Raw genomic sequence first — 57671 nt, forward strand, 5'->3', positions numbered from 1 at the left:
CGGCACGGAGAGCGGCGACGACGCCTCGCTGGCCTTCATGAACAAGGGAACGACCGCGGCCGAAGCGCTCGAAGCGTGCCGCAGACTCGACGAGGCGGGCATCGAATACTACCTTACCTACATGACCGGACTGGCCGGGGCCGGCAACGGCACACGGGCGGCCCATGCGACGGCGACACTCTTCAACCGGCTCCACCCCTATATCGTCGGAATCGTGTCGCTGACGCTCTTTCCCGACACGCCGCTGATGCGGGAGATCGAAGCCGGGCGATTCGTCCCGATGAGCGAACGGGAGCGGCTCGAGGAACTGCGCACGTTTCTGAAGGAGCTGACCGTTCCCGTCACGATCTCGGCCAACACGGTCTCCAACGCCGTGCCGCTGTTCGGGCGGCTGCCGGAAGACCGGGTACGGATGATCGGACGCATCGACGAAGCGCTCGCCTCCCTGACCGAAGCCGATCTGACCGGATACCGGCAGGGAATCGGACACCTCTGACCGAAAACTCCGTGACGGGACCGGCCGTAAAACCGGACGCACAGGGAGGGCGCCGCCACCACGGAAAAAAGGGCTCCGTTTCGCTTGAAGCGAAACGGAGCCCTTTCGGATGAACGGGATGCGGATCGCCCGCGGCGGTGCGGCACAGCCTCCTGCGGAGCAGGATCGCTGCGGACCGGCGGCGTCCCGAACGGCAACAGATGCGGTGCGAACGCAGGACCGCCCGCAGCCACGGCCCGACGGCGGCGCACAGGCCGGGAGAGTCCGGTCAGAACGGCAAATCGTCGGGATCGTCGGCCGGGACCGAAGGTGCGGCCGGCTGCTGCGGCTGGGGAGCCGCGGCGGGACGCGGCTGCTGCGGCCGCGCATAGCCGCCCTGCTGGTATCCCCCGCCCTGCTGGCCGTAGGAGGAACCCTGCCCCTGCGCTCCGTAACCCGGAGCGGCGCCGTCCGAAGCGGGATTGTCGCTGCGGCGGCCCAGCAGATTCATCGTGTCGGCCAGAATCTCGGTCGTATAACGCTTGTTGTTGTCCTTGTCCATCCACTCGCGGGTGCGCAGACGGCCCTCGATATAGAGCTGCGTGCCCTTGCGCACATAGCGGTCCACGACATCCGCGAGGCCGCGCCACAGCGTGATCGTGTGCCACTCGGTATGCTCCTTCGTCTCGTTCGACGCACGGTCGTACAGCCGCTCGGTCGTAGCCAGCCGGACACGGGCGACCTTCGCGCCGCCTTCGAGCGTGCGGACCTCGGGGTCGATGCCCACGTTGCCCACCAGAATCACCTTGTTTACCATAATATCATTCCAGATTTTCGATCATTCGCAAAAAGAGCGTCTGCATCTTCACGCCCGCCTTCCGGCCCTGGCGCTGCACATCCTCGTGGTCGCCCGCCTCGTCCGACAGGCCGCAGTTCGTGATGACCGAGACGCCGAAGACGGGAACCGACATGTGACGCGCCACGATCACCTCCGGCACGGTGGACATGCCCGCGGCATCGCCGCCGATGGCCTTGAAATAGCGGTATTCGGCCTGCGTTTCGAACGTAGGGCCCGTGCCGCCGACATAGACGCCGTACTGGAGCTTGATCCCCTCCTCCCCGGCGATCTTCGTCGCCGAGGCGATCAACGCCTTGTCGTAGCAGTTGTGCATGTCCGGGAAACGGGGTCCCAGTTCGGCCATGTTGGGCCCGATCAGCGGATTGGGCATCAGGTTGATATGGTCGGTGATGACCATCAGGTCGCCCGTGCGGAACGATGCATTGATGCCGCCCGAGGCGTTCGAGACGAACAGGAAGCGGATGCCGAGCAGCCGCATGACGCGGATCGGGAAGGTCACCTGCTCCATCGTATAGCCTTCGTAGTAGTGGAACCGTCCCTGCATGGCCACGACGCGGCGGCCGCCCGCCTCGCCGAAAATCAGACGTCCCTTGTGCCCCTCGACCGTCGAGACGGGGAAGCCGGGAATGTCCTTGTAGTCGAGCGCATGGCGCGTCTCGATCCGGTCGGCGAAATCGCCCAGCCCCGTGCCGAGCACGATGCCCACCTCGGGTGCGAAATCTCCGGTCGCGGACCGGATGAACGCGGCGGTTTTCTTAATTTCCTCTAACATCTTCTTCCAGTTTTTGCAGAAAATCCGTTGCCGAATCCTCTATGAATGAAATATTGATCGGTTGGTAATAGAGCGTGCGGCGGACCGCCTCGGGAACCTTCTCCCGGCGGGTCATCTTCACAGCGTCCTTCTCGGTCGTCACGATCACCGCGCCCGGATGCTCGGACAGCAGCGCCTCGAGCGCATGCATGTCGCGGACCTTATAGACGTGGTGATCGTCGAGCGTCATCTCGGCCACGACCTCGTAGCGCTCGCGGAGCGACTGCAAAAAGGGCTTCGGATTGCCGATGCCCGAGAGGGCGATGACCTGCCGGCCGTGCGTCAGCGGCTCCGGAGCAGCCTCGCCGGCATAGAGCGGCTGAGGCATGAAACTCTCGAAACGGGTGAAATAGACCCGCTGGTAGGCCACTTGGATCAGGACCTTGCGCAGGATGCGGCGGTCGATCGGCGCCATCCGCTCGGGGCACTTCGTGACGATGAAGTAATGCGCACGGTGCAGCTGTTCGGGCAGATCGCGCAGCGTCCCCAGCGGCAGCATGCGGTCGTGCTGCACGGGCCGCGTGGCGTCGATCATCACGATATTGACCTTCGGCTCCACGTAGCGGTGCTGGAAGCCGTCGTCCATGACGATGAGGTCCACCCCGGGGTGTTCGGCTCGGATGCGGCGGATGCCCTCGGCCCGCTTCTCGCAGACGGCCACCACCGTCTCGGGAAACTTGAGCTTGATCTGTAACGGCTCGTCGCCCACGTCGCGGTAGTGCGAATCGCAGCTCACCTCCCGGTAGCCCTTCGTGCGGCGGCCGTAGCCGCGCGAGAGCAGCGCCACACGGTGCGTCTGGGACATGTAGCCCACGACCATCTCGGCCATCGGAGTCTTGCCCGTGCCGCCGACGGTGATATTGCCGATGCAGACGACCGGAATATCGAACTTCTCGCTCTTGAGAAGGCCCCAGTCGAAGAGGCGGTGACGCAACGTCACCCCCGCTTTATAGAGGACGGCCACAGGCGCGAGCAGGCATTTCAGCATCTTATTCCGGTTTGGATATAAACTTTTCAAAGGTAACGCCTTTTTCCGGGAAAACCAAACGAACGCCCGCAAAACGCACGGATCGGTCAGAAAAGGGAGACGAAAATTCGCGGATCCGCGTTTTTTGTCTAAATTTGCACGTACTATGGGATATTTGCGAATCACGATCTGCGCCCTGCTGCTGGCTGCGGCGGGCGCCTGCGGCCGGAACGGATCGGCCGAAGCGGAAACGGACGCGGAAGCCGCGCAGGAGGAGTCCGCCCCCCAAAACCTGCTCTACGGCATCGACGCCGAAGAATACCGCACCGAAACGGGCGAAGTGGGTTCGGGAGAGACGCTGGGGAAAATCCTGGGAAGCTACGGCGTTCCGGCCCGCACGATCGACCTGCTGGACAGGAAGTCGAAGGATGTCTTCCCGCTGCGCAGTATCCGGGCCGGACAGAAATACACGACCTTCATCCACGAGGATTCGCTCTACGCCCCGCACCTGGACTACCTCGCCTACGAAATATCCACGACGGAGTACGTCGTCTTCGGGTTCCACGACAACGATTCGGTCTCCGTGCGCAAGGATTCGAAACCCTACACGCTGCGGCGCACCAAGAAGAGCGCCGTCATCAACTCCTCGCTCTGGGGCGCGATCATGGAACACGACCTCCCCTACGCGCTGGCCGCGGAGATGGAGGACATCTACCAGTGGACGGTGGATTTCTTCGGCATCCAGAAAGGCGACTCGTTCACGGTGATCTACGACGAGCGTTTCATCGACGACACGGTTTCGGCCGGCATCGGCCGCGTATGGGGAGCGAAATTCACGCAGAGCGGCAAGGAGTACTACGCCATCCCCTTCCGGCAGGGCGGCAAGATCCAGTACTGGGAGGCCGACGGCGGCAGCCTGCGCAAGCAACTGCTCAAAGCGCCGCTCAAGTACACGCGCATCAGCTCGCGCTTCACCTACGCGCGCAAACACCCGATATACAAGGTTTACCGGCCGCATACGGGCGTGGACTACGCCGCGCCGAAAGGAACGCCCGTACACGCCGTGGCCGACGGCGTGGTCACCTTCCGCGGCTGGGGCGGAGGCGGAGGCAACACGCTCAAGATCAAGCATCCGGGAAATCTCGTGACGGGTTATCTGCACCTGAGCGGCTACGCCAAGGGCATCCGGCAGGGGACGCACGTATCGCAGGGACAGCTCATCGGATACGTCGGTTCGACCGGCGCCTCGACAGGCCCGCACCTCGACTACCGCATCTGGAAGAACGGCAAGCCGATCGACCCGCTGAAGGTCCCGCAGGAGCCGGCCGAGCCGATCTCGAAACAGAACCGGCCGCTGTTCGAATTCGTGCGCGACCGCATCACGGCCGAGCTGAACGGCGAGGTGAAACCCGAGGAGCGGATCACGCAGCTCGACTCGCTGACGCTGCCCGGAACGGCCGCCCCGGCGCAGGCGGAAAACGGCGACAAAGAATAACGGCATGGCACGCACGGGAGCAATCATCGTGGCCGGAGGCAGCGGGACACGCTGCGGAGGCGCTCTGCCCAAACAGTTCGCGCTGCTGGGCGGCATGCCGGTACTGGCACGCACGATCAACGCCGTGGCCGCGGCGCTGCCCGGCGCGGAAATCGTCGCCGTGCTGCCCGAACGCCATGCGGATTTCTGGAAAAACCTCGCGGCGCGCTTCGAAGTGGCCCCGCACACGATCGTCACCGGAGGCGCCGAGCGGTTCGATTCGGTGCGGCGCGGACTGGCGGCGCTCCGCACCGACCCGGAGCTGATCGCCGTACAGGACGGCGTGCGGCCGCTCGTGTCGGCGGAGCTGATCCGCCGCGTGGCGGAGGCCGCGGAACGGTACGGAGCGGCGATTCCGGTCGTCGAAGCGGTCGATTCGCTGCGTGAAGTGGAGGAGCAGCGGACGGAAACGGAGGGAATCGCGGCATCGCACGTCGCGGACCGCCGCCGGTTCCGGATCGTACAGACTCCGCAGATTTTCCGCGCCGACATCCTGCGCGGAGCCTACGGAGCGGAGTACCGCGCGGAATTCACGGACGACGCCTCGGTGGTGGAGGCCGCGGGACACGGCGTGTTCCTCGCCCGGGGCGAACGCGGCAACCTCAAGATCACGACGGCGGAGGATTTCATCCTCGCCGAAGCCCTGCTTGCAGCCCGGGAAGAGGGCGCGGAGAGGGAGTGACCGGACCCGACAGGAGATAAGGAAAACGATGCAGAGCGTCTATAAATACCGTTTCAGCCGCACGATCCTCTACTGGACGGTCGTCTATCTGGCCGCATTCGGACTGCTGGGCTGGCTGCTCTACCACCTCTACGAAGGCGGATACCTCTCGGCGTGGTTCACCTCGTTCATCGTGGCGCTCGTGGCGCTCATGGCGCTGTCGATCCCCCGGCGGATCGTCGTGACCGACGACCGGGTGGAGGTCCGCTGCCTGCTGGACATCACCGAAATCCGCCGCGACGAGATCGCCTCGGTGCGGCGCGTGGAGCCCCGGCGCATGAAGTGGTTCGTGCCGATATTCGGAGGATTCGGATTTTTCGGCTACTACGGCCACTTCCTCGACCTGCGCCGCTTCGACCGCGTGAAGCTCTACGCCTCGGAGTGGAAAAATTTCGTGGAGATCACCGACATTTACGAAGACCGGCTCTTCGTCTCGTGCACGGAAGCGGACCGCCTCGTGGCGGAGCTGACGCCGCCCGGAGGCAACCGTCCGGACGAAGAGGAGGAGGACGAAGAAGAAGAGGCGGAAGAGGCGGAAGAGGCGGCTGCCTCCCGTCCGAAATAGAAGAACGAAGACAAATGCCCCGGAGGCATGGATTTTGAAACCGATTTATTCACCCTTTAATTAAAACAAGAGAAAAGATGAAAAAGTATCGTTGCACGGTATGCGAGTGGATTTACGATCCCGCAGTAGGCGATCCCGACGGAGGCATCGCTCCCGGAACCGCTTTCGAGGAGATTCCCGAGGATTGGGTATGCCCGCTCTGCGGCGTCGGCAAGGACCAGTTCGAAGAGGTCGTGGAGTAAATCCCGACGGCGGGATTCCGCAGAAAAGACCGCGAAGGAGGTCCGGCGGCACGCCGGATTCCGGAAACGGCAAAGAGGAAAGGGAGGCGCACCGCATGGTGCGCCTCCCCTGTTTTCAGCCGCCGGACAGCCGGAGCCGTCATGCTTCCGGCGTCTCCCCGAAGAACGCGGCCGGATAGCGGACCGTGCCGTGCACGCCCCCGAGACTGCCCGGAATCAGTTCCGCCGCCAAGCAGCAGGCATCGGGCGCATCGAACGGAAAACGGATGCCGAAACGGCTCGCGGGAACATAGCCGAAACGCGGGTAATAGTCCGCATGGCCCACCAGCAGCGCCGCCCCGAACCCCGCACGGACGGCCCTCCGGTGCGCTTCGCGCAGCAATGCCGACCCGATGCCGCGGTTTTGCAGCCCGGGAAGCACCGACAGCGGAGCGACGCCCAGCACGGTCGCGGCACTCCGGTCCTCCGCGACGACCTCCAGCCGGGTCAGCAGCACGTGCCCCACGAGGCGGCCCTCCGCCTCGGCCACGAGCGACAATCCGGGGACGAACGCCTCCGAACGGCGCAGGCGCGCCACCAGCAGGTGTTCCGTATGGTCGCTGAACGCCAGCGGCCGGAACGCCGCCTCGACCAGCTCCCCGACCGTCCGGCAATCGTCCGGCCGCTCCTCCCTTATCGTCAGTTCCATGCAGGATTTGTTCGCACGGACCCCGGCCAAGCGGCGCCCGATGCCCCACGGAAACCCGCCGCGCATCGGACACCGCCACCGGAAGCGTCCGCTTCGTGTCGGAATCTAATTCACGTCGGGCAGGAACGAGTAGTCGCGCGAATAGCCGAGCATCTGCTCCACGTAATCCGCCGGATAGGAGATACGCACGTCCGTCACCCGGCCGTCGCGCTCGACCAGTTCGTATTCGGGATTGACGAATCCGCCGTAAGGCTCGATCCCCAGCCCGTAGTAGCGGCTGCGGACCTCCTCGTGCAGCGCGGGATCGACCCGGACGGCATAGCGCTCGACCAGGTCGCGCCCCGCCTCGTAGTCGCCCTCGGACTTGATGCGCTGGATCTCGCCCAGCAGCTCGCCGAAGAGCGCGCGCAGACGGACGAAGTCGTTCACCACGACATAGGTCTTCCCGTCCTGCCGGACCCACTCGATCACGTTGTCGGCCCGGCCGTGCTCGTAGCACCACTCGGCGACCAGCTTGCGGTTGCGCATGTGCGCCTCCTCGACATTCTTGCCCGGCTCGATACGCGCCAATTGGGTCATCAGACCGTTGAGAATGTATTTGGCATAGCCCGCCTTCGCCACGTCGAACGACGGCACGAGCCCCAGCTCGACCATCTTTCCGTCGCCGAGGTAGTAAAGTCCGAACAGGTCGGCGCGCGCCTCCTCGAGCGTCGAGGTGTAGCTGCGCAGCTCGCCGCCGCGCACTCCCGGCGCCAGTTGGCCCGAACCGTGACCCAGACACTCGTGCAGATCGGTGTGCAGGTCGTCGGCCAGCTTGCCGTAGCGGTCCATCCGCTCGCGGTCGTCGGCACGCAGCACGAACTCCTCGTTGAAGCCGTTGCCGTGCGCGGCGCGGTCGTAGGCATAGGTGATGTTGTCGATCGTCACCGACTTCGAACCGTACTCCTTGCGGATCCAGTCGGCGTTCGGGAGGTTGATGCCGATGGGCGTCGAGGGGAAGCAGTCGCCGCCCAGCATCGCCACGGTGATGACCTTGGCCGAGACGCCTTTCACCTTCGCCTTGCGGAAGGCCGGATCGACGGGCGAATGGTCCTCGAACCACTGGGCGTTGGCGGAAATGATCTCCGTGCGGCGGCAGGCGGCCGAATCCATGAAATTGACGTTGGCCTCCCACGACGCCTTGCGGCCCAGCGGATCGCCGTAGTCCTCGATGAAGCCGTTCACGAAATCGACGTTCGACACGGTATCCTTCACCCAGCCGATGTTGTAGCGGTCGAACTCCTTCAGATCGCCGCTTCTGTAATAGGCGACGAGCGTTTCGATATTGGTCTTCTGCGGCTCCCGGGCCACCGAGGCGGCCTTCTCGAGCCAATAGACGATCCGCTCGATCGCGGGCGAATACATGCCGCCGACGCGCCACGTGCGCTCGTGGAGACGGCCCGTGGCGGGGTCTTTCGCCAACTGCGAGTTCAGGCCGTAGGAGACCGGCTCGGGATCGCCCGCCGCGGCAGCGGCCATCTCGGCGTAGAACCGCTCGGCCTCGGCCTGGCTCACGCCGTCGTAGTAGTTGCTCGACGAAGTGAGCAGCAGGTCGTCGCCCGCGCGCTGGTTGAGCTTCGTGGGATAGACCGCCGGGTCGAAAATGGCGCGGCAGACCTCGCCCCGCAGGGCGTTCAGCGACCCGAACTTCTCCTCGGGAATGGTCTCGATCGCGTCGAGCAGATACCCTTCGGTGAATTCGGGCGTGAACTTGTCGTTCGAATAGTGATGGTGGATGCCGTTGGCGAACCACACTTTCTTGAGGTACTTCTCGAGCGCCTTCCACTCGGGCGTCGTGCGGTCGCCGCGGTAGTTTTCGTAGATGACCTCCAGCGTCCGGCGCACCGGCAGGTTCACCGGACAGTTCTGGTCGTAGAGGATGTCGCGGCCGCACTTGGCCGCCTCGGACAGGTAATAGACGAGTTCCTTCTGCTCCAGCGGGAGGTTTTCGAATCCGGGGACTTCGTAGCGGATCACCTTGATGTCGTCGAAGCGATCGACGATCCAGGGCCGGTCGTCCGCGGCGGGCGCGCCGCACGAAGCGAGAAGAGGCAATGCGAGAGTCATGGTTGCGTTCGTAAAGGGTCGTTTCATCGTTTGCAAAAGATTGGCCGTCCGCCCCGGCGGGGCATTCCGCCGCGACGGACGGCATGATTGCGAAAATGCGGCCGGAAGGCTTACAGCTCCCGGATCCAGATGTTGCGGAAACTGATCGGTTCGCTCGGGTCGCCGTGCGACTGCAGGCGGAGCGGTCCGGCGCCGTGCTTCACCACGCGCGGGAATCCGACGTACTCCGTGGTTCCGAGGATCGTCGTATTGTTCTGTAGCACCACGCCGTTGAGAATCACCGTCACGTGCGGCGGAATACGGTAGGAGCCGTCCTCCTTGAAGACCGGAGCGGAGTAGATGATGTCGAAGACGTTCCACTCGCCCGGGCGGCGCATGGCGTTCACCAGCGGGGGCGTCTGCTTATAGACGCTGCCGACCTGTCCGTTCACGTAGGTTTCGTTGCGGTAACCGTCGAGAATCTGGATTTCGTACTTGTCCTGAAGAAAAACGCCGCTGTTGCCGCGCGACTGGCTCTCGCCGGAGATGCCCTCCGGAACGCACCACTCGAGGTGGAGCTGGAAGTTCTCGAAACTCCGCTTCGTCAGGATGTCGCCCTTCGACTTATCGACCGTGAAGACCCCGTCGTGCACGGGCCACTCGGCCGGACCGCCGCCGGCCGACGTCCAGGCCGACAGGTCGCTGCCGTCGAAAAGCACGACGGCGTCGGACGGGGCGCCGTTCGTCCGGCTGTCGCCCGGGGCGACCACCGCGGGCTGCGGCGTCCAGTATTCGGACATGCCGGGTGTCATCGGCTCCTGCCGGGGATAGTTTTTCTGCGCATGGGCCGCGATGCCCGCCGTACATGCCAGCACGGCCAGAGCGCCTTTCAGGTAAGCTTTCATGTTCATACGATTCTTATTTTACAGGTATGCAAAGATACGAAAATTCACTTTTCATTTCCCTTTCTTAATTATCTTTTCTACCTTTGCGCCGCAATCGTTTCAGAGAAAGGGATGAAAGTACTGACAAGCGTCAAGGAGCTCCGTGCCGAACTGGACCGGACGGAGCGGTCGGGCATCGGCTTCGTGCCGACGATGGGCGCCCTGCACGCGGGACACCGCTCGCTCGTCGAACGCGCCCGGCGGGAGAACCGGACCGTCGTGGTGAGCGTCTTCGTGAACCCCACGCAATTCAACGACAAGAACGACCTGAAGCACTACCCCCGCACGCCGGAAGCCGACGGGCGGCTGCTCGCGGAGGCGGGAGCGGACTTCGTGCTCATGCCGCCGGTCGAAGAGATCTACCCCGAACCCGACACCCGGGTATTCGACTTCGGGCAGGTGGACAAGGTGATGGAGGGCGCGACGCGGCCGGGCCATTTCAACGGCGTGGCACAGGTCGTGAGCCGCCTGTTCGACATCGTGCGCCCGGCGCGCGCCTACTTCGGAGAGAAGGACTTCCAGCAGATCGCCGTCATCCGCGCGATGGTGCGCCAGCTGGCGCTGCCGGTCGAAATCGTCGAGTGTCCGATCGTCCGCGGCGAGGACGGACTGGCCCTCTCGTCGCGCAACACGCTGCTCGACGCCGCACACCGCGCCGCCGCGCCGCACATCTACGCCACGCTGCGCGCCGCCGCCGAACGGTCGCACGCAATGACGCCCGCCGAACTGAAGGCGTGGGTCGTGGCCGAAGTGGAGCGCAACCCGCTGCTGAAGGTGATCTACTACCAGTCGGTCGATGCGCTGACGATGCAGGAGGTCGCCGCATGGAGCGACGCCGGGCGCATCCAGGGCTGCATCGCCGTGCAGGCCGGAGAGATTCGTCTAATCGATAACATCCGCATCCGATAATGAAATTCCAGATCGAAGTCATCAAGTCGAAGATTCACCGCGTGACCGTCACGCAGGCCAATCTGAATTACGTGGGCAGCATCACCATCGACGAGGAGCTGCTCGACGCCGCCAACATGATCGAGGGCGAGAAGGTTCAGATCATGGACATCAACAACGGGGAGCGTTTCGAGACCTACATCATCAAGGGCGAACGCGGCAGCGGCGCGATCTGCCTCAACGGCGCGGCCGCCCGCAAGGTGCAGGTGGGCGACGTGGTAATCATCGCCTCCTACGCGCTGATGGATTTCGAGGACGCCAAAGCGTTCCGGCCCTGGATCGTCTTCCCCGATACGGAGACCAACCGGCTCATCCGGTAGTTTTTCCCGGCTCCGGGCCGTTCGCCGCAGAAAAAACCGTTCCGCAAAACATGGACATCACCCTCTCGATACTGGCCTTCGTCTTCACGATCACAGGTATCGTCGGTTGCATCGTTCCGGCGCTGCCCGGCGTCGTGCTGAGCTATGCGGGGCTGGTGTGCGCCTGCTTGACCTCCTACTCGACGATCGGCGGCGCAGCGCTCTGGACCTGGCTGGCGATCACCGTCGCAGTGAGCGTCATCGACTATTTTCTGCCCGCATGGATGACCCGGCGGTTCGGCGGCTCGCGCGCCGGAGCCATAGGCGCCACGGTGGGCGTCTTCGCCGGGTTCTTCCTCTTCCCTCCGCTGGGCATCGTCCTCGGTCCCTTCTTCGGGGCCGTGCTGGGCGAACTGCTCCACGACAAGAGCGACCCGGGCAAGGCGCTGCTCGTGGGCATCGGCTCGTTCCTCTCGTTCATCGTCGGCACGGGCATCAAACTCGTCGCCGCCGTAGGGATGCTCCTGCATGTCGCCGCCGACACCTACCCCGTACTCCGGGAGTGGGCCGCAGGACTTTTCTGATCCACAAGAATCCGCCTTTTCATCCCCCGGGACCGGAAACCGCCGGTCCCTTCCACACAATATCCATATACGCGAAGGGGCGCATCCGCTGCGGCCCGCCCGCCGTTTTCCGTCCGGGAAACGCGCGAGGCCGCGATCTGTCGGATCGCGGCCTCGCGCAAGGGAAGCGGAATCTCCGCCGGGAGATCAATAGCGGTAGTGTTCGGCCTTGTAGGGTCCCTCCTCGGGAACGCCGATATAGTCGGCCTGCTTCTTCGTCAGGCGCGTGAGCTCCACGCCGAGGCTGGCCAGATGCAGCCGCGCCACCTCCTCGTCGAGCCGCTTGGGAAGGCGGTAAACACCCACCGGAAGTTTCTCCCGCCACAGCTCCATCTGCGCGAGGCACTGGTTCGTGAAGGAGTTTGACATGACGAACGACGGGTGGCCCGTGGCGCAGCCGAGGTTCACCAGACGCCCTTCGGCCAGAACGAAGATCGAATGCCCGTCGGGGAAGGTGAACTTATCGACCTGCGGCTTGATGTTGGTCTTCACGGCCGCCGACTTCTCGAGGCGCGCCATCTGGATTTCGTTGTCGAAGTGGCCGATATTGCAGACGATGGCCTGATCGCGCATCCGCTCCATGTGTTCGAGCGTGATGATGTCGCAGTTGCCCGTACACGTGACGAAGATATTGCCCTCGGGGAGCGCGCTCTCGACGGTCTTCACCTCGAAACCCTCCATGGCGGCCTGTAAGGCGCAGATCGGGTCGATCTCCGTGACGATCACCCGCGCGCCGTACGAGCGCATCGAGCGGGCGCAGCCCTTGCCCACGTCTCCGTAGCCGCACACGACGACGACCTTGCCCGCGATCATCACGTCCGTGGCGCGCTTGATGCCGTCGGCCAGCGACTCGCGGCAGCCGTAGAGGTTGTCGAACTTCGACTTGGTGCACGAGTCATTGACATTGATGGCCGGCACGAGCAGCTCGCCGGCCTCCTGCATCTGGTAGAGCCGGTGTACGCCCGTGGTGGTCTCCTCGCTCACGCCCCGCCACTCGTCCACGGTGCGGTGCCACTTCCGTCCGTCCTCCGCGAGAATCGTCCGAAGCGTCGAGAGAATCACCTCCTCCTCGTAGGACGAAGGGGTGCAGTCGAGCGTCGAGGCGTCGTTCTCGGCCCTGTATCCCTTGTGGATCAGCAGGGTGGCGTCGCCGCCGTCGTCCACGACGAGCTGCGGTCCCTTGCCGCCCGGAAACGAGAGGGCCATGGCCGTACACCACCAGTACTCGGGCAGCGTCTCGCCCTTCCAGGCGAAGACCGGAACGCCCGCGGCGGCGATGGCGGCCGCAGCGTGGTCCTGCGTCGAGAAGATGTTGCACGAGCACCAGCGCACGTCGGCGCCCAGCTCCACGAGCGTCTCGATCAGCACGGCCGTCTGGATGGTCATGTGCAGCGATCCCATCACGCGCACGCCCTTGAGCGGCTTGAGCGGCCCGTATTCCCGCCGCACGGCCATCAGGCCCGGCATTTCGTGTTCGGAGATCTCGATCTCCTTGCGGCCCCATTCGGCCAGCGACATGTCGGCGACCTTGTAGGGAAGCGTAGAATCCAAATACATAGCTTATCTGTTTTTTTTAACGAAGTTACTGCGATTCCGTTCCGGCAATCCGGCGTCACTCCCGCTCGCCGGCGATCTGCGCCAGCACCGTCTCCCGGTCCCGGGCGATCTGGGCGCGAAGCTCCCCGATCGAAGCGAAACGGCGCTCGTCGCGGATCTTTCCGAGCAACTCGACCCGCAGCCGCAGGCCGTACAGTTCGCCGCCGAAACCGAAAATATGCGTCTCCAGCCGCCGTTCGACGCCTCCGACCGAAGGGTTGCTGCCGAGGTTCGACATGGCGTCGAAAGTCCGCCCCCCGACCGTCGCACGCGTCCGGTAGACGCCGTCCGAAGCCCCGAAATGCTCCGGCACGGGCAGGTTGGCCGTCGGAAAACCCAGCTCGCGGCCGAGCCGGCGGCCGTGCTCCACCACCCCTTCGACGATCATGCCCGCGGCGTCCCGACCCGGAACATGCTGTTCCGGAGAGCCCCCTTCCGGGGCGCTCTGTCCCGGAACCGTCCGTTCCGCCTCCCTGCGCTCCGGGGCGGAAACCGCCGCCCGCACCCGCTCTTCCGACCGCTCCGCCATCAGATTTTCTCAGTCAATTTACGCACCAGCCGGAACTGGGAGAAGAACTCCTTGGCGAAGACGCGGAGGACCGTATAGGAGGGAATCGCCAGCAGCATGCCGAGGATGCCGGCCAGCGAGCCGGCGATCAGGATCACGAGAAAGATTTCGAGCGGATGGGCCTTCACGCGCTCCGAATAGAGCGTCGGTTGCAGCACGAAGTCATCCAGCCCCTTGAGGATCAGCAACGACCCGGCGATCACGAAGGCCGTATGCCCCACGGTCATCCCCTCGATGGGGGTCACGATGCCCACGAAGACCGAAAAGACGCCGCCGATGAGCGGGCCGGCATAGGGCACGACGTTCATCACGCCCATCACAAGACCGATGAACGCCGCGTCGGCCGCCTTCATCCCGAAGGCCATCATCGTAAGCGACACGGCGATCATGAGCAGCAGGCTCTCGGTGAGAATGCCCGTGAAGTAGCGCGCCAGCAGCACCGTGACCGAATCCAGCGCGCGCGTCAGATTTTCGCGGTAACGGTCGGGAAAAAGCGTGGTCACCATCGCGTAGAACAGCCCCTCGTCCTTGAGGAAGAAAAAGGTGATGAACGAAACGGAGAAGACGGAGATGACCGACGAGATAACGATGCCGACGATCGACGAGAAGACGCTGTTGAGCGACTCGAAGTCCACGACCTGCCGCAGCGTCCGCGTCAGCGCGTCGGGCAGCGAGAAGGAGCTGGAGGGCTGGGCGAAGAGCGACTGCAAGTAGTTCTGCGCCCGGGCGATCGGCTCCTCGATCGAAGCGACGACGGTGGCGAAATCGACGTGCGCCAACTGGTTGATCTTGTTGAAGACCAGCGGCACGAACAGCGAGCACAGCGTGGCGATCACCACCCAGATGACCACCAGCGCCGCAAAGGCCGCCAGCCAGCGGGGAATCCGCCAGCCCCGCACGTGCACGGCCGAAAGGCGCCGCACCAGCGGATTGCCCATGACGGCCAGCACGGCCGAAATGAGAATGTAAACGACGATCGACGAGAAGTACCAGACCAGGAAGAGCACGGCCGCAGCGGCGGCAGCGCCGGCAATGAACCGCAGGAAGGTCTGGGGAGTCTTTTTCATGGTCCGGGGCATTTATTCGGCCGGCTGCTTGCGCAGACGCGCGATGGGCGTCTGCGAGCCGACGACGGGATCGCCGATCTCGACGAGCAGTTCGCTGTCCTTCGGCACGAGCACATCGACGCGCGAACCGAACTTGATGAAACCGCAGACGCTGTTCTGTTCGACGGCATGGCCCACCTTCATATAGGAGATGATCCGGCGCGCGATCAGTCCGGCGATCTGCCGGAAAAGCACCTGCTGGCCCGAAGGCATCCGCACCACGGTCGTCGTGCGCTCGTTCTCGGTGGAGGATTTGGGATGCCACGCCACCAGAAACCGGCCCGGATGGTACTTGAAGTACTCCACCTCGCCGCCTACGGGAACCCAGTTCATGTGGATATTGGTGATGGACATGAAAATCGAAATCTGCAACATCTCGCGGCCCAGATACTCGGTCTCCCGCACGTTCTCCGTGACGACCACGCGGCCGTCGCAGGGGGCGAAGACCAGGTCGGCATCGTGGATGCGCACGCGCCGCGGCTCGCGGAAGAACGCCACGATGAAGAACCAGAAGAGCAGCAGGAACGCCGTGCCGACCCACAGGAGCACTTCGCTCGCATCGCTCTCGAGCAAATGGTAAAAGAGCCACCAGATCAGCACGCACACGACGCCCGAGATTCCGATGATTTTGTAGCCTTCCTTATTTATTCTCATATCCGAAATCGGTTTGCAGTTACATTACGATAAGCATATACACCAGCACGAAAGGCGCCGAAAGCAGCATGGCGTCGAAACGGTCCAGTACGCCGCCGTGGCCGGGAATGAGCCGTCCCGAATCCTTGACGCCCGCGGCCCGCTTGAACATCGACTCGGCCAGATCGCCCAACACGGCCGTCGAGGCGGCGACGAGCGCCAGCCCGACCCAGGCGGCGTAACCGCCGCCCGACACGTGCGCCGCGGCGAGTCCCAGCGCGACGGCCCCGGCCAGTCCGCCGAAGAACCCTTCCCACGACTTCTTGGGCGAAAGGCGTTCGCAGAGGCGGTGCCGCCCGCAGGTCATCCCCACCAGGTAGGCGAAGACGTCGTTGGCCCAGACGATGAAAATGTAGAAGAGCACGGGCCGGGGACACCACCCCTCGCCTGCCAGCACCGGAATATAGCACATCAGCGAGAAGGGCAACGCCACATAGACGACGCCCAGCAGCGTCACGCCGATGTCGGCGGCCGGATTCTCCCGCCCGCGGAACAGTTCGCAGACGAGCGTCACGGGCAGCAGCAGGAGCACGAACGCGAGGCCCCACTCCAGCCACGGGCTGTCGCCGAGCACGACATAGCCCCGCCCGAAGGCGATGCACCAGGCGAAATAGAAATTGAGCGCGAAGAGCGCGAGTCCCGTGACCGTACCGATCACGCGCTGGGGCGCTCCGCCCCGCTTTTCGGCCAAACCGTAAAACTCCGCCATGCCGGCCACGAGCAGCAGTACCAGCAACGCGCCGAAACTCCACACCGACCAGATCACCGCGCCGAGCACCACCGCGCCGAGCACGATACCGCTCAACGTGCGCACTCCGAGGTTCTTCATCTTGTCACTCATCCGTCTGTCGAGGTTATTTGGATTTGCAGATTCGCAGCTATTTCCCGCCGGATTTCCCCGAGGCGGCGGTTTCGGACACCTTCTCCGAAGCGGCTCCGGACGCCGCCGGACCGGCCGGTTCCGAAACCGCGGAACCGGTTCCCGGGACCGCAGCGCCTGACGTCTCCTCCGCGGCCGGCTGCGGAACATTCCCGGCGGCATTGCGTTCCGCCGCGGCCTTCGCCTCGGCTTCGCGGCGCTCCCGCTCGATGTCCTTCTTGCGTTTGCCGAAGATGCGCTCGACGTCCTCGGTGAAGACCACCTCGCGCGAAAGGAGCAGTTCGGCCAGCTCCTTCACGCCGTCGGCGTGTTCCCGCAGCACCTTCTCGGCCATGGCATAGGCCTGTTCGATCACGCGCCTGGCCTCGGCGTCGATCTGCTGGGCCGTCAGTTCCGAATAGGGTTTGGTGAAGGCCATGTCGCTCTGCCCCGTCGAATCGTAATAGGAGAGCGTGCCCACGTTCTCGCTCATGCCGTAGTAGGCCACCATGGCGTAAGCCTGCTTGGTGACGCGCTCCAGATCGTTCAGCGCCCCGGTCGAGACCTCGCCGAAGGTGAGCTGCTCCGACACGCGGCCGCCGAGCGTGGCGGCCAGCTCGTCCATGAGCTGCTCGCGCGTGGTGATCTGCCGCTCCTCGGGCAGATACCACGCCGCCCCGAGGGCCTTGCCGCGCGGGATGATCGTCACCTTGATCAGCGGGCTGGCGTTCTCGAGAATCCAGCTCACGGTGGCGTGTCCCGCCTCGTGGTAGGCGATCACGCGCTTCTCCTCGTCGGTGATGATCTTGTTCTTGCGCTCCAGACCGCCCACGATGCGGTCGATGGCGGCCAGGAAATCCTCCTTGGCGATGAATTTCTTGTTATGCCGCGCGGCGATGAGCGCCGCCTCGTTGCAGACGTTGGCGATGTCGGCGCCCGAGAAGCCGGGAGTCTGGCGCGCCAGGAACGAACGGTCGAGGTCCGGATCGAGCTTGAGCGGCCGCAGGTGCACCTCGAAAATCTCCTCGCGCTCCTTGACGTCGGGAAGCCCGACTTCGATCTGGCGGTCGAAACGGCCGGCACGCATGAGCGCCTTGTCCAGAATGTCGGCGCGGTTCGTGGCCGCGAGGACGATGACGCCCGTATTGGTCTGGAAGCCGTCCATCTCGGTCAGCAACTGGTTGAGCGTGTTCTCGCGCTCGTCGTTGCCGGAGAATCCGGCGTTCTTGCCGCGGGCGCGGCCGATGGCGTCGATCTCGTCGATGAAGACGATGCACGGCGCCTTCTGCTTGGCCTGCTCGAAAAGGTCCCTCACGCGCGACGCGCCCACACCGACGAACATCTCCACGAAATCCGAACCCGAAATCGAGAGGAACGGCACGTTGGCCTCGCCGGCCACGGCTTTGGCCAGCAGCGTCTTGCCCGTTCCCGGAGGGCCCACGAGCAGCGCGCCTTTCGGTATCTTCGCGCCCAGCTCCTTGTACTTGTCGGCCTTCTTGAGGAAATCGACGATCTCCATGATCTCGACCTTGGCCTCCTCCAGTCCGGCGACGTCCTTGAAGGTCACGCGCCGGGAGTTGTCCTTGTCGAAGACCTGCGCCTTGGCCTTGCCGACGTTCATGATGCCTCCGCCGCCCCCGGCGCCCGCTCCGCGCGACATGGAGCGCATGATGAAGAACCACGCGCCGATGATGACCACCCACGGCAGCAGGTTGATGAGCAGCGACGTCCAGTCGTTCTTCTCGTTCTTATAGACGACGGGAACCGTATGGCCCGAGCGCTGCTCGGCGGCGCTCAGATCCTCGCGGAACGAATCGACGGACCCGATGGTGAAGAACAACTGCGCACCGTTCTCGGGAATCCGTGCGTACTGCCTGTTCTCCGCGTCGTTGCGGTACTTCCCGATCGCCTCCTTCCGGAGAAAGACCTGCGCCTGGTCGCGGTTCACGACCTGAATGCGCTCCACCTCGCCCTGCTCGACCATCCGTTCGACAGAGGTCCAGTCACTGGGCTGCGGGGCGTCGTTCCCGCCCCCCATGACGGCCCAGCCGATGATAAAAACGGCGGCCAGTCCGTAAAGCCAGAAATAGGAGGGCCGCGGCATGTTCATTCTATTGTTGTTCTTCCGTTGTTGTGCCATAAATCAAATTCACGCTTCGTATTCGTACTTCACCATCGGCGCATCGGCCCACAGCTCCTCGAGCTTGTAGAAACCGCGCAGATCGGTCTGGAAAATGTGCACCACCACGTCCACATAGTCCATGGCGATCCAGAGGGCGTTCTGCTGTCCCTCGACGCGCCACACCTTCTCGCCCAGCGTTTCGAGCACCTTCTCCTCGATGCCGCCGGCGATGGCCGCCACCTGCGTGGTGGAATCGGCGTTGCAGACGACGAAATGCGAACAGATCGCCCCGTCGAACCCCGAGAGGTCCAGCGATACAATATTCTTACCTTTTTTATCTTCAATCGCGCTGACGATCGTTTCGATCAGTTTATTCATAAAAATCCGTTACGGGTCTATAACCTTGCAAAGGTACGAAAGATTATCCGGATTTGAAAATTATGGATTGCAAAATAGGAGCAGCCGGAGAAAAAAGCGGCCATGCCGGGCAACGCACGGCCGTGCCGTCGGGCGGCATGGCGGACGGGCGGACAGGCCGCATCTGTCCGGCAGAGAGACGAAGCGGACCGACGGGGCCGCCGTCAGGTCCGGGCCGCCGGGACGTTCGCCAGAATCGTGTCCGTCAGGGCCCTGATGATCGAATTCTTGACATAGGTGCGCCGCACGGCGACGGCGATCTTGCGCGAAGTGGCTCCCTTGGCGATGGTCTTCAGCCGGTCGCGGCGATCGGCGGGGATGTACTCCACGGCCATCTCCGGAACGATCGTCAGACACGAGGTGCAGTCCACGATGCGCATGAGCGTATCGAGCGACCCCGACTCGAAGGTGTAGTGCGAAGGCATCGAACGGCGGGCCTGGCACAGCTCGATGATCTGGTCGCGCATACAGTTTCCGGGACTCAGAATCACCAGATCCTTCAGGTCGATGTCCTCGATGCGGATGTTCGACCGCTCGAAAAGCGGGTTCTCGGGCGACACGTAGGCATAGAAGCGGTCGCTGAAAAGCTCCTGCTCGGTGATCCCCTCGCCGCAGGTCCCGCTGGCCACCAGCGCGGCGTCGATCCGGTCGCGCTTGAGGGCCTCGACGATGTCGGAAGTGATCATCTCCGAGATTTCCAGCTCGACCTTCGGGTAGTCGCGCACGAAGGCGGGGATGAACTTGTGCAGCAGGTAAGGCGCGATGGTCGGAATGACTCCCAGCCGCAGTTTGCCCGCCGTCTCGCCCTTCAGCTCCGAAACCGCCTCGCGGATGCAGTTGTAGGCCTTGAGCGTCTCGCGGGCCTTCCCGATCACGACCTCGCCCGCCTCGGTCGGAATGACGGGCTTCTTCGAACGGTCGAGCAACACCACGCCCAGTTCCTCTTCGAGGGCCTTGACCTGCATGCTCAGCGAGGGCTGCGTCACGAAACAGTGCTCGGCAGCCTGGGAAAAACTGCCGCAGTTGGCCACCGCCAGCAGGTATTCGAGTTGGATTATAGTCATAGCAGCGCGTTATTTCGCAGGGCGAATATATAAAAAAAAACTATATCCGCCAACTTTATTAGGCCGCGCGCGCGGATTTTCGTATGTTTGTCCGATGAATCCACCGCGAAGCGGCGGCGAAACCCCGTCCCGGCCCGTCGGAAAGGCGACGGAGAAGGGATACGACGACGACCGGACGACCGCTCCGGCGGGACCGTCCCGACCCGGACAGAAGCTCCGGACCGCATACGCTTCGCCATACATAAACGAAACACGACCGCTGAAAAACGCTATGGGAAAAATCATTCTTACCGGCGACCGCCCCACGGGCCGGCTCCATCTGGGGCATTACGTCGGATCGCTGCGCCGCCGCGTCGAATTGCAGAACTCGGGCGAATTCGAGCGCATATTCATCATGATCGCCGACGCACAGGCGCTCACGGACAATGCGGACAATCCCGAAAAGGTGCGGCAGAACATCGTGGAGGTGGCGCTCGATTACCTCTCGGCGGGTCTCGACCCGGCGCGTTCGACGCTCTTCATCCAGTCGCAGGTCCCCGAACTGTGCGAACTGGCGTTCTACTACATGAATCTGGTGACGGTGCAGCGCCTCCAGCGCAATCCGACCGTAAAGGCCGAAATCACGCTCCGCGGCTTCGCCGAAGGGGCGGCCGAGGGCGACACGACGCAGCGGCAGGGCATTCCCGTGGGATTCTTCACCTACCCCATCAGCCAGGCGTCGGACATCACGGCCTTCAAGGCCACGACCGTTCCGGCGGGCGAAGACCAGGAACCGATGATCGAACAGACGCGCGAGATCGTCCACAAGTTCAACTCCGTCTATGGCCAGACACTCGTCGAGCCGGAGATCCTGCTGCCCGACAACGCCGCCTGCATGCGCCTGCCGGGAACCGACGGCAAGGCCAAGATGTCCAAGTCGCTGGGCAACTGCATCTACCTTTCGGACACGGCCGAGGAGGTCAGGAAGAAGGTCATGGGCATGTACACCGACCCCGACCACCTGCGCGTGGAGGACCCGGGCAAGGTCGAGGGCAACACGGTCTTCACCTACCTCGACGCCTTCTGCCTCCCGGAGCATTTCGGACGCTACCTGCCCGAATACGCCTCGCTCGACGAGCTGAAGGCCCACTACCGCCGCGGCGGACTGGGCGACGTGAAGGTGAAACGGCTGCTCATCGCCGTACTGAACGAGACGCTCGACCCGATCCGCGCCCGCCGCAGGGAGTACGAGAACCGCATCGGCGAAGTGTACGAAATCCTCCGCGCCGGCTCCGAAAAGGCCCGCGCGACGGCCGCCGAGACGCTCCGTGAAGTGCGCCGCGCCATGAAGATCGACTACTTCGACGACCGGGAGCTGATCGAGGAGCAGGCCCGGCACTACGCCGCGAAGGGCGAATAGCGCGGAATCGCCGGGAGCGGCGCCGGAACCGGAGGGGCGGCCTCCGGAACGCCGCCCCGGACCGCACACGTTTAAAGACCGAGAACCATGCAGATCCGTACCGACCGCATCTACCGCATGTTCCTCCGCCTGACGCGGAGGCTGTCGAACCGCCAGATGATGATGCTTCTGGCCGTGGCGGTCGGTGCGCTCGCCGGAGTGGGCACCTATCTGTTCGAAATGCTCCTCTACGGCATCCGGAACGGGCTCACGCACTGGTTTCCGGTGGACAGCGCGCACGTGCTGCTGCTATTCTACCCCGCCGTCGGCATCATCCTGGCCACGCTTTTCGTCAAATACGTCGTCCGCGACAACATCTCGGAAGGCGTCACGCGCGTGCTCTACGCCATGTCGAGCCGCAACTCGCGCATCGCACGGCACAACTGCTGGACCTCGGTCGTGGGAGGCGCCACGACGATCGGATTCGGCGGATCGGTCGGTCCCGAGGCCCCGATCGTGCTGACCGGAGCGGCCATCGGCTCGAACGTCGGACGGCTGGCCCGGCTCAACTACAAGAACACCACGCTGCTGCTCTGCTGCGGCGCGGGCGCGGCGCTGGCCGCCATCTTCAAGGCCCCGATCACGGGCGTGGTCTTCGTGCTGGAGATCCTGATGCTCGACATCACCGCCGGCTCGGTCATCCCGCTGCTCATCGCCTCGATCACCGCGACGACCATGGCCTTCATGCTACGCGGCTTCGACCCGATTCTGGCCGTGACGCTGGCTCCGGAGGACGCCTTCGAACTGTGGCAGATTCCGCTCTTCATCCTGCTGGGCGTGCTGTGCGGCCTGATGGCATGGTACTTCACCTCGATGAACTCGCGCGTCGGCGGCTTCTTCAAAGGCATCGACAGACAGTGGAAAAAATGGATGTGGGGCGGCGCCATTCTCGGCGTGCTCATCTTCATCTTCCCGCCCCTCTACGGCGAAGGATACGAAGGATTCACCGCCCTGATGCACGGCAATACGCAGGTGCTGTTCGACAACTCGCTCTTCTACCGCTTCCGCGACATCGACTGGGTGGTGATCCTCTTCATCATCGCCACCATGTTCTTCAAGGTGATCGCCATGGCCTCCACCAACGCCGCGGGCGGCGTGGGCGGAACCTTCGCCCCGTCGCTGTTCGTCGGCGCGTTCACCGGGGCGACGCTGGCGCTCGTCTGCAACATGCTCTTCCAATGGAACGTCTCGGTGGTCTCGTTCACGCTCGTCGGCATGGCGGGCGTCATGTCGGGGGTGATGAACGCCCCGCTCACCTCGATCTTCCTCATAGCCGAACTGTCGAACGGCTACGGACTGTTCATTCCCCTGATGATCACGGCCTGCATCTCGTTCGCCGTGGACTACTACCTCGATCCCGACTCGATCTACACCAAACAACTGCGCCAGCGGGGCGAACTGCTCACGCACGACAAGGACCAGTCGGTGTTCGTCTTCCTCAAACTCGACGAGCTGATGGAGACCGACTTCCTGCGCATCAAGGAGAACATGACGCTGGGCGACATCGTGCACATCATCTCGACGGCCCGCCGCAACATCTTTCCCGTGATCGACAACTTCGGGCGGCTGCTGGGCGTGGTGCAGCTCGACGACCTGCGCGAGGACATGTTCAAGCCCGAAAAGTACGGACGGCCGATCTCGGACTACATGATCGCCCCGCCCGACCGGATCCTCGAGCACGAGTCGATCATGAGCGTCATGGAGAAATTCGAGGACAAACACACGTGGATGCTGCCCGTGGTGGACAAGAAGAACCGCTACCTGGGCTTCATCTCCAAATCGCGCATCCTGAACGCCTACCGCGAACAACTGGTGAAAATACAGCAATGACGACGAACGAATGGAACTGCCCCTGGGCCGACGAGACGGACTGCGCCGTGACGGTCTGCGACACGGAGGGGACCGTGCTCTACCAGAATGCCCGCTCGGCGGCGGTGAACGGCGACGTGCGCGGCCGTTCGCTCATCCCCTGCCACAACGAACGCTCGCGCGCCGTCATCCGGCGTCTGCTCGAAGAGGGCGGGCGGAACATCTACACGATCGAGAAACGGGGCGTACGGAAACTGATCTACCAGACCGTCTGGCGCCGCGAAGGGCGGATCGGCGGACTGGTCGAATTTTCGCTGGAAATCCCCGCCGAACTGCCCCACTATGTCCGGGACTGATTTTTTAGTCGCGTATATTTGCATAAATGTAAAATAAACTTTACATTTGCAAAGCGGACGGGAGTCGTGCGCACCTCCTACGGTCCGCAAACACGCAAAAAACGAAATCCTATGGACAAAATTCTGTTGTTTCCCCACGGATGCCGGAAAATCGGGTGGGGACTTTTCATTCCCGCGGCCCTGCTGGGGGTGCTGATGCTGTTCGACGGTCTCAACGGGTTTCCCTCGTTCCTGCTGCCCGGTGCGGCAGAGGCGGGCGAAACATTGGATGCGGTCTGCAACAACGCCGTCATCGTCGGACTGCTCGCCGGAACGCTTCTCATCGCCTGCTCGCGCGAACGGATCGAAGACGAAGGGATCGGCCGCATCCGCCTCAATGCGCTGCTCGCGGCACTCTATGCGAACTGCGCGGCCGTCGCCGCCGCGGCGCTCGTCACGTACGGGGCCGAATTTCTGGACATCATGATCTACAATCTGTTCACCCTGCCGCTGCTCTTTCTCCTGATTTTCCGCTGGCAGTTGAGGCGGTACGCAAAGGAGGCTGCCGATGAAGAATAGAATCCGCGTGGAACGCGCCGAAGTGCGCATGACCCAGCAACAACTGGCCGATGCGGTCGGAGTCAGCCGCCAGACGGTGAATGCCGTCGAGACCGGAAAGTTCGTCCCCTCGACGCTGCTGGCGCTCAAGATCGCCCGGACCTTCCGCAAACCCGTCGAGGCGATCTTCGCCCTCGAAGAGGGAGAGTGATCCGTATCGCCCGGACCGCACACTCCGGCGACACGAAACGTCCGCCCCTGCCGATGCGATTCGGCAGGGGCGTTTTATCCGGATTTCCCGCGTTTCCATACGTCAGTGCGCCGGTCGAAACCGCCTGCACACCGTGCGCGCAGCGGCCCGCCCCATTCCGCGAAACGTCACAGCGGCAGGAAAGAAATCGCCTGTCCGCCGCCGGGCGCCAGCACGACGTCGATCGCATCGGCCGAGGTGACGTAGCGCACCGAGACGTCGCAGGCCGTGGGGTCGGTCCGCCAGTCGGCGTCCGGCGCATCGGCGTAAATCGCCGCCTCGTAGGTCACCTCCGGCTCCAGAAAGTCCAACTCGAAATGCAGCGTGCGGGGCCGCTCGTTCGTCGCGGCCCCGAAATAGAACCGGTCGCCGGCACGGCGCACGACGACGACGTATTCGCCCGGCTCGCCCGCCAGCGCACGCGACCAGTCGCAGTCGGGATCGAAGTCGCGGAAGAATCGGAAAGCCGGGTGGCCTTCATAATGCTCGATCCTGTCCGACGCCATCTGCAACGGCGAATAGAGAATCACCCAGTCGGCGATCTGTCCGGCGAGGGTCGAATTGACGCGCATCCCGGCCTCCTCCCCGCAGTCCCGGAGACCGAAGCGCACCGAGTCGCGCGCGCACTCGCTGAGAATATCGAACGTGCCGGACGCACAGCCCATCGGACCGGCCAGCAGGCGCGTGAAGGGCAGCATCACGCCGTGCGACGGCGGACCGCCAGCACACCGGGCGTCCCCGCAGCCGTACGAGCGCGTCATCATGTTGGGCCACGTGCGGCGGATGCCGCAGTCCTTGACCGGCTCGCGCATATCGACCGTCATGTAGTGCCGGGCCGCCGCCTCGACGATCCGCCGGCAATGACGCACGCCGTATTGGCTGCGGCGGGAGCAACCGTCGGGGAGCGTCCCCGAAAAATCCGTCATAAGGTTGTGCATGCCCAGCCCGGCGTACCGCATGAGCGCCGAATCGAGCTGCCGCCCGCATCCCGAAACGCAGTCGTCCGTCCCGCGGCAACCGATCAGTTCGATACCCAGGTCGCGGGCATATCCGGCGATCGCGGCGATGTCGAAATCCCGGTAAGGCCCGCAGCAGTCGGAACACCGCGCGCTGTCCCGCGCCTCCCGGCCTTCGCTCCGCCCGATCAGCACGGCGTCGATCCGGTTGTCGGCGGCGAATTCGAGGTAACGCTTGACCTGTTCGGTCGCCGCATCGTACCGCTCTTCCGCCGTCCGGGAGTCGGACTCCGAAGGCGTCGGCCACCGGACACCGATGCACTTCATCGGCCGTATCCACTCCGTGTCCCCGATCTTCGAGGGTTCGTTCAGATTCAGGATCAGCGAGGAGTTGATGAGTCCCACGGCTTCGGAAGCCAGATGCACGGTGCGCCACGGCGTGACGAAACGTCCCGCGACACGCGCCTTCGTCCCGTCGGGCAGCGGCGCGAGGTCGCACCGGAAGGCGAGCGAATCGCACCGGCGGAGCGTCATCTCGGGATAGTCGTACAGCGCAGCTTCGTGGATGCTGCCGTAAAGCCCCGCGACGCGGAACGTCGCCGGAGTGTCGGCGTCCCCGAGGTCGCGCAGGGGCATCGCACGGCAGAGCGGCTCGCAGACGCCCGAATCCGCGGGAACGGTCCACGTGTCGCCGTCCGCGGCGAAGCGGAACTCGGTCAGCTCGCCGGTGACGACGAGCGAATCGCACGCCGGAACCTCGTACTCGTAGCGGAAGCCCAGACCGTCGTCGAAGAGGCGGAAACGCATCGTGAGGCGCACCTCGCCGCCGCGGTGCAGCGCGACGGTCATCTCGTTGTAGCGGCTGCGGTTGCGCTTGTTCTCGCCCCACGGCTGGGTCCACTCCTCATCGACAGAGGCGTATTCGGCCCCGTCCACCCGGAAATCGTGCGCGAGGTCCGCCTCCGCGGCCTCCAGACCGAGCAGCGAAGGTCCGAAAAGCGGACGGTCGCCGACCGAGACCGTATAGCGCATTTCGCCGCTCTTCCTGTCCGCGGCGAACTTCAGACGGATCGAACCGTCGGGCGAGGAGACCTCGGTTTTCGGCGTGCAGGCGAGCGTCGTACAGCAGACGAACGCCGCCCAGAGGAGTTTCTGCATCATGCGGGAACAATTCGGTTAGGTAGAACTCGGGTATATCGGGGCCGCGGCATCAGTATCCGCACACTGCCGGAAACGACCGGCCGCGGCAGCGCAGGTCCGCGGTTCCGACAAATATAATGCAAAGGAACCGGATTCCCGCCGTGCGAAGACAAAAACTTACAGTTTGATGTCGTAAATCTGGATGACGCCCGTCAGTCTGCCATCGTCGCCGGTCACCAGCAGCGAGGTGATCTTGTTGCGCGTCATCACGCGCTCGGCCTCGATGAGCTTCTCCCCGGCGCCGATCGTCTTGGGATGCGGCGTGGCGATGTCGCGGGCGCGGATATTGAAGAAGTCGGCCTTCAGACGCTCCATCGCGCGGCGCACGTCGCCGTCGGTCACGATGCCTTCGATGCGGTCGCCCTCGCAGACGACGATCAGTCCCAGTCCGCCCTTCGAAATGGTGTGGATCATCTCCACCACCGAACAGTCGGGCGAGACGACCGGCAGATCGTGGTCGCGCATGACGTTGCCCACGGTCATCAGCAGGCGCCGTCCGAGGCTTCCGCCCGGATGCAGGCGCGCGAAATCGACGCTCGTGAAGCCGCGCTGCTGCATGAGCGACACGGCCAGCGCATCGCCCATGGCGATCTGCGCCGTGGTCGAGGTGGTCGGCGCGAGGTGCAGGATGCAGGCCTCCTCCTCGACCCCGACGTTCAGGTGCACGTCGGAGTTGCGGGCCAACGCCGAGTCGTCGTTGCCGGTCATCGAGATCAGCCGGTTGCCGTTGGAGTGGATGAAGGGGACGATCTTCAGGATCTCGTCGGTCTCCCCCGAATAGGAGAGCGCCAGGATGACGTCCTCCTTCGAAATCATGCCCAGGTCGCCGTGGAACGCCTCCCCCGGATGCAGGAAGAAGCTCGGCGTGCCGGTCGAGGCGAACGTCGCCGCGATCTTGCGCCCGATGAGGCCCGATTTGCCCATGCCCGTAACGATGCATTTGCCGCGGCCGGCGAGAATCAGCTCCACGGCTTCGGCGAAGGCGTCGCCGAGGGTCTGTTCGAGGTGTCCGAGCGCCAGCATCTCGGTATGCACGGCCCGGCGGGCCACCGCGAGAATCTGCGCCTTGGTGGTATCGGTCATTGTATGAGTTTTTTGATGAGGTTTTCCAGATCGTCCAGCCGCAGCATGTTCGGGCCGTCGCTCAGGGCGCGGTCCGGATCGGGATGCACTTCGAAGAAGTAGCCGTTGGCTCCGAACGCCCGGGCCGCGAGGGCCATCGAGGGCACGAACTCGCGGTTGCCGCCCGTCTTGCCGCCCGCCGCGCCGGGACGCTGCACCGAATGCGTGCAGTCCATCACCACGGTGGAGGCGATGCGCAGCATGTCGGGGATGTTGCGGAAATCGACCACGAGGTTGTTATAGCCGTAGATGTTGCCGCGCTCGGTGAGCCACACCTCCCGGGCACCCGCCTCCACGGCCTTCTCATAGGGGTAGCGCATGTCCTCGCCGGAGAGGAACTGCGCCTTCTTGACATTCACCGTGCGGCCGGTCTTCGCCGCCGCGACGAGCAGATCGGTCTGGCGGCAGAGGAACGCCGGAATCTGGATCACGTCCACCACCTCGCCCGCGGGCGCGGCCTGCCACGCCTCGTGGATGTCGGTCAGCAGCTTCAGCCCCCATTTGGCCCGCACGTCGGCGAGCATCCGCAGCCCCCTGTCGATCCCCGGGCCGCGGAACGAGGCGATCGAGGTGCGGTTGGCCTTGTCGAACGACGCCTTGAAGACGATCTCCGTCCCCAGCCGGCGGTTGATCGCGACGAGCCGCTCGGCCACCGCGTCCAGCAGTTCGGCCGATTCGATGACGCAGGGTCCTGCGATGAATTTCGGATTCATGGATATTTCAATGTTTTGTCCGGCTCCCCCCCCTATCGCCTCCCCGCGCATCGCAGGGACGATGCGGCGGCGGGATCCGCCGGGTCTGTCATTCGAACTGTTTCAAAAAAGCCTCGGCGCGCACCAGATCTCCGGGCGTGTCGATCCCGACGGTCTCGGCGTCGCTCACCCCCACGCCGATCCGGAAGCCGTTCTCCAGCCAGCGCAACTGTTCGAGCGACTCGGCCCCTTCGAGCGGCGAAGGCGGCAGCGCCGTCACGGCCCGCAGCGCCTCGGTGCGGAAGGCGTAGATTCCGATGTGCTTGTAAAACGTATGCCGCGCGAGCCACTCCTCGCGCGGCACGCCGCGCAGGTAGGGAACCACCGACCGCGAGAAATAGAGCGCCCGCGAATGCGCGTCGAGCACCACCTTCGGCGAATTGGGATTCTCCAGCGCAGCGAATCCGTCTTCGGGCGCGAAGGGCCTGACGAGCGTGGCGATGTCGGTCCCGGGGTCGTCGAAGCAGCGCATCAGGGTCTCGAGCTGCGAAGCACGGACGAAGGGCTCGTCGCCCTGCACGTTCACCACCGCGTCGAACGCCCCGCCGATCCGGTCGTAAGCCTCCCGGCAGCGGTCCGTGCCGCTCCTATGGTCGGGGGAGGTCATCACCACCCGCCCGCCGAAGGCGAGCACCGCCTCGCGGATGCGCTCGTCGTCCGTGGCCACCGCCACGTCGTCCAGCACCCCTGCTACCTGTTCGTAAACCCGCCGGATGACGGGTTTGCCGCCCAGCAGGGCCAGCGGCTTCCCGGGAAAGCGCGTCGAGGCGTAGCGCGCCGGGATGATTGCGATGAATTTCATGGCTCTATCCGTTCCGCGAGGGCGCTCCGCTGCCGTTTCGTCAGCTTCGCCTCCGCGAGTTCATACGATTTGCGCACCATCTCCAGCAGCACGCCGTCGGGCACGTCGCTGTCGAAACGCACGCTGATCCAATGCCGCTTGTCCATGTGCCACCCGGGGCCGACGCCCTCGTAGCGTTCGCGCAGGGCCCCGATCTCCTCCGGGGCGCACCGCAGCGTGCAGAAATCGAACGCCTCGGCATTCACGAAGCAGAACCACTTGTCCGCCACGTAAAACACGAGCAGATTGCGGTCGTAGTCCGACGACGCCTTTCCGAAAGGAAAGTCGTCGTGCGCACCCGGCAGGGAGAGGCAGAAGTTCCGGAACTCTTCGATATTCATAATATATGCAGTTCGTTCGTTTCGCCGGAACCGCAGAAGGGCTCCAGCGCTTTGCTCATCCTGTAATTCGTCAGCTCCAGACGGCGGGCCCGCCGCCGCTGCTTCGCATCCACCCGGAAGCCCTGCCGCTCGAAGAATCCCCGGGCCGTTTCGCTGACCTCCGACGCGATCCGCACGGCCCCCGCCTCCCGGGCGAACCGTTCGACGGCGGCATAGAGCGCCGTGGCCACTCCGCACCGCTGGAAATCCTTGTGAACGAAGAGCATGTGCATATACCCCTCTCCGTCCGCGGAGGCGAATCCCGTCATCTTCCCTCGCGCATCCTCGGCCACGAAGCAACGCTGCCGGGCGAACAACTCCCGCCAGCGCGTCTCCCCTTCGCCGCACGACACCCAGTCGGCGACCTCTTCGGCCGTATAGTCCCGCCGATTGACGGAGAGCACCGTTTCGCGGAACAGCAGCCGCATCGCGGGGATGTCGGACACGAGGGCCGGACGGATACGGAACATGGCGCTCACGGTTCGGTCGGTCGTGTTACTCCAGCGCCAGACGCAGCACCTCGTCGTTGGTCCGCACGTAGTGGAACGTGAGGCCCTCGACGTATTCGGGCTTGATCTCGGCGATGTCCTTGCGGTTCTCCTCCGAGAGGATCAGCTCGGTGATGCCGGCGCGCTTGGCCGCGAGAATCTTCTCCTTCACCCCGCCCACGGGCATCACCCGTCCGCGGAGGGTCGTCTCGCCCGTCATGGCGATCCGCTCCTTCACCTTACGGCCCGTGTAGGTCGAAACGATCGACGTGACCATCGTGATGCCGGCCGAGGGGCCGTCCTTCGGAATCGCTCCCTCGGGAACGTGGATGTTGATGTCGTTCTTCTCGAACGCCTCGGGATCGATGCCCAGCTCCTCGTGGTGGGCCATCACCCACTCGTGGGCGATCGTCGCCGACTCCTTCATCACGGCGCCCAGGTTGCCCGTGAGGCTCACCTTGCCCTTGCCGGGCGTCAGCACCGACTCGATATAGAGGATGTCGCCGCCCACCTCGGTCCAGGCCAGGCCCGTCACGACGCCCGTCATGCCGCCCACCTCGTACTGTTCGCGGAGGAACTTGGGCATGCCGAGAATCCGCTCCACGTCCTTCTCCCCGATCTCGGGGGCGAACGCCTCGTCGAAGGCGATCTGCTTGGCGCGGGCGCGGGCGATCTTCGCCAGCAGCTTGTCGAGCGAGCGCACGCCGGCCTCGCGCGTGTAGGAGGCGATGACGTGCTCGACCACAGCGGGAGTCATCACGAGCTCGCCCTCCTTGATGCCGTGGGCCTCACGCTGCTTGGGCAGCAGGTGGTCCAGGGCGATGCGCACCTTCTCCTCGAGCAGGTAACCCGGGATGTTTATCATCTCCATGCGGTCGCGCAGCGCCGGGGCGATGTTGCCCACGTTGTTGGCCGTGGCGATGAAGAGCACCTTCGACAGGTCGTACTCCATGTCGATGTAGTTGTCGTGGAAGGTGGTGTTCTGCTCCGGGTCGAGCACCTCCAGGAGCGCGCTCGACGGATCGCCGTGGTTCGAGACCGTCACCTTGTCCACCTCGTCGAGGATAATGACCGGATTGGACGACCCGCAGCGCTTGATGGTCTGAATGATGCGGCCCGGCATGGCGCCGATGTAGGTGCGGCGGTGTCCGCGTATCTCCGACTCGTCGTGCAGGCCGCCCAGCGAGATGCGGCCGAACTTGCGGCCCAGCGCCGCGGCCACGGACTTTCCGAGCGAGGTCTTGCCCACGCCCGGAGGGCCGTAGAGGCAGAGGATGGGGGATTTCAGGTCGCCCTTGAGCTTGATGACGGCCAGATGCTCCAGCAGGCGCTCCTTCACCTCGTCCAGCCCGAAGTGGTCGCGGTCCAACTGTTCGCGGGCGCACTTCAGGTCGAGGTTGTCCTGCGTCACGTCGTTCCACGGCAGCTCCAGCAGCAGTTGGAGGTAGGTCATCTGCACCGAATACTCGGCCACGGCGGGATTCAGCCGCTCGACCTTCTGCAACTCCTTCTCGAAGGTCTCGCCCACCTCCTTGGGCCAGTTCTTCTTCCTGGCCTCCTCGCGCATCCTCTCGATGTCGGCGTCGGCGCCGTCGCCCAGCTCGTCCTGGATCGTGCGCATCTGCTGCTGGAGGTAGTAGTCGCGCTGCTGCTTGTCGATCTCCTGCTTGACGCGCTCCTGAATCTGGTTCTTCAGCTCGGCGAGCTGCTGTTCGCGGATCAGTATCTCGAGCAGCTTGCGGGCGCGGGCCAGCAGGCCGGGAGCCTCCAGCAGCGACTGGCGGTCCTCGTCGGTCAGCTCCATGTTCGAACAGATGAAGTTGATGATGCCGCGCTTGGAGTCGATGTTCTTGATGGCGAAGGCCGCCTCCTTGGGCATCGTCGGCGAGACGTTGATGATCCCCAGCGCCACGTCGCGGATCGAGTCCACGAGGGCCTCGAACTCGATGCTCTTCAGATCGGGCGTCGAATCGCGCAGCGCCATGACGCGGGCCTTGAAGTAAGGCTCCGTGGTCACGTACTCCGTGATCTCGATCTTTTCCAGCCCGTTCAGGATCACCGTCAGGTTGCCGTTGGGCATTTCGAGTATCTTGATGATGCGCGCCGCCGTTCCGACCTTGTACATGTCGTCCGGCGAGGGGTCTTCGACTTCGCTCTCGCGCTGCAGCACGGCGCCCAGGATGCCGCCTTCGGCATTCACGGCGCGCACGAGCGAGATGCTCTTGTCGCGCCCGACCGTGATCGGGGTGATCGCGCCGGGGAAGAGCACCGACGAACGCAGCGTCAGAATGGGGATGATCTCCGGAACCTCGACCTGCTCGACGGTCTCGTCGCCGCCCGTCACGATCGGGATCACGCGGTGTTTTCCGTCCAGCAATTCGGGCACGAGGTTCGCGTCGTCCGCCTCGATGGTTTCGATTTTATCTTTTTTACTCATAGTTTACTTTGATATAATGGTGCAAAGGTAACGATTTTTCACGGATTTTATTTTAAGTTTGGCAGATTGTTAATAACTTTGCCATCCTGAAAACTCAAGCAAAACCCTGTTGCACTATGCAAATCGCAGACAAATATTCGCCCCGCGAGATCGAGAGCAAATGGTACGACTACTGGACCGGACACCGCCTGTTCCACTCGGAACCCGATCAGCGCGAACCCTATACGATCGTCATTCCGCCCCCCAACGTGACGGGCATGCTCCACATGGGGCACATGCTCAACAACACGTTGCAGGACGTGCTGGTGCGCCGCGCCCGCATGTCGGGCAGGAACGCCTGCTGGGTCCCCGGCATGGACCACGCGTCGATCGCCACGGAGGCCAAGGTCGTGGCGATGCTCCGCGAACGGGGCATCGAGAAGTCGCAGCTCACGCGCGAGGAGTTCCTCCGCTACGCCTGGGAGTGGAAGGAGAAGTACGGCGGCGTGATCCTCAAGCAACTGCGCAGGCTGGGCGCCTCGTGCGACTGGGAGCGCACGTGCTTCACGATGGACGAGACGCGCACCGAGAGCGTCATCCGCGTCTTCTGCGACCTCTACGACAAGGGGAAGATCTACCGCGGCGTGCGGATGGTGAACTGGGACCCCGCGGCGCAGACCGCCCTGTCGGACGAGGAGGTCGTCTTCAAGGAGTCGCACGGCAAGCTCTACTACCTGCGCTACAAGGTCGAGGGCACGGACCGGACGATCGTCGTCGCCACGACACGCCCCGAAACGATCCTGGGCGACACGGCCCTGTGCGTCAATCCCGGCGACCCGCGCTACGCATGGCTGCCGGCCGACGCACGCGTCGTCGTGCCGCTGGTGGGCCGTTCGATCCCGGTGATCCGCGACGAATACGTGGACATCGAGTTCGGCACGGGCGCGCTGAAGGTGACCCCGGCGCACGACGTGAACGACTACATGCTGGGCGAGAAGTACGGCCTGGAGACCATCGACATATTTAACGACGACGGCACGATCAACGACAAGGTGGGCATGTACGCGGGTCAGGACCGCTTCGACGTGCGCAGGCAGATCGAAAAGGACCTCGCCGGAGCGGGGCTGCTCGAAAAAACCGAGGAGTACACCAACAACGTGGGCTACTCGGAGCGCACGGGCGTGGCCATCGAACCGAAACTCTCGATGCAGTGGTTCCTCTCGATGGGCGAGCTGGCCGGTCCGGCGACGAAAGCCGTCATGGAGGACGCGATCCGCTTCGTGCCCGAGAAATACAAGAATACCTACCGGCACTGGATGGAGAACATCAAGGACTGGTGCATCTCGCGCCAGTTGTGGTGGGGACAGCGCATCCCGGCCTATTACCTTCCGAAGGGCGGCTTCGTGGTGGCCCCGACGGCCGAGGAGGCGCTGGAGAAGGCCCGCGCGAAGACGGGCGACGCCTCGCTGAAAGCGGCCGATCTCCGGCAGGACGAGGACGTGCTCGACACGTGGTTCTCGTCGTGGCTCTGGCCAATCTCCGTGTTCGACGGCATCCGCAACCCCGGCAACAGGGAAATCCGCTACTACTACCCCACCGACGATCTGGTGACCGGCCCGGACATCATCTTCTTCTGGGTGGCGCGGATGATCATGGCCGGCTACGAATACCGGCAGGAGAAGCCCTTCGAAAACGTCTATTTCACGGGCATCGTGCGCGACAAGATCGGCCGCAAGATGTCCAAGCAGTTGGGCAACTCGCCCGATCCGCTGGACCTGATTGCCCAATACGGCGCCGACGGCGTGCGCATGGCCATGCTCATCTCCTCGTCGGCGGGCAACGACGTGATGTTCGACGAGGCGCTCTGCGAGCAGGGCCGCAACTTCGGCAACAAGATATGGAACGCCTACCGGCTGGTGAACGGCTGGACGACGGACGCCGCCGCGGCGCAGAGCGAGAACGACCGCCTGGCCGTGGAGTGGTTCGACCAGGCGATGGGCCGCTCGCTGCGCCAGATCGCCGAGGATTTCCGGTCCTACCGCATCTCGGAGGCTTTCAAGGAGGCGTACCGCCTCTTCTGGGACGACTTCAGCGGCCTGTACCTCGAAACGGTGAAGCCCGCCTACGGGCAGCCGACCGACCCGCGGACGATGGAGGCCACGAAGGGATACTTCGATGCGCTGATGCGCCTGCTGCACCCCTTCATGCCGTTCGTCACGGAGGAGATCTGGCAGGCGCTCGCCCCGCGCGCCGAAGGGGAGTCGATCTGCGTGGCACCGATGCCGGAGCCGTGCGCCGAACGGCCGGAGACGCTCGCCCGCTTCGAGCTGGCGAAGGAGGTCGTGTCGGCGGTGCGCAACATCCGCAACCAGAAGAACCTGCCGCAGAAGGAGGCGCTCGCGCTGCACGTCATCGCCGACGGGAACTACCCGGCGGAATACGCCCCCGTCATGCGGAAACTGGCCAACCTTTCGGCCATCGAAACCGTCGCGGAGAAGGATCCCGCGGCCGCGGCGTTCCTCGTCAAGACGACGCAGTACTTCGTCCCGATGGAGGGCCGGATCGACGCCGAGGCCGAACGCGCGAAGCTGCGCCGCGACCTCGAATACTACGAGGGATTCCTCGCATCGGTGATGAAGAAGCTCTCGAACGAGCGCTTCGTGCAGTCGGCGCCCGAGAAGGTCGTCGCCAACGAACGCGCCAAGCAGGCCGACGCCGAGGCGAAGATCGCGGCGATCCGCGAACAACTGGAGGCGCTCGCCTGAAAAAAACGGTCCGTCCCGAAGCACCCGTTTCGGGACGGGCGCTTCGGAACGGGCCCCCGCAGCGGACGCGGCGGCATGCCGCGACACAAGACACAAACCGCCGAACGTCCCGGAAACCGGCGAGCGGACGGCATACGCACAGCACGAGAGAATTTGCCAGCGATCACGATCTATACGGACGGCTCGGCCCTCGGAAACCCCGGGCCGGGAGGTTACGGCGCGGTGCTCCTCGCAGGACCGCACCGCAAGGAGCTGTCGCAGGGTTACCGCCTGACGACCAACAACCGCATGGAGCTCACGGGCGTCTGCGCGGCGCTCGAGGCGCTCCGGTTCGACGGATCGGAAGTGGTGATCTACTCCGATTCGAAGTACGTCGTGGACGCCGTTACGAAGGGGTGGGTCTTCGGCTGGGAGAAGAAGGGATTCGCGGGAAAGAAGAATCCCGACCTCTGGAGGCGGTTCCTGCGGGCATACCGGCGTCACCACGTCCGTTTCGTCTGGGTCAAGGGGCACGCCGAGACGGTGGAGAACAACCGCTGCGACTTCCTGGCCGTCGCCGCGGCCAACGACGCCGCGCACCGGATCGAGGACACGGGCTACGAGGCCGAAGGCCGCTGACCGGAAGGAAAGGAGCCGCCGGCAGAAAGAGTCCCGGACGGGAACCGCGGACAGGGAGCTGTGAACGGAACCGGCGGACGGGGCCTGTGCATCCGGCCGGAGCGGAGGATGTCCGTCCCGGCGGCACAATTCGCCGAAATTTCGCCTTTTTCTCGGTTTTCGAGTTTATTTTCCTATCTTTGCGCCGATTATTGCGCAACCACAAATCCGACGCTCCGAATGTTCAAAACCTACATGCGGCTGCTGGGATTCGCCCGGCCGATCAAACGATACGCCATTCCCTACGGAATCTTCTCGCTGCTCTACGCCCTGTTCAACACCCTGACATTCGGTCTCATCATTCCGATCCTGAACACGATGTTCGACGACGGGTTCACGCCCGAGTACGTCGAAAAGCTGCCGCCCCTGCGCCTCGACGGCGACTACCTGAACGTGCTGTTCAACTACGCCTATTCGCACCTGTTCGATGCCTACGACCCGCGCAACGTGCTGCTGCTGCTGGCCGTCGTGGCCGTCGTCATCAGCTTCCTGAGCAATCTGTTCCGCTACCTGGGTTCGTGGACGATCGAGACCATGCGCGCCCGGACGCTCCAGCGGATGCGCAACGAAATGTTTTCGCGCGTGATGGACATGAACGTCGGCTATTTCAGCGAGCAGCGCAAGGGCGACATCATCTCGAAGATCACCTCGGACATAGGCGTCGTGCAGTTCTGCATCACCAACACGCTGCAAGTCTCGTTCCGCGAGCCGTTCCTCATCGTGGGGTACATCGTCATGATGGTGGCCATCTCGTGGGAACTGTCGATCTTCTCGATCCTCTTCCTGCCGGTCGTGGCGCTCATCATCGGCTCGATCGTCAAGCGGCTCCGCCACCCGGCGCGCACCAACCAGCACCGCATGGGCGAAATGGTCTCGACGCTCGAGGAATCGCTCGCCGGCATCAAGGTCATCAAGAGCTACAACGCCACGCGGTACGTCAAGCGGAAATTCTTCGAGATCAGCGCCGACCTGGCGCGCCTGACGCTCTCGATGGCGCGCCGTCAGCAGCTCGCCTCCCCGATGAGCGAATTCCTGGGCATCACGGCCGTGGGCGTGATCCTCGTCTTCGGCGGGTCGCTCGTCACGAAGGGATCGCTCGACCCGGGCGGATTCATCGCCTTCGTGGCCATCTTCTCCCAGATCACGCGCCCCGTGCGCACCTTCATCGACCAGTTCGCCAACATCAACCAGGGAATCGCCGCCGGAGAGCGCATCTTCTCGGTGATCGACACCCGGCCCGAAATCGAGGACAGGCCCGGCGCCCGGGAGCTGAAGGGGCTGCGGGAGAAGATCGAGTTCCGCGACGTGCACTTCTCCTACGACGGGCAGCGCGAGGTGATCGACGGCATCTCGTTCGAAATCCGCCGCGGGGAGACCGTGGCGCTCGTCGGTCCGTCGGGCGGCGGAAAATCGACCCTGAGCGAGCTGCTGCCCCGCTTCTACGACCCTGCGTCGGGCGAAATCGCCATCGACGGCATCCCGCTGCGCGACTACACGCAGGAGAGCCTGCGCGCCCACATGAGCGTCGTGGCGCAGGACACCGTTCTGTTCAACGACACGATCGAGAGCAACATCGCCATGGGAAAGCCCGGCGCCACGCACGAGGAGATCGTCGAGGCGGCACGGATCGCCAACGCCGACCAATTCATCCGCGAATGCGCCGAAGGCTACTCGACGAACATCGGCGACCGGGGCGTGAAGCTCTCCGGAGGCCAGCGCCAGCGCCTCTCGATCGCCCGGGCGGTGCTGAAGAATCCCGACATCCTGATCCTCGACGAGGCCACCTCGGCGCTCGACACCGAAAGCGAGAAGCTCGTGCAGGAGGCCCTCAACAAGCTGCTCGAAGGGCGGACGTCGGTGGTCATCGCGCACCGCCTCTCGACGATCCACAACGCCGACAAGATCATCGTCGTGGATCACGGGCGCATCGCCGAACAGGGCACGCACAACGAGCTGATGGCCCGCGGCGGCATCTACGCCAAACTGATCGAAATGCAGTCGTTCGACTGACGGCGCCCGCACCGAAGAGCGAAAGCCGGACAAAACCGGCAAAGACCGGACGACGGCCCCGGTTCCGTCCGTCGTCCCCCGAAGCCGGACGGCGGCCCCGGAAGGGCGCGCGCATCCGCCGCAGGCATCCCCGGAAAGCTCCGGCTGCGGCCCCGTCACGGGGAATCGCGGGAAGATTGCGGGCTTTTCAAATCTTTTTTATATCTTTGCAAGTTGTCAGAAAATTAGCGAAGAAACAGCTTACCGATATGAAGTTCAAGGAGTACAAAGGGCTCGACCTGGCCGGTCTGGCCGCCGATGTCCTGAGCGAGTGGGACGCCCGCGACACATTCCACAAAAGCATCTCGACCCGCGAGGGCCGTCCGACGTTCGTATTCTACGAGGGTCCCCCTTCGGCCAACGGCCAGCCGGGCATCCATCACGTCATGGCCCGCACGATCAAGGACGTCTTCTGCCGCTACAAGACCCAGCAGGGCTACCTGGTGCACCGCAAGGCGGGCTGGGACACCCACGGGCTGCCCGTGGAGCTGGGCGTGGAGAAGAAGCTCGGCATCACGAAGGAGGATATCGGCAAGACGATCTCGATCGAGGAGTACAACCGCGCCTGCCGCGAGGCGGTGATGGAGTTCACGGGCATGTGGGAGCAGCTCACGCGCAAGATGGGCTACTGGGTCAATATGGACGATCCCTACATCACCTACGACAACAAGTACATCGAGACGCTGTGGTGGCTGCTCAAGCAGCTCTTCGACAAGGGGCTGCTCTACAAGGGCTACACCATCCAGCCCTATTCGCCGGCCGCCGGCACGGGGCTCTCGACCCACGAGCTGAACCAGCCGGGCTGCTACCGCGACGTGAAGGACACCACCGTGGTGGGACAGTTCCGCATCAAGCACCCCAAGCCCGGAATGGAGGGCTGGGGCACGCCCTACTTCCTCGCCTGGACCACCACGCCGTGGACCCTGCCGTCGAACACGGCCCTCTGCGTGGGTCCGAAATTCGATTACGTGGCCGTGCGCACGTGGAACGCCTACACGGGCGAGAAGATGACCGTCGTGCTGGCCAAGGCGCTGCTCTACGCCCATTTCAACAAGAAGGCCGAAGGGCTCGCGCTCGACGCATACAAGCCGGGCGACAAGCTCGTTCCGTTCGAAATCGCGGGCGAATACAAGGGTCCCGAGCTGGAAGGCATGGAGTACGAACAGTTGCTGCCGTGGGTCAAGCCCGTCGAGACGGACGCCGAGGGAATGTGGCACGACGCCTCGCAGAAGGCGTTCCGCGTCATTCTGGGCGACTACGTCACCGTGGAGGACGGTACGGGTATCGTGCATATCGCCCCGACGTTCGGCGCCGACGACGCCTTCGTGGCGCGTGCTGCGGGCATTCCGTCGCTCTTCATGATAAACAAAAAGGGCGAGACGCGCCCGATGGTGGACCTCCAGGGCCGGTTCTACCGGCTCGAAGAGCTGGACGAGCGCTTCGTCCGCGAGTGCGTGGACGTCGAAGCATACAGGGAGTACGAAGGCCGCTGGGTGAAGAACGCCTACGACCCGCAGTTCACCGTGGAGGGCCGGTACGACGAGAAGGCCGCCGCCGCGGCAGAGACGCTCGACATCTATATCTGCATGAAGATGAAGGCCGCGGGACAGGCGTTCAGGATCGAGAAGCACGTCCACAACTACCCCCACTGCTGGCGCACGGACAAGCCGGTGCTCTACTACCCGCTCGACTCGTGGTTCATCCGCACCACGGCGCTCAAGGAGCGGATGATCGAGCTGAACCGCACGATCCGCTGGAAGCCCGAATCGACCGGCACGGGACGCTTCGGCAAGTGGCTCGAGAATCTCAACGACTGGAACCTCTCGCGCTCGCGGTTCTGGGGCACGCCGCTGCCGATCTGGGCCACGGAGGACCGTTCGGAGGTGAAGTGCATCGGTTCGGTCGGGGAGCTCGTCGCCGAAATCGAAAAATCCGTGGCGGCAGGGCTGATGACCGAGAACCCCTACCGGAATTTCCGCGTCGGCGACATGTCGGAGGAGAACTATTCGACGAAGAACATCGACCTGCACCGCCCCTATGTGGATTCGATCGTGCTCACGTCGTCGAAGGGCGAGCCGATGCGCCGCGAACCGGACCTCATCGACGTATGGTTCGACTCGGGCGCCATGCCCTACGCGCAGGTGCACTATCCGTTCGAACACGAGGCCGACTTCGGCGAGATCTACCCCGCCGACTTCATCGCCGAGGGCGTCGATCAGACGCGCGGCTGGTTCTTCACGCTGCACGCCATCGCCACGATGCTCTTCGACTCGGTGGCTTTCAAAAACATCATCTCGAACGGTCTGGTGCTCGACAAGAACGGCAACAAGATGTCGAAACGGCTGGGCAACGCCGTCGATCCGTTCGAGGTGCTCTCGACCTACGGTCCGGACGCCACGCGCTGGTACATGATCTCCAACTCGCAGCCGTGGGACAACCTCAAGTTCGACCGCGACGGCGTGGACGAGGTGCGCCGCAAGTTCTTCGGCACGCTCTACAACACCTACTCCTTCTTCGCGCTCTACGCCAACGTGGACGGCTTCACGGGCCGCGAGGCGGAGATTCCGATGGAGCGCCGCCCCGAGATCGACCGCTGGATCGTCTCGCTGCTCAACACCCTCGTGCGCGACGTCACGGAGAGCCTCGAGTCCTACGACCCGACCCCCGCGGCCCGCGCCATCCAGGAGTTCGTGGGCGAAAACCTCTCGAACTGGTACGTGCGCCTGAACCGCAAGCGCTTCTGGGGCGGCGGCATGTCGGAGGACAAACTCGCCGCCTACCAGACGCTCTACACCTGTCTGGAGACCGTGGCGATGCTCTCGGCCCCCTTCGCGCCGTTCATCTCCGACCGCATCTTCACGGACCTCAACGCCGTGAGCGGCCGCCACACGGACGAGTCGGTGCACCTGGCCGCCTTCCCGAAGGCCGACGAGGGGCTGATTGACGCCCGGCTGGAGGACATGATGGCTTTGGCGCAGAAGGTCTCGTCGATGGTGCTGGCCCTGCGCCGCAAGGTGTCGATCAAGGTGCGCCAGCCGCTCACGAAGATTCTCATTCCGGTCCTCGACCCCGTGACGGCGGAGCATATCGCCGCGGTGAAGAATCTCATCATGGGCGAAGTGAACGTCAAGCAGGTGCAGCTAATCGAGGACACGACGGGCGTCATCACCAAGCGCATCAAGCCCAACTTCAAGACCCTCGGCCCGCGCTACGGCAAATACATGAAGCAGATCGCCGCCCTGACCGCGGAGTTCTCGCAGGAGCGCATCGCACAGATCGAGGCCGCGCCGGAGACGGTGCTCGACCTCGGCGGGGAGCGCATCACCGTGACGCCCGCCGATTTCGAAATCACCTCGGAGGACATGCCCGGATGGCTCGTGGCGTCGGAGGGCAAGCTCACCGTGGCCCTCGACATCACCGTGACCGACGAACTGAAGGCCGAAGGCGTGGCACGCGAATTGATAAACCGCATCCAGAATATCCGCAAGGAGTCGGGATTCGAGGTGACGGACAGGATACGCGTGGAGATCGAACGGAAGCCGTGCGTGGCGGAGGGTATCGCCCGCTTCGCGGACTACATCGCCGCGCAGACCCTCGCCGTCGAGGTGCGGACGGCCGAAGCGCCCGCCGGAGAGACGGTCGTCGAATCGGAAATCGACGACGAACCGTTGCAGATCGCCGTGACGCGGATCTGACGCCCGAGAGATTGTACATGTAAAATTTGGCGGATTCGGAATATTTGCTTAATTTTACATAAACCCTAAAGCGAAACGATTATGGCAGACGAAAGAACACGGTACAGCGACGCCGAGCTCGAGGAGTTCAAGCAGCTGATCCTGAAGAAGCTCGAAAGTGCGCGTGCGGACTACGAGCTGCTGCGCGCCACTATCACGCATACGGCCGACAACGACACGGAGGACACCTCCCCGACGTTCAAGGTGCTCGAAGAGGGCGCCGCGACACTTTCGAAGGAGGAGAGCGGACGTCTGGCGGCACACCAGATGAAGTTCATCCGCAACCTCGAAATGGCGCTCGTCCGCATCGAGAACAAGACCTACGGCATCTGCAAGACCACCGGGAAGCTCATTCCGAAAGAGCGGCTGATGAAGGTCCCCCACGCCACGGAGTGCATCGAGGCCAAAGAAGGCCGCAAGTGACCGTCCCGGCCGTAAAGGCCCGCATTCACGGTGCGCCCCTGCGAATCGAGATTCGCAGGGGCGCACCCTTTCTGACCTCCCGAGGCCCGGACCGCCGCATGCTCAGAAAAGAGCCCCGGGACGCCTATTCGGAACGCCGTTCCGGAAAACGCACGAGGAAAAAGACACGGCGGCTGCGGACAGCGGCAGAACAATCCCCGCAGGGGAGCCGCTGTCCGGATCCGGACGGCGGCTTGTTCCGCATTTTATACGTTTTTGACGAAAAATGCGTTATCTTTGAACCGATGTACGTCCGGTTCTGCATAATTCTCCTGCTGCTCTCGGCAGCGGCGTCCGCCTCTTTCGCCCGCGTCGCGGGTCCCGGCATGCGCTCTCCGAAACGGACCGTCCCGGACACGGTACGCACCCACACACCGGACCGCTTCACGCCCGACAGCGCCCGCATCGCCAATCCCCGGGCCGCCGCGCGCAACGCCCGTCTCTACGACAGCATCCGTTCGAAAACCGAACGCCGCCGCGTGCCGCGCCTGCTCTACAAGATGCTTTTCGTGCGGCCCGTGCTGGACACCACCTCGAACGGCCGCGTCACCGACGAGAGCTTGCTGCTGGCCCCCTACGCAGGCAAGACGATCGGCGACATCACCATCGAACGGCGGCAGGTGTTCGACAACGGCGGCAACTGGCTGGAACGCACGAGCAACAAACTCCACTACCTGACGCGCGACCGGGTGATCCGGCGCGACCTGCTCTTCGGCCCGGGCGACCGATTCGATCCGCAGCTCGTCGTGCGGAACAAACAACTGCTGCGCTCGCGCAGCTACATCGCCGACGTGGACATAGCCGTGCTGCCCGACTCGCTGGACACCACGCGCGTCAATCTCCTCATCACGACACGCGACAGTTGGACCATTTCGGCCGACGGCGCCCTGCACTCCGAAGGGCGGACGATGGTCGGGCTCTCCGACGCCAACATTCTCGGCACGGGCAACAGTCTGAAATTCATGACCAACTTCAGCCGTTCGGACTTCTCCTACGGCGGCAACATGTTCGAATACGAAATCCCGAACCTGCTGGGAACCTTCTACACCGCCGAATTCGCCGCCGGACGCGACTTCTACAACTCGACGCTCGAACTGGGAATGCGCAAGGAGTTCCTCAAACGCACGGACTACGAACTGGGCCTCACCTACAGCGACAACAAGGCCAAACGCTACATGATCGAGACGGACACGTCGCTGCTCGTCAAGGAGCGCAACCTCGACGCCTGGGGAGGCTACTCGCACTACCTGCCCGGCATCCGTTCGAGCCTCTACCTCACGGGACGCTACAACTACCGCCGGTTCAGCCGCCGCCCGCCCGTCCGCGCCGACTACAACCCCGCGCTGCACGACCAGGACGTCCTGCTGCTCGGCACGGGTCTCTACCGCGAGCGGTTCTACACGGCCAACATGATCTACGGATTCGGCGCACGCGAGTACCTCGCCTCGGGATACAAGGCCGAGGCCGTCGGCGGATACTCCTGGGGCGAGTTCGACGACGCCATGTACCTCGGTCTCTCGTTCGAGGCGGGCGGATTCCGCACGATGGGATACATCATGGGCGGCTTCACGCTCGGCAGCTACATCGACCTCGCGAGCGGCATGTGGAGACGCAGCGCCGTGGACATCGACCTGAGGTGGTTCTCCAACCTGTTCATGGTCCGCCGCAGCCGCATCCGGCAGTTCCTCGCCTTCAACTACACGCAGGGGTGGAACCGCCTGCAGGGCAACGACGAAAGCATCCGCTTCACCCACGTGAACGGATTGCAGGCGCTCAAGGAGCATATCACGGGAACCAACCGCATGATTCTCAACACGGAAACCGTCATTTTCACCCCCTATCAGCCGCTGGGATTCCGCATCGCCCTGTTCGGATTCGCCGATTTCGGACTGCTCGGCTACTCGCCCAACATCTTCAAGAACGAGTTCTACACCTCGTTCGGCCTCGGAGTGCGGCTGCGCAACGAACGGCTCGTTTTCAACACGATCCAGATCCGGCTGGGCCTCGCCCTCGGCAAACCGGGCCTGGTCGAAAGCGACTTCTTCCGCATCTCGAACAGCACGCGGCTGGAGCAGTACCGCTACCGCCCGACACGGCCCGAGATCGTCGGATTCGAATAGCCGTACCGGAAAACGAAGGCGGAGCCGCAACGCTGCGGCCCCGCACCTCTTCCGAACTTTTTATTTCGAACCGCTTACGGTTCCCGCTTCCCTATCTGCGCGCCTGAATCTCGACGACCCCGGCCCGCGCCGCCTCGCCGTACCGCTTCGCCGCGGCATCGTTCTTGTAGATGCGCACCTTCCTGATCCGCGAATAGGCTCCGATCTCGGAACGGTCCCGGAGCTTGCCGTTGATATAGACCCGGTAATCGGCGGGAATCGCACGCAGCATCTCGCGCGACGACTCGCCCTCCGCGAACAGGGTCTCGTCGCCCAGATAGTCGAACACGCTCCTCTTCGGGGCAACCCGCACCGACACGGCCGGAGCCGAGAGTCCGGACTCGTTCGCCTCCCCGGACTTCGAGACGATCTTCACCACGCCGCCCCGGCCCTCCTCGCCGTACTCCTCCAACGACGAAGCGTCCTTCAGCACGGTGACGGAGACGATCTGCCGGGGGTCCATCTTCTGCACCGTTTCGGCCGTGACTTTCCGTCCGTCGAGAAAAAAGACGGGATCCGCACCGGTTCCGGAGACCGAAAGCCGGCCGTTCGCATCGCCCCGGCCGTTCCGGATCACGATCCGCTCCATCCGGCCGTCGAGCCGCGACCGCAACCGCTCCAGTTCCTCGGGATCCATTTTGCAAAGGCTGCCTTCCAGGCTGTCCGGCAGCCGTCCCCAGTCGAAATTCCCGATTTCCGCACCGGTCTCCTCCATACGCTTCCGCAAACGTTTCCATTCGTCGCTCCGGAAAAACGCCCCTGCCTCGGAGAGTTTCCGCTGCGCCTCCTTCCACTCGTCGCTCTCGAAATAGGCCCCCGCCTCGGAAATCCCGCGCTGCGCCTCCTTCCATTCGTCGCTCCGCATGTAAGCGTCCAGCTCCTGCCGCGCCTTCTCCAGCTCGCGCTGCGCCTTTTCGTACTCCCCGGCGGGCATGCGGTCGCGTGCCATCTCCAGTGCCATTCCGGCGATCTCGATCCCCGCGCTGCCCATCCGGACACCCGCTCCGGCGGCATTCATCCCGGCTTCCACGGCCTGCCGGGCCGCCGGGCCGGTTCCCCGCACGACGGTCGCGGAAATCGTGCGCAGGGAGTCCGTCCGCCCCGCTGCCGCCGGCTTCAGTTCGACCAGAACGACCCCCTGCCCCGCATCCGCTCCGTAGCGGACCGCCGACAGCGAATCCTTCAGCACCGTGACCGAAGCGATCTCGCCCGGGTCGATGCCGTCGAGCGACCGTCCCCGGACGCCATTCACCAGAATCAGCGGTCCGGGACCTTTTTTCCGGCTGCGGAGCACCGAATCGGGAACGTCCCCGGACTCCGCCCCGCCGGGAAGCCGGCCCGTTTCTCCGGTCAGGTCTCCGTATCTTTCCGGAAAGACATACGCGGTCTCGGCGAAAGCCCCGAGAGCGAGCCCCGCAAGGGGCAGCAGCAACAGCGCCCGGGCTCCGGCCCAGCGCGACGACTTCTTGCGCAACATCATGGTAATACGTTTTTTAAGTTTGCTATGATTGAAACTGTTCGCGACCGGATACCACCTCCCGCCGGCGGCTTTCCGCACCAGCAGCAACTGATAGCTCCGGGCATCGACGCCGCTGGCGAGCACCGCCTCGTCGGCCTCGTACTCATGGATGGCCCTGATTTCGCGCCGCAACAGCCACATCGCCGGATTGAACCACTGCAAGCATCCCGCGAGGTCCGCCGCCAGCAGGTCGAGCGAATGGCGCAGTCTCAGATGCGCCCGTTCGTGTATGAGGATCGCCTCCTCGTCCTCGCCGCGCCCCCGCTCCGGAAGCACGATATAACGCCCCCAACTGAAGGGCGCCGCGACCCGGTCCGACCGCACCAGCACGACGCCGTCCGTCTGCCGTTCCCGGCGGCCGCTGCGGATCAGCCGCGCCACGCACCCCAGCGACCAAAGGGTCCGCAACAGCACCGCCGCGGCACCGAGGAGAAACACCCCTCCGGCGAGCCGCTCCCAGGGGAAGGCGGGCTCCGCAGCGCGGCCGGCGGCATCCTCCGCAGCCGCGGCCAGCAGAGCCGGCCGGATCTCCGGCAGCACGGGCGCCTCGCGGTAAACGGTGATGACGCACAGCGGAAGCACGAACGACAGCAGCAGTGCTCCCAGCACCACCGCCCGGTTGAGGCGGTGGAATGTCTCGCGGCTCAGCAGCAGCTTGAAAAAGAGGTAGAAGACCGCCAGGCAGGCCCCGACCTTCAGGCTGTATATCAACAGCGCGTACATGGCTATCCGCGGTTTTGCGTTTCGATGCGTTCGATCAGCTCCCGCAGCTCGTCAACCGAGATCTTCTCCTCCTCGACCAGCGCCGAAACGGCCCCGAGGTAGGAGTTTTCGAAATAGCGGCTGATAACGTTTCCGAGCGTCGAACGCGAAAATTCCGCCTCGCTCACGAGCGGGTAATACTGGTAGGTGCTCCCGTAGGCCGTGTGTCCCACGTAGCCTTTGGCCTCCAGGGCGCGCACCATGGTCGAAAGCGTATTGAAATGGGGCTTGGGCTCGGGGGCCATGGCCACCAGCTCGCGCACGAACAACGGTCCGCGCTCCCAGAAACAACGCATCAGCTCCTCTTCACGACGGGTCAGTTTTTCCATGATTCCATTCGGTTTCGTTCCGTCCGCACCGCCTCCCCTTCGCCGCAGGCGGCCGCCGGACTAAATTATTTTACTCCTTTCCGAAGCCGGACCGAAGAATCGGCATAGCTTCCGGGAACAAAGGTAATCAAAAAACAGGAAGATGCAACTATTTTTCGTAGTTTTAGAACGAAAAAATTTAGTTGCTTAATTTTTTTTCGTTTTTATACGAAATATCGCTATCTTTGAGACATGATAATCATCGCAGACAGCGGATCGACCAAATGCACGTGGCTTTTCCACGACGGCGGAAAAACCACGTCGGTGCGCACCCGAGGCATCAACGCCCTCCAGCATACGCCGGAACAGATCCGGGAGACGCTCGCCGCACTCCCTCCGTGCGGCCCCGTGTCGGCCGTCCACATCTACAGCGCCGGATGCAGCCCCGCCTTCCCCGTCTCGAACGAGAAACTCAGGCGCGAGCTGGAAGCCCGCTTCGGCGCGGCGCGGATCGAGGTCCGGTCGGACCTGCTCGGCGCTGCACGCGCCCTGTTCGGGCGCGACGAAGGCATCGCCTGCATCCTCGGCACGGGCGCCAACTCGTGCCACTGCCGTGACGGCGAGGTGGTCCACAATGTATCGGCGCTGGGCTACGTGCTGGGCGACGAGGGGTCGGGTGCGGTGCTGGGCCGCAACCTCGTGAACGGCATCTTCAAGGAACACATCCCCCTGCGCGGGGAATTCCTCGAAGCGTGCGGGATGACCTACGAGGAGATCATCCGCCGCGTCTATAACGAACCTTTCGCCAACCGCTTCCTGGCGTCGTTCGCCCCCTTCATCCTCGACCACATCGGCTGCCCGGAGGTACGCCGGATGGTGCTCCGCTCGTTCGGCGACTTCGCCGAGCGCAACCTGAGCCGCTATCCCAAGGGGCTGCCCGTCTCGTTCGTCGGCGGCATCGCCGCCCATTTCGGGGAGCTGTTGCGCGAAGCGCTGGCCGGCGCCGGATACGAAGTAAAGGAAATCATCGAATCGCCCGCAGAGGGACTTTTGAAATACCACCATGGAAAATAGAGTTACCGAACAGACATCGGCATACGACAACCTGCAGGACATGTCGGTCCGCGACATCCTCACCGGAATCAACCGCGAAGACAGTCTCGTACCCGGGGCCGTCGCCAAGGTCATTCCCACGATGGAGCAGCTCGTCGAGCGCATCGTCGAGCGCATGAAAAACGGCGGCAGAATGTTCTACATCGGCGCCGGGACGAGCGGCCGGCTGGGCGTGACCGACGCCTCGGAGCTGCCCCCGACCTACGGCGTGCCGTTCGATCTGGTCATCGGCCTGATCGCCGGCGGCGACGGCGCGCTGCGCAAGGCCGTGGAACGCGCCGAGGACGATCCGGAAGGCGCATGGCGCGACCTCGAACCGTTCCGTCCCACGGCGCAGGACGTACTGATCGGCATCGCCGCCTCGGGCACGACGCCTTATGTAGTAGGAGGACTGCGCGAGGCCCGGCGGCACGGACTGCTGACCGGAGCCATCACCTGCAATCCCGCATCGCCCGTGGCCGCAGAGGCGGAATACGCCCTCGAAGCGGTCGTGGGCCCCGAATTCGTCACGGGATCGACCCGCATGAAGGCCGGCACGGCGCAGAAGCTGATGCTCAACATGATCTCCACCTCCGTCATGATCAAACTCGGGCGCGTCGAAGGCAACCGGATGGTGAACATGCAGATCACGAACGCCAAACTCGTGGGCCGCGGAACACGCATGATCGCCGAAACGGCGGGCATCGGCGAGGAGCAGGCCCGCGAGCTGCTGCTGCGCTGGGGATCGGTCAAGGAGGCGCTCGGGCACATCGGAAAGTAAACCGCAGGAGGATATGGCGAGGCTCTTCTCGGAACGGGAAATTCGGGCCGTCGCGGTGTTTCTGCCGCTGGCCGGTCTGCTCGTGGCCGCGCTCGTCCTCGTCCGTCCCAAAGCCGACCCGGAGGCCGCCCGCCGCGCAGAAGCGGCGATGGAGGAACGACGCGACAGCGTCGAACTGCATCCGTTCGATCCCAACACCGCAGACTTCGAGGAGCTGCTCGGACTGGGACTCTCGAAATACGAAGCCGTCAGCCTGCTCAAGTTCCGCGCCGCGGGCAAGGTCTTCCGCATTCCCGAGGACGTGGCGCTCTGCTACGGCATCGGCGACTCGCTCTACCGGCGGCTCGCGCCGTGGATCCGCATAGGCCGCAGATACGCCATCGCACCCCGCACGTACCGCCCGGGACGCATCCTCCCCGAGCCGCTGGCCCCCTCGCCGTTCCGTATCGACACCGTGAGCGCACGCTACCTGCGGGCCATCGGCGCGCTGTCGAAACGGCAGGCCGAAGCCTTCGTCCGCTGGCGGGACCTGAGCGGCATCCGCGACATGGAGGAGTTGCGCGCCTGCTACGTCGTCAGCGACTCGGTGGCCGCGGCGCTCGAACCCTACGTCATCTTTCCCGAACGGCAGCCCCGGCCGATCGACCGCCCCGTGGAGCTGAACACGGCCGATTCGGCGGCGCTGCGGTCGGTCACGGGCATCGGCGAGAAGACCGTCATGCGGATCATCCGCTACCGCGAACGGCTCGGCGGATTCCGCAGTGCGGAGCAACTCGCAGAGATTCCGGGGGTCACGGAGAGCAACTACGAAAAAATTTTGAAACAAATTTCCTGCGACAGTTGCAAAATTCGGAAAATTGATATTAACTTTGCAGACCCGAAAACGTTGGGCAGACATCCGTACATCGCCCCGCGGACACTTCGGAAATTATTGAAGGTACGACAGTTGAAAGGAGGTTGGAGCACCGCCGAAGAGTTGATTGAAGACGACATACTGACCCGCGAGGAGGCAGCCAGGCTGGCTCCCTATTTGGAATTCGGGTCTCCCGGCGGAACGACCGACGAGTAGATTGCATCCGAAAACGGGAAAGCGCATCGGAAGATACGCGCCCGGCAGCCGTCAGACGACGAAAACGAACCGAATACAAAACGACAAAAAAACATACCATTATGATTATCATGCCGGTAAAGGAGGGCGAGAACATCGAGCGCGCCCTGAAGAAATTCAAACGCAAATACGAGCGCACGGGCGTCCTGAAGGAGCTCCGCCGCCGCCAGTACTTCACGAAGCCTTCGGTGGCGAAGCGCGAGGCCATGCAGCACGCCATCTACGTGGAGCACATGTACCGCGACGAGGACTGACCGATCGCCGATACGTTATTGAAAAAGCACCTCTTCTTTCCAGAAGAGGTGCTTTTTCATTCATGCTGCACGGGTCCGGGACGGATTTACCGCCCCGCTCCGGCCGAAAGGTTGTCGATCCGCCGGAGCTCCTCGTCCGAGAAGCCGGGGCTTTCCAAAGCCCGGAGGTTGTCGGCGAGCTGTTCCACGGAGCTGGCCCCGACGATCACCGAGCTGACCCGCTCGTCGTGCAGCAGCCAGGCGAGCGACATGGCGGCAAGGCTCTGCCCGCGCCGGGCGGCCAGTTCGTTCAGGCCGCGGAGACGTCCCAGCAGCTCTTCGGTCAGGACCTCCCGCCCGAGCGATCCCGCACGGGCCATCCGGGAATCGGCCGGAACGCCGCCGAGATACCGGTCCGTCAGCAAGCCCTGCGCCAGCGGCGAAAATGCGATGAATCCCGAACCGGCCCCGGCCGCCGCGGAGAGCAGCCCCTCCCGCTCCGGTTCGCGGTCGAGGAGGTTGTACCGGTCCTGGAACAGCAGACACGGCACGTCGCGTTCGACCAGATAGCGGAAAGCGAACCGGGCGGCATCGAGCGGATAGCGCGAAATGCCGACATAGAGCGCCTTGCCCGCACGGACGGCATCGACGAGCGCCCGGAGCGTCTCCTCGAGCGGCGTCTGCGGATCGAAACGGTGGGTATAGAAGAGGTCCACATAGTCGAGCTTCATCCGCCGGAGACTCTGGTCGAGGCTCGCCGTCAGGTATTTCCTCGATCCCCAGTTTCCGTAGGGTCCCGGCCACATGTCGTAGCCGGCCTTGGTGGAAACGAACAGTTCGTCGCGGTACGGCCGGAACGAACGTTCCATGACGCGGCCGAAGGTCTCTTCGGCCGAACCGTAGGGAGGGCCGTAGTTGTTGGCCAGGTCGAAATGCGTGATGCCCCGGTCGAAGGCGTAATGCAGCATACGCCGGGAGTGGGTGAAGGGCCTCTCGGCCCCGAAGTTCTGCCAAAGGCCGAGCGACAGCGCCGGCAGCAGCACCCCGCTGCGTCCGGCCCGCCGGTAGGGCATCCGTCCGTCGTAACGCCCCGGGTCGGGAAGGTAAGGGGATTCGGTCATGGGTCGAAAAATTGGATTACCGCAAAGATAACGAAAACGGCGTATTCCGCCTCAGGCAGGCCCCGGAATTTTCCCGCGACGCACGATACGGACGGGTTCCCGGAAATGCGCGGCGCACGCAGACCGCGGCAGACGCAAAACGTCCCGGACGAACCGGCAGCCGGGTTCGTCCGGGACGTACGAACGCGCGGCCGGGAGCCGCCCCGACCGTCCGCCATCCGCCCCGCTACCGCAGGAAAAGCAGTTCCCGGTACTTCGGCAGCGGCCAGATCTGGTCATCGACGATCTCCTCGAGCTTGTCGATATGGTAGCGGATCGCGTCGAAGCACGAAGCCACCGTATCGTGGTAGGCGACGGCCTTCTCGCGCTGGTCCTCGATCCGGTTGGCGACCTTGCGGGCGTCGATCATCTCGCCCGTGAGCTTCTGGATCGCGGCCGTATGGTCCTGGATCTTCTTGATGAGCGCGATGTCGGCCGAAGCGTTCAGCCCCGGAATCTGCGACATTTTGTAGACCTTGTCCAGCAGCAGCGCCTCGTATTTCGACGCGATCGGCACGATGTGGTTCATCGCCAGGTCGCCCAGCACGCGGCCTTCGATCTGTATCTTCTTCGTATAGGTTTCCCACTTCACCTCGGTACGGGCTTGCAGCTCCACCTCGGAGAGCACGCCCATGTCGCCGAACATGCGCACGGCATCCCGGTCCAGATAGCGGTCGAAAATCCGCGGCGTGGAGGTCTCGCAGTCCAGACCGCGCCGCGCCGCCTCGGCCTTCCACTCCTCGGAATAGCCGTTGCCGTCGAAACAGATGTCGCGGCAGGCGTGGATCATCTGCTTGAGCACCTCGTAGATCGCCTTCTCCTTCTTCGCGCCCGCCTCGATCTTGGCATCCACGGCCCGGCGGAACTCCGTCAGCTCGTGGGCCATCGCCGTATTGAGCACGATCATCGCCTCGGCGCAGTTGTCCGACGAACCGACGGCGCGGAACTCGAACCGGTTGCCCGTGAAGGCGAAGGGCGACGTGCGGTTGCGGTCCGTATTGTCCAGCAGCAGCGTCGGGATATGCGAAATGCCGCTCATGCGGAAGATGCTCTTGGCGTCGAAACGGATGGCGTCGTCGTCCTTCGAGGCGGCCAGCTTCTCCAGCACGGCCGAGACCTGCGAGCCGAGGAAGGCCGAAATGATGGCCGGAGGCGCCTCGTTGGCCCCAAGACGATGGGCGTTCGTGGCGCTCATGATCGACGCCTTCAGCAGTCCGTTGTATTTATAGACGGCCGACACGGCGTTCACCAGGAAGGTGATGAACTGCAGATTCTCCGAGGCGGTCTTGCCCGTGCCGAAGAGGTTCACGCCCGTATCGGTCCCGAGCGACCAGTTGTTGTGCTTGCCCGAACCGTTGATCCCCTTGAAGGGTTTCTCGTGCAGCAGCACGCGGAACTGGTGGCGGCGGGCGATCTTGTCCATAATGGTCATCAGCAGTTGGTTGTGGTCGTTGGCCAGATTGGCCTCCTCGTACACGGGAGCCAGTTCGAACTGATTGGGCGCCACCTCGTTATGACGCGTCTTCACGGGAATGCCCAGCTTCAGGCATTCGTACTCGAGGTCCTTCATGAAGGCCATCACGCGCGTCGGGATCGCCCCGAAATAGTGGTCCTCGAGCTGCTGGTTCTTGGCCGACTCGTGCCCCATGAGCGTACGGCCCGTGAGCATCAGGTCGGGACGCACGGCCCAGAGGCTCTCGTCCACGAGGAAGTACTCCTGCTCCCAGCCCAAATAAGCGAAGACCTTCTGCACGTTCCTGTCGAAATAGCGGCACACCTCCGTGGCGGCCTTGTCCACGGCCGTCAGCGACCGCAGCAGGGGCACCTTGTAGTCGAGCGCCTCGCCCGTATAGGAGATGAAGACGGTCGGGATGCAGAGCGTCGTATCGACGATGAAGGCGGGCGACGCGGGGTCCCAGGCCGAATAGCCGCGGGCCTCGAACGTATTGCGGATGCCACCGTTGGGGAACGACGAAGCGTCGGACTCCTGCTGCACGAGCAGCTTGCCCGAAAACTCTTCCAGCACGCCGCCGCAGCCGTCCGGCTCGGCGAAAGCATCGTGCTTCTCTGCCGTACCGCCCGTCAGGGGCTGGAACCAGTGCGTGTAGTGGTCCGCGCCGTGCTCCAGCGCCCACTGGCGCATCCCGGCGGCGATGCTGTCGGCGATTTCGCGCGTCAGCGGCGTGCGGTGCTCCATCGTGTCGAGCAGCGCCGCATAGGTTTTCTTGTCGAGGTACTTGCGCATGGCCTCGCGTCCGAAGACCTTCTCGCCGAAATAATCCGACGGACGCCCTTCGGGAGCCTTCACTTCGACGGCCGTGTGGTTGATCGCCGCATCGACCATCTTGAATCTCAGTAATGACATGATCCGAATTTTAAAGGAGGTTGCTTTCCGTTTCGGCTACAAATGTAATTCTTTTCCCGATCCGTTGTTTTCCGAAAATCGCATTTTTTCGGAAAACACCTCATTTTTTCGCCCGTTTTCGAAAAAACGACCCCGTTTTTCGGGAACATCGCCGGTTTTTTCACCCGTTTTTCGGAAAACAGTCCCTGTTTTCCGCTCCTCCGGCAAAAATCGGCGATTTCCGAAAAACGCATTTCCAGAGGATATTCAGACCATAAATGGACTGTTTTTCCATACGCGGACCACCCGGCGGCGACTCCCCGGAACGGCCCCGGCGCACCGATATTCGACAATGCTGTTATTTTAGTAACAATTTCTTGTTACAATTCATGAATTATTTTGTACCTTTACATGCAATTTGAAATCGGATTCGACTACACTTATTACTAATCTCTAAATAGTTATGGCAAATACCAAACGTGAAAAGCTGTTCACCGAATTTCCGCCGGTCCCGACCGAGAAATGGGAAGAGGTGATCGCAGTAGATCTGAAAGGAGCCGATTACGAGCGGAAATTGGTGTGGCGTACGGGAGAGGGATTCAACGTCCGCCCCTACTACCGCGCCGAGAACCTCGAGGGTATCAAGTTCCTGGGCTCGCAGGCAGGCGAGTTCCCCTACGTTCGCGGTACGCGCGCCCACAACCGCTGGCATGTGCACCAGACCGTGACGGTCGAGTGCCCGAAGACGGCCAACGCCGAGGCGCTCAAACTTCTCAATGCGGGTGTCGATTCGCTGGGCTTCGAGATCGTGAAGGAGGGCTTCTCCGCCGCCGATCTGGACCAGTTGCTCGACGGCATCTGCGTCTCCGCCGTTTCGCTGGCGTTCAGCGGCAAGGGCATGGGCGACGTCGCCGAACTGGTGATCGCCAAGCTCGAAAAGGAGGGCACGGCCGCCGAAGCCGACGTGGCCTTCGCGATCGACCCGCTGGTAAAGGGTCTTTCGACCAAGGGCGACTTCTGCTCGCCCAACGGCGAGAAGTGCTTCGCACGCATCGCCGCACTCGTCAGGAAGACGGCCGCCTACAAGCACATCCGCGTCGTGACCGTTTCGGCCGACATCTTCTCCAACGCCGGATCGACCATCGTTGAGGAGCTGGCATTCGCCCTCTCGGCCGGCAACGACTACATCGCCCGCCTGACGGACGCCGGGCTGACGGTGGACGAGGCCGCCCGCAAACTGCGCTTCTCGTTCTCGGTGACCTCCAACTACTTCATGGAGATCGCCAAGTTCCGCGCGGCCCGCATGCTCTGGGCCAACATCGTCAAGGCATACAACCCCGAGAAGCACTGCGCCGGGAAAATGATGATCCACGCCGCGACGTCGAAGTGGAACCAGACGGTTTACGACCCCTACGTGAACATGCTGCGCGGCACGACCGAGGCCATGTCGGCCGTGATCGGCGGCGTCCGCTCGCTGGAGGTGACGCCGTTCGACGCCTCGTTCGAGACACCGACCGAATTCTCGAAGCGCATCGCCCGCAACGTCGAGCTGCTGCTCAAGCACGAATCGCACTTCGATCAGGTCGTAGATCCCGCAGGCGGTTCGTACTATGTCGAAAACCTCACGCAGTCGATCGCCTCCGAGGCCTGGAAGCTCTTCCTCGAAATCGAGGAGAAGGGCGGCTATGCAGAGGCTTACAAGGCCGGCTTCATCAAGGAGCGCGTGGAGGCTTCGGCCGCCGCCAAGGACAAGAACATCGCCACGCGCCGTCAGACGCTGCTCGGCGCCAACCAGTTCCCCAACTTCACGGAGGTGGCTCCGAAGGAGATCACCGCCGAGTCCGTCACGCGCCGGCAGGCCGAAGGCAACACGCTTTCGCCCTACCGCGGCGCCATGGCCTTCGAGGAGATGCGCCTGCACGTGGACCGCTCGGGCAAGCAGCCCAAGGCGTTCATGCTCACCTGCGGCAGTCTGGCGATGGCCCGCGCACGCGCCCAGTTCTCGTGCAACTTCTTCGCCTGCGCCGGCATCCGCGTACAGGACAACACCTTCTTCAAGTCGATCGAGGAGGGCGTGAAGGCCGCACTCGAATCGAAGGCCGAGATCGTCGTGATCTGCGCGTCGGACGACGACTACGCCGAGGCCGCACCGAAGGTCAAGGAGCTGCTCGGCGGCAAGGCGATCCTTGTCGTGGCCGGAGCGCCCGCCTGTGCGCCCGAACTCGAGGCTCAGGGCATCAAGAACTTCATCAACGTGAAGTCGAACGTCCTGGAAACCCTGAAGTTTTACCTTAAAGAGATGGGAATCTGATCATGAGAGCGAAATTTTCCGAACTGAAATACGAAGGCGCCACGCAGCAGAGCTGCTGCGCCAAGAAAGGCTGCGGTGAAGTCGAGCCGTGGCTCACGGCCGAGCGCATCCCCGTCAAGGGCGCCTACACGGCCGAAGACCTCGAGGGCATGGAGCACCTGAACTACGCGGCGGGCATCGCCCCGTTCCTGCGCGGTCCCTACTCGACGATGTACGTGATGCGTCCGTGGACCATCCGCCAGTACGCCGGCTTCTCCACGGCCGAAGAGTCCAACGCATTCTACCGCCGCAACCTCGCCGCTGGCCAGAAGGGTCTGTCGGTGGCCTTCGACCTGGCCACGCACCGCGGCTACGACGCCGACCACCCGCGCGTGGTGGGCGACGTGGGCAAGGCCGGCGTGTCGATCTGCTCGGTGGAGGACATGAAGGTGCTCTTCAACGGCATTCCCCTCGACCGCATGTCGGTGTCGATGACCATGAACGGCGCCGTGCTGCCCGTGCTGGCCTTCTACATCGTGACGGGTCTGGAGCAGGGCTGCTCGCTCGAACAGCTCTCGGGTACGATCCAGAACGACATCCTCAAGGAGTTCATGGTGCGCAACACCTATATTTATCCGCCCGAGTTCTCCATGCGCATCATCGCCGACATCTTCGAGTACACCTCGAAGAACATGCCCAAGTTCAACTCGATCTCCATTTCGGGTTACCACATGCAGGAGGCGGGCGCCACGGCCGACATCGAGCTGGCCTACACGCTGGCCGACGGTCTGGAGTACCTCCGCGCGGGCATCAACGCCGGCATGTCGATCGACGCCTTCGCACCGCGTCTGTCGTTCTTCTGGGCCATCGGCATGAATCACTTCATGGAGATCGCCAAGATGCGCGCCGCACGTATGCTCTGGGCCAAGATCGTCAAGCAGTTCGACCCGAAGAACCCCAAGTCGCTGGCCCTGCGCACCCACTCGCAGACTTCGGGCTGGTCGCTTACCGAGCAGGATCCGTTCAACAACGTGGCCCGCACGGCCATCGAGGCGATGGGCGCCGCACTGGGACACACCCAGTCGCTGCACACCAACGCGCTGGACGAGGCGATCGCCCTGCCGACCGACTTCTCGGCCCGTATCGCCCGCAACACGCAGATTTACATCCAGGAGGAGACCAACGTCTGCCGTGAGATCGACCCGTGGGCAGGTTCCTACTACGTGGAGACGCTCACGAACGAAATCGCGCACAAGGCCTGGGAGCACATCCAGGAAATCGAGAAGCTGGGCGGCATGGCCAAGGCCATCGAGACCGGCATTCCGAAGATGCGTATCGAGGAGGCCGCCGCCCGCAAGCAGGCCCGCATCGACTCGGGCGCCGAGAAGATCATCGGCGTGAACGAGTACCGTCTGGAGAAGGAGGCCCCGATCGACATTCTCGCCGTGGACAACACGGCCGTGCGCGAGAGCCAGATCAAGCGTCTGAAGGAGCTGCGCGCTTCGCGCGACGAAGCC

At 63.7% G+C, this 57671-nt stretch carries 50 protein-coding genes (2 of these 50 cut by a window edge); 25 read left to right on the plus strand and 25 right to left on the minus strand.

All coding sequences use genetic code 11. The features are described 5' to 3' along the window. Positions 1-496 carry the 3' portion of a radical SAM protein gene (locus KB554_RS02765; RefSeq protein WP_211034896.1) on the plus strand. 401 nt of this gene lie to the left of the window's left edge, so 496 of the gene's 897 nt are visible here — the last part of the coding sequence; the start codon falls outside the window, past its left edge; its stop codon occupies positions 494-496. 268 nt (positions 497-764) lie between these two features. On the opposite strand, the gene ssb is transcribed toward KB554_RS02765, so the two are convergent. The 3 genes from ssb to lpxK are packed head-to-tail and all read right to left on the minus strand — an operon-like array spanning position 765 to position 3133. Beyond that, positions 765-1292 (minus strand): single-stranded DNA-binding protein, encoded by a 528-nt coding sequence (gene ssb / locus KB554_RS02770; protein ID WP_211034897.1) that lies wholly within the window; start codon positions 1290-1292, stop codon positions 765-767. 4 nt (positions 1293-1296) lie between these two features. Beyond that, on the minus strand, positions 1297-2106 hold the full coding sequence (locus tag KB554_RS02775) for a purine-nucleoside phosphorylase (RefSeq protein WP_141429341.1): 810 nt from the start codon (positions 2104-2106) through the stop codon (positions 1297-1299). Then, positions 2090-3133: a tetraacyldisaccharide 4'-kinase gene (lpxK, locus tag KB554_RS02780; RefSeq protein ID WP_141429339.1), complete on the minus strand. Its 1044-nt coding sequence runs from the start codon at positions 3131-3133 to the stop codon at positions 2090-2092. The genes KB554_RS02775 and lpxK overlap by 17 nt, the downstream gene beginning before the upstream one ends. A 145-nt stretch (positions 3134-3278) precedes the next feature. On the opposite strand from lpxK, the gene KB554_RS02785 reads away from it, so the two are divergent. From KB554_RS02785 to rd, 4 genes are all read left to right on the plus strand, one after another. After that, positions 3279-4607 (plus strand): peptidoglycan DD-metalloendopeptidase family protein, encoded by a 1329-nt coding sequence (locus KB554_RS02785; protein ID WP_141429337.1) that lies wholly within the window; start codon positions 3279-3281, stop codon positions 4605-4607. 4 nt (positions 4608-4611) lie between these two features. Continuing rightward, complete coding sequence (ispD, locus tag KB554_RS02790) at positions 4612-5328, plus strand: 2-C-methyl-D-erythritol 4-phosphate cytidylyltransferase (protein ID WP_211034898.1); 717 nt, start codon at positions 4612-4614, stop codon at positions 5326-5328. Positions 5329-5356: 28 nt separating this feature from the next. Then, on the plus strand, positions 5357-5932 hold the full coding sequence (locus KB554_RS02795) for a PH domain-containing protein (protein WP_211034899.1): 576 nt from the start codon (positions 5357-5359) through the stop codon (positions 5930-5932). A 77-nt stretch (positions 5933-6009) separates the two neighbouring features. Further along, positions 6010-6174 carry a rubredoxin gene (rd, locus tag KB554_RS02800; RefSeq protein ID WP_141429331.1) on the plus strand — a complete coding sequence of 55 codons (165 nt, stop codon included), beginning with the start codon at positions 6010-6012 and terminating at the stop codon, positions 6172-6174. A gap of 139 nt (positions 6175-6313) precedes the next feature. On the opposite strand, the gene KB554_RS02805 is transcribed toward rd, so the two are convergent. From KB554_RS02805 to KB554_RS02815, 3 genes are all read right to left on the minus strand, one after another. Then, entirely contained in the window at positions 6314-6862 is a 549-nt protein-coding gene (locus KB554_RS02805; RefSeq protein ID WP_211034900.1) for an N-acetyltransferase, read from the minus strand. A gap of 105 nt (positions 6863-6967) precedes the next feature. After that, positions 6968-8968, minus strand: coding sequence for a dipeptidyl peptidase 3 (locus KB554_RS02810; protein WP_242116255.1), 2001 nt, complete (start codon positions 8966-8968; stop codon positions 6968-6970). Positions 8969-9078: 110 nt separating this feature from the next. Next, positions 9079-9858, minus strand: coding sequence for a DUF1080 domain-containing protein (locus KB554_RS02815; RefSeq protein WP_141429327.1), 780 nt, complete (start codon positions 9856-9858; stop codon positions 9079-9081). Positions 9859-9963: 105 nt separating this feature from the next. On the opposite strand from KB554_RS02815, the gene panC reads away from it, so the two are divergent. From panC to KB554_RS02830, 3 genes are read left to right on the plus strand one after another with little or no spacing between them, the layout of a single operon-like run. Then, positions 9964-10800: a pantoate--beta-alanine ligase gene (gene panC, locus KB554_RS02820; protein WP_211034902.1), complete on the plus strand. Its 837-nt coding sequence runs from the start codon at positions 9964-9966 to the stop codon at positions 10798-10800. Further along, entirely contained in the window at positions 10800-11159 is a 360-nt protein-coding gene (panD, locus tag KB554_RS02825; RefSeq protein WP_141429323.1) for an aspartate 1-decarboxylase, read from the plus strand. The genes panC and panD overlap by 1 nt, the downstream gene beginning before the upstream one ends. Before the next feature lie 50 nt (positions 11160-11209). After that, the gene (locus KB554_RS02830) at positions 11210-11722 is read left to right on the plus strand and encodes a DUF456 domain-containing protein (RefSeq protein ID WP_211034903.1); all 513 of its coding nucleotides are present in this window, start codon (positions 11210-11212) and stop codon (positions 11720-11722) included. Positions 11723-11908: 186 nt separating this feature from the next. Here KB554_RS02830 and ahcY read toward each other — a convergent pair whose 3' ends face one another. The 8 genes from ahcY to KB554_RS02870 all read right to left on the minus strand — a co-directional run bounded on the left by ahcY (position 11909) and on the right by KB554_RS02870 (position 20186). After that, positions 11909-13318, minus strand: a complete 1410-nt coding sequence (gene ahcY, locus KB554_RS02835; protein ID WP_141429320.1) for an adenosylhomocysteinase — start codon at positions 13316-13318, stop codon at positions 11909-11911. 55 nt (positions 13319-13373) lie between these two features. Continuing rightward, on the minus strand, positions 13374-13886 hold the full coding sequence (locus KB554_RS02840) for a riboflavin kinase (protein ID WP_242116239.1): 513 nt from the start codon (positions 13884-13886) through the stop codon (positions 13374-13376). Then, positions 13886-14992: an AI-2E family transporter gene (locus tag KB554_RS02845; RefSeq protein WP_211034904.1), complete on the minus strand. Its 1107-nt coding sequence runs from the start codon at positions 14990-14992 to the stop codon at positions 13886-13888. The genes KB554_RS02840 and KB554_RS02845 overlap by 1 nt, the downstream gene beginning before the upstream one ends. Before the next feature lie 12 nt (positions 14993-15004). After that, positions 15005-15685 carry a phosphatidylserine decarboxylase family protein gene (locus KB554_RS02850; RefSeq protein WP_141429315.1) on the minus strand — a complete coding sequence of 227 codons (681 nt, stop codon included), beginning with the start codon at positions 15683-15685 and terminating at the stop codon, positions 15005-15007. Between the two features lie 19 nt (positions 15686-15704). Next, positions 15705-16565, minus strand: a complete 861-nt coding sequence (locus KB554_RS02855) for a phosphatidate cytidylyltransferase (RefSeq protein ID WP_242116241.1) — start codon at positions 16563-16565, stop codon at positions 15705-15707. Positions 16566-16602: 37 nt separating this feature from the next. Then, positions 16603-18723 (minus strand): ATP-dependent zinc metalloprotease FtsH, encoded by a 2121-nt coding sequence (gene ftsH / locus KB554_RS02860; protein ID WP_141429313.1) that lies wholly within the window; start codon positions 18721-18723, stop codon positions 16603-16605. 9 nt (positions 18724-18732) lie between these two features. Beyond that, a complete protein-coding gene (gene rsfS, locus KB554_RS02865) occupies positions 18733-19083 on the minus strand; it encodes a ribosome silencing factor (RefSeq protein WP_211034905.1) in 351 nt (116 codons plus the stop codon). A gap of 203 nt (positions 19084-19286) precedes the next feature. After that, positions 19287-20186, minus strand: a complete 900-nt coding sequence (locus KB554_RS02870; protein WP_211034906.1) for a hydrogen peroxide-inducible genes activator — start codon at positions 20184-20186, stop codon at positions 19287-19289. A 271-nt stretch (positions 20187-20457) separates the two neighbouring features. On the opposite strand from KB554_RS02870, the gene trpS reads away from it, so the two are divergent. The 5 genes from trpS to KB554_RS02895 all read left to right on the plus strand — a co-directional run bounded on the left by trpS (position 20458) and on the right by KB554_RS02895 (position 24537). Next, positions 20458-21585 carry a tryptophan--tRNA ligase gene (trpS, locus tag KB554_RS02875; RefSeq protein ID WP_141429307.1) on the plus strand — a complete coding sequence of 376 codons (1128 nt, stop codon included), beginning with the start codon at positions 20458-20460 and terminating at the stop codon, positions 21583-21585. Positions 21586-21672: 87 nt separating this feature from the next. Continuing rightward, on the plus strand, positions 21673-23454 hold the full coding sequence (locus KB554_RS02880) for a chloride channel protein (protein WP_211034907.1): 1782 nt from the start codon (positions 21673-21675) through the stop codon (positions 23452-23454). Beyond that, entirely contained in the window at positions 23451-23789 is a 339-nt protein-coding gene (locus KB554_RS02885; RefSeq protein ID WP_211034908.1) for a PAS sensor protein, read from the plus strand. The genes KB554_RS02880 and KB554_RS02885 overlap by 4 nt, the downstream gene beginning before the upstream one ends. 111 nt (positions 23790-23900) lie before the next feature. After that, a complete protein-coding gene (locus tag KB554_RS02890; RefSeq protein ID WP_141429302.1) occupies positions 23901-24347 on the plus strand; it encodes a hypothetical protein in 447 nt (148 codons plus the stop codon). Then, complete coding sequence (locus KB554_RS02895) at positions 24337-24537, plus strand: helix-turn-helix transcriptional regulator (protein ID WP_141429301.1); 201 nt, start codon at positions 24337-24339, stop codon at positions 24535-24537. The genes KB554_RS02890 and KB554_RS02895 overlap by 11 nt, the downstream gene beginning before the upstream one ends. 167 nt (positions 24538-24704) lie before the next feature. Here KB554_RS02895 and KB554_RS02900 read toward each other — a convergent pair whose 3' ends face one another. From KB554_RS02900 to lon, 7 genes are all read right to left on the minus strand, one after another. Then, the gene (locus KB554_RS02900; RefSeq protein WP_211034909.1) at positions 24705-26693 is read right to left on the minus strand and encodes a glycoside hydrolase family 97 protein; all 1989 of its coding nucleotides are present in this window, start codon (positions 26691-26693) and stop codon (positions 24705-24707) included. A 156-nt stretch (positions 26694-26849) separates the two neighbouring features. Continuing rightward, complete coding sequence (locus KB554_RS02905) at positions 26850-27815, minus strand: KpsF/GutQ family sugar-phosphate isomerase (RefSeq protein WP_141429297.1); 966 nt, start codon at positions 27813-27815, stop codon at positions 26850-26852. After that, positions 27812-28567, minus strand: a complete 756-nt coding sequence (gene kdsA, locus KB554_RS02910) for a 3-deoxy-8-phosphooctulonate synthase (protein ID WP_211034910.1) — start codon at positions 28565-28567, stop codon at positions 27812-27814. The genes KB554_RS02905 and kdsA overlap by 4 nt, the downstream gene beginning before the upstream one ends. Positions 28568-28655: 88 nt before the next feature. Beyond that, a complete protein-coding gene (gene kdsB / locus KB554_RS02915) occupies positions 28656-29408 on the minus strand; it encodes a 3-deoxy-manno-octulosonate cytidylyltransferase (protein ID WP_211034911.1) in 753 nt (250 codons plus the stop codon). Further along, positions 29405-29788, minus strand: coding sequence for an MmcQ/YjbR family DNA-binding protein (locus KB554_RS02920; RefSeq protein WP_141429290.1), 384 nt, complete (start codon positions 29786-29788; stop codon positions 29405-29407). Before KB554_RS02920 ends, kdsB begins: the two co-directional genes overlap by 4 nt. Next, positions 29785-30297, minus strand: coding sequence for a GNAT family N-acetyltransferase (locus tag KB554_RS02925; protein ID WP_211034912.1), 513 nt, complete (start codon positions 30295-30297; stop codon positions 29785-29787). The genes KB554_RS02920 and KB554_RS02925 overlap by 4 nt, the downstream gene beginning before the upstream one ends. 25 nt (positions 30298-30322) lie before the next feature. Next, positions 30323-32752, minus strand: coding sequence for an endopeptidase La (lon, locus tag KB554_RS02930; RefSeq protein WP_211034913.1), 2430 nt, complete (start codon positions 32750-32752; stop codon positions 30323-30325). Between the two features lie 116 nt (positions 32753-32868). On the opposite strand from lon, the gene KB554_RS02935 reads away from it, so the two are divergent. The 6 genes from KB554_RS02935 (at position 32869) to KB554_RS02960 (ending at position 44518) form a co-directional block, all read left to right on the plus strand. Further along, the gene (locus KB554_RS02935; protein ID WP_211034914.1) at positions 32869-35496 is read left to right on the plus strand and encodes a valine--tRNA ligase; all 2628 of its coding nucleotides are present in this window, start codon (positions 32869-32871) and stop codon (positions 35494-35496) included. A gap of 153 nt (positions 35497-35649) precedes the next feature. Next, entirely contained in the window at positions 35650-36114 is a 465-nt protein-coding gene (rnhA, locus tag KB554_RS02940) for a ribonuclease HI (protein WP_141429283.1), read from the plus strand. Positions 36115-36333: 219 nt separating this feature from the next. Continuing rightward, complete coding sequence (locus KB554_RS02945; protein ID WP_211034915.1) at positions 36334-38163, plus strand: ABC transporter ATP-binding protein; 1830 nt, start codon at positions 36334-36336, stop codon at positions 38161-38163. A 248-nt stretch (positions 38164-38411) separates the two neighbouring features. After that, a complete protein-coding gene (ileS, locus tag KB554_RS02950; protein WP_211034916.1) occupies positions 38412-41897 on the plus strand; it encodes an isoleucine--tRNA ligase in 3486 nt (1161 codons plus the stop codon). Positions 41898-41978: 81 nt separating this feature from the next. Continuing rightward, complete coding sequence (locus tag KB554_RS02955) at positions 41979-42359, plus strand: TraR/DksA C4-type zinc finger protein (protein ID WP_141429277.1); 381 nt, start codon at positions 41979-41981, stop codon at positions 42357-42359. Positions 42360-42643: 284 nt separating this feature from the next. Then, positions 42644-44518: a hypothetical protein gene (locus KB554_RS02960; protein ID WP_211034917.1), complete on the plus strand. Its 1875-nt coding sequence runs from the start codon at positions 42644-42646 to the stop codon at positions 44516-44518. A gap of 91 nt (positions 44519-44609) precedes the next feature. On the opposite strand, the gene KB554_RS02965 is transcribed toward KB554_RS02960, so the two are convergent. Next, a complete protein-coding gene (locus KB554_RS02965) occupies positions 44610-46799 on the minus strand; it encodes a M56 family metallopeptidase (RefSeq protein WP_211034918.1) in 2190 nt (729 codons plus the stop codon). A 2-nt stretch (positions 46800-46801) separates the two neighbouring features. Further along, a complete protein-coding gene (locus KB554_RS02970; RefSeq protein ID WP_141429272.1) occupies positions 46802-47167 on the minus strand; it encodes a BlaI/MecI/CopY family transcriptional regulator in 366 nt (121 codons plus the stop codon). Between the two features lie 231 nt (positions 47168-47398). On the opposite strand from KB554_RS02970, the gene KB554_RS02975 reads away from it, so the two are divergent. From KB554_RS02975 to rpsU, 4 genes are all read left to right on the plus strand, one after another. Next, the gene (locus tag KB554_RS02975; protein WP_141429270.1) at positions 47399-48220 is read left to right on the plus strand and encodes an ATPase; all 822 of its coding nucleotides are present in this window, start codon (positions 47399-47401) and stop codon (positions 48218-48220) included. Then, positions 48210-49019 (plus strand): N-acetylmuramic acid 6-phosphate etherase, encoded by an 810-nt coding sequence (gene murQ / locus KB554_RS02980; RefSeq protein WP_211034919.1) that lies wholly within the window; start codon positions 48210-48212, stop codon positions 49017-49019. Before KB554_RS02975 ends, murQ begins: the two co-directional genes overlap by 11 nt. 13 nt (positions 49020-49032) lie before the next feature. Next, the gene (locus KB554_RS02985; protein ID WP_211034920.1) at positions 49033-50088 is read left to right on the plus strand and encodes a helix-hairpin-helix domain-containing protein; all 1056 of its coding nucleotides are present in this window, start codon (positions 49033-49035) and stop codon (positions 50086-50088) included. Positions 50089-50189: 101 nt separating this feature from the next. Next, positions 50190-50381 (plus strand): 30S ribosomal protein S21, encoded by a 192-nt coding sequence (gene rpsU / locus KB554_RS02990; protein WP_141429264.1) that lies wholly within the window; start codon positions 50190-50192, stop codon positions 50379-50381. Between the two features lie 86 nt (positions 50382-50467). Here rpsU and KB554_RS02995 read toward each other — a convergent pair whose 3' ends face one another. Together KB554_RS02995 and KB554_RS03000 are read right to left on the minus strand one after the other, a co-directional pair. Next, complete coding sequence (locus tag KB554_RS02995; RefSeq protein WP_211034921.1) at positions 50468-51481, minus strand: aldo/keto reductase; 1014 nt, start codon at positions 51479-51481, stop codon at positions 50468-50470. 226 nt (positions 51482-51707) lie between these two features. Further along, a complete protein-coding gene (locus tag KB554_RS03000; protein WP_211034967.1) occupies positions 51708-53864 on the minus strand; it encodes a glutamine synthetase III in 2157 nt (718 codons plus the stop codon). A gap of 463 nt (positions 53865-54327) precedes the next feature. Here KB554_RS03000 and KB554_RS03005 point away from each other — a divergent pair, with 463 nt between their 5' ends. Both KB554_RS03005 and scpA read left to right on the plus strand, forming a co-directional pair. Continuing rightward, a complete protein-coding gene (locus tag KB554_RS03005) occupies positions 54328-56175 on the plus strand; it encodes a methylmalonyl-CoA mutase family protein (RefSeq protein WP_211034922.1) in 1848 nt (615 codons plus the stop codon). 2 nt (positions 56176-56177) lie between these two features. Next, positions 56178-57671, plus strand: the 5' portion of a protein-coding gene (gene scpA / locus KB554_RS03010; RefSeq protein WP_211034923.1) for a methylmalonyl-CoA mutase. It continues 645 nt past the right edge of the window; only the first 1494 of its 2139 coding nucleotides appear in the window; the start codon lies at positions 56178-56180; the stop codon falls past the right edge of the window.

This window comes from Alistipes sp. Marseille-P2263 (assembly GCF_018101075.1).
Taxonomy (GTDB): domain Bacteria; phylum Bacteroidota; class Bacteroidia; order Bacteroidales; family Rikenellaceae; genus Alistipes; species Alistipes dispar.

Bases quoted from the DNA above. Each gene is read 5' to 3' on its own strand.
- panD (WP_141429323.1), top strand. From the start codon at position 10,800: ATGAAATTCCAGATCGAAGTCATCAAGTCGAAGATTCACCGCGTGACC.
- KB554_RS02805 (WP_211034900.1), bottom strand. From the start codon at position 6,862: ATGGAACTGACGATAAGGGAGGAGCGGCCGGACGATTGCCGGACGGTC.
- KB554_RS02850 (WP_141429315.1), bottom strand. From the start codon at position 15,685: ATGAGAATAAATAAGGAAGGCTACAAAATCATCGGAATCTCGGGCGTC.
- KB554_RS03000 (WP_211034967.1), bottom strand. From the start codon at position 53,864: ATGGTCGATGCGGCGATCAACCACACGGCCGTCGAAGTGAAGGCTCCC.
- KB554_RS02895 (WP_141429301.1), top strand. From the start codon at position 24,337: ATGAAGAATAGAATCCGCGTGGAACGCGCCGAAGTGCGCATGACCCAG.
- KB554_RS02775 (WP_141429341.1), bottom strand. From the start codon at position 2,106: ATGTTAGAGGAAATTAAGAAAACCGCCGCGTTCATCCGGTCCGCGACC.
- ileS (WP_211034916.1), top strand. From the start codon at position 38,412: ATGAAGTTCAAGGAGTACAAAGGGCTCGACCTGGCCGGTCTGGCCGCC.
- KB554_RS02975 (WP_141429270.1), top strand. From the start codon at position 47,399: ATGATAATCATCGCAGACAGCGGATCGACCAAATGCACGTGGCTTTTC.
- kdsA (WP_211034910.1), bottom strand. From the start codon at position 28,567: ATGAATCCGAAATTCATCGCAGGACCCTGCGTCATCGAATCGGCCGAA.
- KB554_RS02890 (WP_141429302.1), top strand. From the start codon at position 23,901: ATGGACAAAATTCTGTTGTTTCCCCACGGATGCCGGAAAATCGGGTGG.
- KB554_RS02845 (WP_211034904.1), bottom strand. From the start codon at position 14,992: ATGAAAAAGACTCCCCAGACCTTCCTGCGGTTCATTGCCGGCGCTGCC.
- KB554_RS02945 (WP_211034915.1), top strand. From the start codon at position 36,334: ATGTTCAAAACCTACATGCGGCTGCTGGGATTCGCCCGGCCGATCAAA.
- rd (WP_141429331.1), top strand. From the start codon at position 6,010: ATGAAAAAGTATCGTTGCACGGTATGCGAGTGGATTTACGATCCCGCA.
- KB554_RS02830 (WP_211034903.1), top strand. From the start codon at position 11,210: ATGGACATCACCCTCTCGATACTGGCCTTCGTCTTCACGATCACAGGT.
- KB554_RS02810 (WP_242116255.1), bottom strand. From the start codon at position 8,968: ATGACTCTCGCATTGCCTCTTCTCGCTTCGTGCGGCGCGCCCGCCGCG.
- KB554_RS02880 (WP_211034907.1), top strand. From the start codon at position 21,673: ATGCAGATCCGTACCGACCGCATCTACCGCATGTTCCTCCGCCTGACG.
- kdsB (WP_211034911.1), bottom strand. From the start codon at position 29,408: ATGAAATTCATCGCAATCATCCCGGCGCGCTACGCCTCGACGCGCTTT.
- KB554_RS02900 (WP_211034909.1), bottom strand. From the start codon at position 26,693: ATGATGCAGAAACTCCTCTGGGCGGCGTTCGTCTGCTGTACGACGCTC.
- KB554_RS02960 (WP_211034917.1), top strand. From the start codon at position 42,644: ATGTACGTCCGGTTCTGCATAATTCTCCTGCTGCTCTCGGCAGCGGCG.
- KB554_RS02925 (WP_211034912.1), bottom strand. From the start codon at position 30,297: ATGTTCCGTATCCGTCCGGCCCTCGTGTCCGACATCCCCGCGATGCGG.
- KB554_RS02885 (WP_211034908.1), top strand. From the start codon at position 23,451: ATGACGACGAACGAATGGAACTGCCCCTGGGCCGACGAGACGGACTGC.
- ssb (WP_211034897.1), bottom strand. From the start codon at position 1,292: ATGGTAAACAAGGTGATTCTGGTGGGCAACGTGGGCATCGACCCCGAG.
- ispD (WP_211034898.1), top strand. From the start codon at position 4,612: ATGGCACGCACGGGAGCAATCATCGTGGCCGGAGGCAGCGGGACACGC.
- KB554_RS02985 (WP_211034920.1), top strand. From the start codon at position 49,033: ATGGCGAGGCTCTTCTCGGAACGGGAAATTCGGGCCGTCGCGGTGTTT.
- rsfS (WP_211034905.1), bottom strand. From the start codon at position 19,083: ATGAATAAACTGATCGAAACGATCGTCAGCGCGATTGAAGATAAAAAA.
- lon (WP_211034913.1), bottom strand. From the start codon at position 32,752: ATGAGTAAAAAAGATAAAATCGAAACCATCGAGGCGGACGACGCGAAC.
- lpxK (WP_141429339.1), bottom strand. From the start codon at position 3,133: ATGCTGAAATGCCTGCTCGCGCCTGTGGCCGTCCTCTATAAAGCGGGG.
- KB554_RS02840 (WP_242116239.1), bottom strand. From the start codon at position 13,886: ATGGCGGAGCGGTCGGAAGAGCGGGTGCGGGCGGCGGTTTCCGCCCCG.
- KB554_RS02785 (WP_141429337.1), top strand. From the start codon at position 3,279: ATGGGATATTTGCGAATCACGATCTGCGCCCTGCTGCTGGCTGCGGCG.
- KB554_RS02855 (WP_242116241.1), bottom strand. From the start codon at position 16,565: ATGAGTGACAAGATGAAGAACCTCGGAGTGCGCACGTTGAGCGGTATC.
- KB554_RS02815 (WP_141429327.1), bottom strand. From the start codon at position 9,858: ATGAACATGAAAGCTTACCTGAAAGGCGCTCTGGCCGTGCTGGCATGT.
- ahcY (WP_141429320.1), bottom strand. From the start codon at position 13,318: ATGTATTTGGATTCTACGCTTCCCTACAAGGTCGCCGACATGTCGCTG.
- murQ (WP_211034919.1), top strand. From the start codon at position 48,210: ATGGAAAATAGAGTTACCGAACAGACATCGGCATACGACAACCTGCAG.
- KB554_RS02870 (WP_211034906.1), bottom strand. From the start codon at position 20,186: ATGACTATAATCCAACTCGAATACCTGCTGGCGGTGGCCAACTGCGGC.
- KB554_RS02970 (WP_141429272.1), bottom strand. From the start codon at position 47,167: ATGGAAAAACTGACCCGTCGTGAAGAGGAGCTGATGCGTTGTTTCTGG.
- KB554_RS02935 (WP_211034914.1), top strand. From the start codon at position 32,869: ATGCAAATCGCAGACAAATATTCGCCCCGCGAGATCGAGAGCAAATGG.
- KB554_RS02955 (WP_141429277.1), top strand. From the start codon at position 41,979: ATGGCAGACGAAAGAACACGGTACAGCGACGCCGAGCTCGAGGAGTTC.
- KB554_RS02995 (WP_211034921.1), bottom strand. From the start codon at position 51,481: ATGACCGAATCCCCTTACCTTCCCGACCCGGGGCGTTACGACGGACGG.
- KB554_RS02920 (WP_141429290.1), bottom strand. From the start codon at position 29,788: ATGAATATCGAAGAGTTCCGGAACTTCTGCCTCTCCCTGCCGGGTGCG.
- KB554_RS02795 (WP_211034899.1), top strand. From the start codon at position 5,357: ATGCAGAGCGTCTATAAATACCGTTTCAGCCGCACGATCCTCTACTGG.
- KB554_RS02905 (WP_141429297.1), bottom strand. From the start codon at position 27,815: ATGACCGATACCACCAAGGCGCAGATTCTCGCGGTGGCCCGCCGGGCC.
- trpS (WP_141429307.1), top strand. From the start codon at position 20,458: ATGGGAAAAATCATTCTTACCGGCGACCGCCCCACGGGCCGGCTCCAT.
- rpsU (WP_141429264.1), top strand. From the start codon at position 50,190: ATGATTATCATGCCGGTAAAGGAGGGCGAGAACATCGAGCGCGCCCTG.
- KB554_RS03005 (WP_211034922.1), top strand. From the start codon at position 54,328: ATGGCAAATACCAAACGTGAAAAGCTGTTCACCGAATTTCCGCCGGTC.
- ftsH (WP_141429313.1), bottom strand. From the start codon at position 18,723: ATGGCACAACAACGGAAGAACAACAATAGAATGAACATGCCGCGGCCC.
- panC (WP_211034902.1), top strand. From the start codon at position 9,964: ATGAAAGTACTGACAAGCGTCAAGGAGCTCCGTGCCGAACTGGACCGG.
- KB554_RS02965 (WP_211034918.1), bottom strand. From the start codon at position 46,799: ATGTACGCGCTGTTGATATACAGCCTGAAGGTCGGGGCCTGCCTGGCG.